General features: G+C 73.3%; 51 protein-coding genes (1 of these 51 running past the window's edge). 32 read left to right on the top strand and 19 right to left on the bottom strand.

Annotated features, from left to right (window positions below):
- Together ACQEVU_RS39975 and ACQEVU_RS39970 are read left to right on the top strand one after the other, a co-directional pair.
- A protein-coding gene (locus ACQEVU_RS39975) for an NfeD family protein (RefSeq protein ID WP_433333109.1) crosses the window boundary here: on the top strand, positions 1–226 show its 3' portion. It extends 209 nt beyond the left edge of the window; the window shows 226 of its 435 coding nt (coding positions 210–435); the start codon falls outside the window, past its left edge; it ends in the stop codon at positions 224–226.
- A gap of 5 nt (positions 227–231) precedes the next feature.
- Positions 232–1,353, top strand: coding sequence for an SPFH domain-containing protein (locus ACQEVU_RS39970; RefSeq protein WP_433333107.1), 1,122 nt, complete (start codon positions 232–234; stop codon positions 1,351–1,353).
- Positions 1,354–1,502: 149 nt separating this feature from the next.
- Here the strand turns inward: ACQEVU_RS39970 and ACQEVU_RS39965 are convergent, their stop codons facing one another.
- The 4 genes from ACQEVU_RS39965 to ACQEVU_RS39950 form a co-directional block, all read right to left on the bottom strand.
- Positions 1,503–2,303 carry a TrmH family RNA methyltransferase gene (locus tag ACQEVU_RS39965; protein ID WP_433335264.1) on the bottom strand — a complete coding sequence of 267 codons (801 nt, stop codon included), beginning with the start codon at positions 2,301–2,303 and terminating at the stop codon, positions 1,503–1,505.
- 122 nt (positions 2,304–2,425) lie between these two features.
- Complete coding sequence (locus ACQEVU_RS39960; RefSeq protein ID WP_433333105.1) at positions 2,426–3,430, bottom strand: hypothetical protein; 1,005 nt, start codon at positions 3,428–3,430, stop codon at positions 2,426–2,428.
- A gap of 65 nt (positions 3,431–3,495) precedes the next feature.
- A complete protein-coding gene (locus tag ACQEVU_RS39955; protein WP_433333103.1) occupies positions 3,496–3,846 on the bottom strand; it encodes a PadR family transcriptional regulator in 351 nt (116 codons plus the stop codon).
- 129 nt (positions 3,847–3,975) lie between these two features.
- Positions 3,976–6,024: an acyltransferase family protein gene (locus tag ACQEVU_RS39950; protein WP_433333101.1), complete on the bottom strand. Its 2,049-nt coding sequence runs from the start codon at positions 6,022–6,024 to the stop codon at positions 3,976–3,978.
- Between the two features lie 304 nt (positions 6,025–6,328).
- Between ACQEVU_RS39950 and ACQEVU_RS39945 the strand changes: the two genes are divergently transcribed.
- On the top strand, positions 6,329–7,861 hold the full coding sequence (locus ACQEVU_RS39945) for a PucR family transcriptional regulator (RefSeq protein WP_433333099.1): 1,533 nt from the start codon (positions 6,329–6,331) through the stop codon (positions 7,859–7,861).
- A 289-nt stretch (positions 7,862–8,150) separates the two neighbouring features.
- Here ACQEVU_RS39945 and ACQEVU_RS39940 read toward each other — a convergent pair whose 3' ends face one another.
- Positions 8,151–9,170 carry a coiled-coil domain-containing protein gene (locus ACQEVU_RS39940; protein WP_433333097.1) on the bottom strand — a complete coding sequence of 340 codons (1,020 nt, stop codon included), beginning with the start codon at positions 9,168–9,170 and terminating at the stop codon, positions 8,151–8,153.
- 47 nt (positions 9,171–9,217) lie between these two features.
- Here ACQEVU_RS39940 and ACQEVU_RS39935 point away from each other — a divergent pair, with 47 nt between their 5' ends.
- The 7 genes from ACQEVU_RS39935 to ACQEVU_RS39905 all read left to right on the top strand — a co-directional run bounded on the left by ACQEVU_RS39935 (position 9,218) and on the right by ACQEVU_RS39905 (position 17,741).
- On the top strand, positions 9,218–10,492 hold the full coding sequence (locus ACQEVU_RS39935) for an aspartate aminotransferase family protein (protein WP_433333095.1): 1,275 nt from the start codon (positions 9,218–9,220) through the stop codon (positions 10,490–10,492).
- A gap of 352 nt (positions 10,493–10,844) precedes the next feature.
- The gene (locus ACQEVU_RS39930; RefSeq protein WP_433333093.1) at positions 10,845–11,840 is read left to right on the top strand and encodes a MurR/RpiR family transcriptional regulator; all 996 of its coding nucleotides are present in this window, start codon (positions 10,845–10,847) and stop codon (positions 11,838–11,840) included.
- A gap of 38 nt (positions 11,841–11,878) precedes the next feature.
- On the top strand, positions 11,879–12,631 hold the full coding sequence (locus tag ACQEVU_RS39925; RefSeq protein ID WP_433335262.1) for a sugar isomerase domain-containing protein: 753 nt from the start codon (positions 11,879–11,881) through the stop codon (positions 12,629–12,631).
- 22 nt (positions 12,632–12,653) lie between these two features.
- Positions 12,654–14,060 (top strand): N-acetylglucosamine/diacetylchitobiose ABC transporter substrate-binding protein, encoded by a 1,407-nt coding sequence (ngcE, locus tag ACQEVU_RS39920; protein ID WP_433333091.1) that lies wholly within the window; start codon positions 12,654–12,656, stop codon positions 14,058–14,060.
- Positions 14,061–14,085: 25 nt separating this feature from the next.
- Positions 14,086–15,027, top strand: a complete 942-nt coding sequence (locus tag ACQEVU_RS39915; protein WP_433333089.1) for a carbohydrate ABC transporter permease — start codon at positions 14,086–14,088, stop codon at positions 15,025–15,027.
- A gap of 148 nt (positions 15,028–15,175) precedes the next feature.
- A complete protein-coding gene (locus ACQEVU_RS39910; protein WP_433335260.1) occupies positions 15,176–15,982 on the top strand; it encodes a carbohydrate ABC transporter permease in 807 nt (268 codons plus the stop codon).
- A 73-nt stretch (positions 15,983–16,055) separates the two neighbouring features.
- A complete protein-coding gene (locus ACQEVU_RS39905; RefSeq protein ID WP_433333087.1) occupies positions 16,056–17,741 on the top strand; it encodes a bifunctional 3'-5' exonuclease/DNA polymerase in 1,686 nt (561 codons plus the stop codon).
- A gap of 173 nt (positions 17,742–17,914) precedes the next feature.
- On the opposite strand, the gene ACQEVU_RS39900 is transcribed toward ACQEVU_RS39905, so the two are convergent.
- Positions 17,915–18,409, bottom strand: coding sequence for an NUDIX domain-containing protein (locus tag ACQEVU_RS39900; RefSeq protein WP_433333085.1), 495 nt, complete (start codon positions 18,407–18,409; stop codon positions 17,915–17,917).
- A gap of 73 nt (positions 18,410–18,482) precedes the next feature.
- Here ACQEVU_RS39900 and ACQEVU_RS39895 point away from each other — a divergent pair, with 73 nt between their 5' ends.
- The gene (locus tag ACQEVU_RS39895; RefSeq protein WP_433335258.1) at positions 18,483–19,061 is read left to right on the top strand and encodes a nucleotidyltransferase family protein; all 579 of its coding nucleotides are present in this window, start codon (positions 18,483–18,485) and stop codon (positions 19,059–19,061) included.
- Between the two features lie 626 nt (positions 19,062–19,687).
- On the opposite strand, the gene ACQEVU_RS39890 is transcribed toward ACQEVU_RS39895, so the two are convergent.
- A complete protein-coding gene (locus ACQEVU_RS39890) occupies positions 19,688–22,969 on the bottom strand; it encodes a hypothetical protein (protein ID WP_433333083.1) in 3,282 nt (1,093 codons plus the stop codon).
- 115 nt (positions 22,970–23,084) lie between these two features.
- Here ACQEVU_RS39890 and ACQEVU_RS39885 point away from each other — a divergent pair, with 115 nt between their 5' ends.
- From ACQEVU_RS39885 to ACQEVU_RS39875, 3 genes are read left to right on the top strand one after another with little or no spacing between them, the layout of a single operon-like run.
- Positions 23,085–23,939, top strand: coding sequence for an AAA family ATPase (locus tag ACQEVU_RS39885; RefSeq protein ID WP_433333081.1), 855 nt, complete (start codon positions 23,085–23,087; stop codon positions 23,937–23,939).
- On the top strand, positions 23,926–24,951 hold the full coding sequence (locus ACQEVU_RS39880) for a vWA domain-containing protein (protein ID WP_433333079.1): 1,026 nt from the start codon (positions 23,926–23,928) through the stop codon (positions 24,949–24,951). Before ACQEVU_RS39885 ends, ACQEVU_RS39880 begins: the two co-directional genes overlap by 14 nt.
- Positions 24,944–26,071, top strand: a complete 1,128-nt coding sequence (locus tag ACQEVU_RS39875; RefSeq protein ID WP_433333077.1) for an XdhC family protein — start codon at positions 24,944–24,946, stop codon at positions 26,069–26,071. The genes ACQEVU_RS39880 and ACQEVU_RS39875 overlap by 8 nt, the downstream gene beginning before the upstream one ends.
- A 15-nt stretch (positions 26,072–26,086) precedes the next feature.
- Here ACQEVU_RS39875 and ACQEVU_RS39870 read toward each other — a convergent pair whose 3' ends face one another.
- Complete coding sequence (locus ACQEVU_RS39870; RefSeq protein WP_433333075.1) at positions 26,087–26,242, bottom strand: alpha/beta fold hydrolase; 156 nt, start codon at positions 26,240–26,242, stop codon at positions 26,087–26,089.
- 103 nt (positions 26,243–26,345) lie between these two features.
- On the opposite strand from ACQEVU_RS39870, the gene ACQEVU_RS39865 reads away from it, so the two are divergent.
- From ACQEVU_RS39865 to ACQEVU_RS39835, 7 genes are all read left to right on the top strand, one after another.
- Positions 26,346–26,591, top strand: coding sequence for a hypothetical protein (locus tag ACQEVU_RS39865; RefSeq protein ID WP_433333073.1), 246 nt, complete (start codon positions 26,346–26,348; stop codon positions 26,589–26,591).
- Positions 26,591–27,202, top strand: coding sequence for a hypothetical protein (locus ACQEVU_RS39860; protein ID WP_433333071.1), 612 nt, complete (start codon positions 26,591–26,593; stop codon positions 27,200–27,202). Before ACQEVU_RS39865 ends, ACQEVU_RS39860 begins: the two co-directional genes overlap by 1 nt.
- 89 nt (positions 27,203–27,291) lie before the next feature.
- A complete protein-coding gene (locus tag ACQEVU_RS39855) occupies positions 27,292–27,804 on the top strand; it encodes a (2Fe-2S)-binding protein (protein WP_433333069.1) in 513 nt (170 codons plus the stop codon).
- Entirely contained in the window at positions 27,801–30,155 is a 2,355-nt protein-coding gene (locus tag ACQEVU_RS39850) for a xanthine dehydrogenase family protein molybdopterin-binding subunit (protein ID WP_433333067.1), read from the top strand. Before ACQEVU_RS39855 ends, ACQEVU_RS39850 begins: the two co-directional genes overlap by 4 nt.
- Positions 30,152–31,018 (top strand): FAD binding domain-containing protein, encoded by an 867-nt coding sequence (locus ACQEVU_RS39845; protein ID WP_433333065.1) that lies wholly within the window; start codon positions 30,152–30,154, stop codon positions 31,016–31,018. The genes ACQEVU_RS39850 and ACQEVU_RS39845 overlap by 4 nt, the downstream gene beginning before the upstream one ends.
- 30 nt (positions 31,019–31,048) lie before the next feature.
- Positions 31,049–31,672 carry an SRPBCC family protein gene (locus ACQEVU_RS39840; RefSeq protein ID WP_433333063.1) on the top strand — a complete coding sequence of 208 codons (624 nt, stop codon included), beginning with the start codon at positions 31,049–31,051 and terminating at the stop codon, positions 31,670–31,672.
- Between the two features lie 61 nt (positions 31,673–31,733).
- A complete protein-coding gene (locus tag ACQEVU_RS39835) occupies positions 31,734–33,971 on the top strand; it encodes a S8 family serine peptidase (protein WP_433333061.1) in 2,238 nt (745 codons plus the stop codon).
- An 896-nt stretch (positions 33,972–34,867) separates the two neighbouring features.
- On the opposite strand, the gene ACQEVU_RS39830 is transcribed toward ACQEVU_RS39835, so the two are convergent.
- Positions 34,868–36,004, bottom strand: coding sequence for an NAD(P)/FAD-dependent oxidoreductase (locus ACQEVU_RS39830; protein WP_433333059.1), 1,137 nt, complete (start codon positions 36,002–36,004; stop codon positions 34,868–34,870).
- A gap of 176 nt (positions 36,005–36,180) precedes the next feature.
- Between ACQEVU_RS39830 and ACQEVU_RS39825 the strand changes: the two genes are divergently transcribed.
- Both ACQEVU_RS39825 and ACQEVU_RS39820 read left to right on the top strand, forming a co-directional pair.
- Positions 36,181–36,459, top strand: a complete 279-nt coding sequence (locus ACQEVU_RS39825; protein ID WP_433333057.1) for a hypothetical protein — start codon at positions 36,181–36,183, stop codon at positions 36,457–36,459.
- The gene (locus ACQEVU_RS39820; protein ID WP_433333055.1) at positions 36,456–36,563 is read left to right on the top strand and encodes an MFS transporter small subunit; all 108 of its coding nucleotides are present in this window, start codon (positions 36,456–36,458) and stop codon (positions 36,561–36,563) included. The genes ACQEVU_RS39825 and ACQEVU_RS39820 overlap by 4 nt, the downstream gene beginning before the upstream one ends.
- Here the strand turns inward: ACQEVU_RS39820 and ACQEVU_RS39815 are convergent, their stop codons facing one another.
- Positions 36,564–38,006, bottom strand: coding sequence for a GH1 family beta-glucosidase (locus ACQEVU_RS39815; RefSeq protein ID WP_433333053.1), 1,443 nt, complete (start codon positions 38,004–38,006; stop codon positions 36,564–36,566).
- Positions 38,007–38,115: 109 nt separating this feature from the next.
- Positions 38,116–38,688 carry a Uma2 family endonuclease gene (locus ACQEVU_RS39810; RefSeq protein WP_433333051.1) on the bottom strand — a complete coding sequence of 191 codons (573 nt, stop codon included), beginning with the start codon at positions 38,686–38,688 and terminating at the stop codon, positions 38,116–38,118.
- A 304-nt stretch (positions 38,689–38,992) separates the two neighbouring features.
- Here ACQEVU_RS39810 and ACQEVU_RS39805 point away from each other — a divergent pair, with 304 nt between their 5' ends.
- Positions 38,993–39,577: a hypothetical protein gene (locus ACQEVU_RS39805; protein ID WP_433333049.1), complete on the top strand. Its 585-nt coding sequence runs from the start codon at positions 38,993–38,995 to the stop codon at positions 39,575–39,577.
- Here the strand turns inward: ACQEVU_RS39805 and ACQEVU_RS39800 are convergent.
- A complete protein-coding gene (locus ACQEVU_RS39800) occupies positions 39,574–40,239 on the bottom strand; it encodes a response regulator transcription factor (protein ID WP_433333047.1) in 666 nt (221 codons plus the stop codon). The genes ACQEVU_RS39805 and ACQEVU_RS39800 overlap by 4 nt on opposite strands.
- On the bottom strand, positions 40,236–41,486 hold the full coding sequence (locus ACQEVU_RS39795; protein WP_433333045.1) for a sensor histidine kinase: 1,251 nt from the start codon (positions 41,484–41,486) through the stop codon (positions 40,236–40,238). The genes ACQEVU_RS39800 and ACQEVU_RS39795 overlap by 4 nt, the downstream gene beginning before the upstream one ends.
- Positions 41,487–41,677: 191 nt before the next feature.
- Here ACQEVU_RS39795 and ACQEVU_RS39790 point away from each other — a divergent pair, with 191 nt between their 5' ends.
- From ACQEVU_RS39790 to pth2, 4 genes are all read left to right on the top strand, one after another.
- Positions 41,678–42,205: a DUF1707 SHOCT-like domain-containing protein gene (locus tag ACQEVU_RS39790; protein ID WP_433333043.1), complete on the top strand. Its 528-nt coding sequence runs from the start codon at positions 41,678–41,680 to the stop codon at positions 42,203–42,205.
- 64 nt (positions 42,206–42,269) lie between these two features.
- Entirely contained in the window at positions 42,270–42,917 is a 648-nt protein-coding gene (locus tag ACQEVU_RS39785; protein ID WP_433333041.1) for an SDR family NAD(P)-dependent oxidoreductase, read from the top strand.
- 43 nt (positions 42,918–42,960) lie between these two features.
- Complete coding sequence (locus tag ACQEVU_RS39780; RefSeq protein ID WP_433333039.1) at positions 42,961–43,770, top strand: metal-dependent hydrolase; 810 nt, start codon at positions 42,961–42,963, stop codon at positions 43,768–43,770.
- Positions 43,767–44,126 carry a peptidyl-tRNA hydrolase Pth2 gene (pth2, locus tag ACQEVU_RS39775; protein WP_433333037.1) on the top strand — a complete coding sequence of 120 codons (360 nt, stop codon included), beginning with the start codon at positions 43,767–43,769 and terminating at the stop codon, positions 44,124–44,126. Before ACQEVU_RS39780 ends, pth2 begins: the two co-directional genes overlap by 4 nt.
- A 52-nt stretch (positions 44,127–44,178) precedes the next feature.
- Here the strand turns inward: pth2 and ACQEVU_RS39770 are convergent, their stop codons facing one another.
- On the bottom strand, positions 44,179–44,385 hold the full coding sequence (locus tag ACQEVU_RS39770; protein ID WP_433333035.1) for a hypothetical protein: 207 nt from the start codon (positions 44,383–44,385) through the stop codon (positions 44,179–44,181).
- 147 nt (positions 44,386–44,532) lie between these two features.
- Between ACQEVU_RS39770 and ACQEVU_RS39765 the strand changes: the two genes are divergently transcribed.
- From ACQEVU_RS39765 to ACQEVU_RS39750, 4 genes are all read left to right on the top strand, one after another.
- Positions 44,533–45,501, top strand: coding sequence for an LLM class F420-dependent oxidoreductase (locus ACQEVU_RS39765; RefSeq protein ID WP_433335256.1), 969 nt, complete (start codon positions 44,533–44,535; stop codon positions 45,499–45,501).
- The gene (locus ACQEVU_RS39760) at positions 45,498–46,286 is read left to right on the top strand and encodes an SDR family oxidoreductase (protein WP_433333033.1); all 789 of its coding nucleotides are present in this window, start codon (positions 45,498–45,500) and stop codon (positions 46,284–46,286) included. Before ACQEVU_RS39765 ends, ACQEVU_RS39760 begins: the two co-directional genes overlap by 4 nt.
- A complete protein-coding gene (locus ACQEVU_RS39755) occupies positions 46,283–46,924 on the top strand; it encodes a nucleoside/nucleotide kinase family protein (RefSeq protein ID WP_433333031.1) in 642 nt (213 codons plus the stop codon). The genes ACQEVU_RS39760 and ACQEVU_RS39755 overlap by 4 nt, the downstream gene beginning before the upstream one ends.
- A 103-nt stretch (positions 46,925–47,027) precedes the next feature.
- Positions 47,028–47,876, top strand: a complete 849-nt coding sequence (locus ACQEVU_RS39750) for an NAD-dependent epimerase/dehydratase family protein (protein WP_433333029.1) — start codon at positions 47,028–47,030, stop codon at positions 47,874–47,876.
- Between the two features lie 7 nt (positions 47,877–47,883).
- Here ACQEVU_RS39750 and ACQEVU_RS39745 read toward each other — a convergent pair whose 3' ends face one another.
- From ACQEVU_RS39745 to ACQEVU_RS39725, 5 genes are all read right to left on the bottom strand, one after another.
- Positions 47,884–50,136, bottom strand: coding sequence for a DUF3488 and transglutaminase-like domain-containing protein (locus tag ACQEVU_RS39745; RefSeq protein WP_433333027.1), 2,253 nt, complete (start codon positions 50,134–50,136; stop codon positions 47,884–47,886).
- Positions 50,130–51,239 (bottom strand): DUF58 domain-containing protein, encoded by a 1,110-nt coding sequence (locus ACQEVU_RS39740; RefSeq protein ID WP_433333025.1) that lies wholly within the window; start codon positions 51,237–51,239, stop codon positions 50,130–50,132. Before ACQEVU_RS39740 ends, ACQEVU_RS39745 begins: the two co-directional genes overlap by 7 nt.
- Positions 51,240–51,243: 4 nt before the next feature.
- A complete protein-coding gene (locus ACQEVU_RS39735; protein ID WP_433333023.1) occupies positions 51,244–52,239 on the bottom strand; it encodes an AAA family ATPase in 996 nt (331 codons plus the stop codon).
- Positions 52,240–52,248: 9 nt separating this feature from the next.
- Positions 52,249–54,828 (bottom strand): fibronectin type III domain-containing protein, encoded by a 2,580-nt coding sequence (locus tag ACQEVU_RS39730; protein WP_433333021.1) that lies wholly within the window; start codon positions 54,826–54,828, stop codon positions 52,249–52,251.
- A gap of 77 nt (positions 54,829–54,905) precedes the next feature.
- On the bottom strand, positions 54,906–56,318 hold the full coding sequence (locus ACQEVU_RS39725) for a tetratricopeptide repeat protein (RefSeq protein WP_433333019.1): 1,413 nt from the start codon (positions 56,316–56,318) through the stop codon (positions 54,906–54,908).
- Positions 56,319–56,399: the final 81 nt, after the last annotated feature.

Below are 56,399 nucleotides of genomic sequence, written 5' to 3'. Positions count from 1 at the left end.
CCGCTACATGTATCGCGACGAACGCGACACCCAGATGGGTGTCGAGGCCATCGAGGGCTCGATGGCGCTCGTGCTCGAGGACGTTGACAACGACAGCGGGATGGTCAAGATCGAGGGCGAGCTCTGGCGGGCCCGGCCCTACGACACGACCCAGCGCTTCGAGGCGGGCGAGCGGGTCCGGGTGATCGAGATCAAGGGTGCTACCGCAATGGTGTGGAAGGACTGAGCCAAGTGGATCCAACTGCGTTCCTGGCCGTGCTGGTGATCGCCGTCGCCCTGATCGGCATCATCACGGTGGTCAAGTCGGTGAAGGTGGTGCCGCAGCAGGTCGAGTACGTGGTCGAGCGGCTCGGGAAGTACAGCCGGACGCTGACGCCGGGGCTGAACATCCTGGTGCCGTTCATCGACTCGGTCCGCAACAAGGTGGACAAGCGCGAGGCGGTGGTCAACTTCCCGCCCCAGCCCGTGATCACCTCGGACAACCTCGTCGTGTCGATCGACACGGTGCTGTACTTCAAGGTCGTCGACTCGGTCCGGGCAACCTACGAGATCTTCTCCTACCTGCAGGCCATCGAGCAGCTGACGGTGACCACGCTGCGTAACGTGATCGGCTCGCTCGACCTGGAGAAGGCGCTCACCAGCCGCGACGAGATCAACCGCCACCTGTCCGGCGTGCTGGACGAGACGACCGGGCGCTGGGGCATCAAGGTGACCCGCGTCGAGATCAAGGCGATCGAGCCGCCGCCGAGCATCCGCGACTCGATGGAGAAGCAGATGCGCGCCGAGCGGGACCGGCGCGCGGCGATCCTGCACGCCGAGGGCCTCAAGCAGTCGCAGATCCTCACCGCCGAGGGTGAGAAGCAGGCGGCGGTACTGCGGGCCGAGGGCGAACGCCAGTCGCGCATCCTGACGGCAGAGGGCCAGGCGAAGGCCATCCGCACCGTCGTCGACTCGATCCACCTGGCCAACCCGGACAACAAGGTCATGGCGTACCAGTACCTGCAGTCGCTGCCGCAGATCGCCGCCGGCCAGTCCAACAAGCTGTGGATCCTGCCGGTCGAGCTGACCAAGGCCCTCGAGGGCATCGGCGGCGCGCTCGGCGGCATCGGGCAGATGACCAACGCCGAGCGCAGCCGCCACGTGGACTCCAGCTCCCTGGAGGAGGCCGAGTCCGAGGAGGTCCTCGAGGCCCGGCGGGCGGCCGAGGAGGCGGCGGCCGCGGCCAACGCGGAGGCCGCGGCGGCCGCCGCCCAGGTCTCCGGCGACTCGTCGACCCGCCAGCTGGGCGGTTCGGCGGGGCTGCCCGCCTCGGCGTACGACATCGCCGCCGAGCCGGACCGCGACCACGGCTGAGGCGCCCGCGGCCCCTCGGGAGCCGACGACCGCCACGACGGAACCGCCGCCGGTGCCGGCCTGCAGGGCCCACCGGCGGCCGTTCCGTCGGCGGCGGTGGCGCCGGGCAGGTTGGCCGAGCCGGCCCGGGAGCGCGATCGTTCGCAGCCTTACGACCTGTCGCGGTTGAGCTCCCAGAACGCCACGGCGGCCGCGTTGGCGACGTTGAGCGAGTCGACGCCGCGGTGCATCGGGATGACGACGGGAGTGTCGCTGGCCTGCAGTGCCTTGTTGCTGAGGCCCGGCCCCTCGGCGCCGAGCATCAGAGCTGACCGCGTGCGCTGGTCCGCTGACAACCGCTGGATCGGCAGCGCGTCGGCGGATGGAGTGAGCGCAAGGAGCGCGAAGCCGGCCTGACGGACCTGGTCGAGTGCGTCCGGCCACGGTGACAGTCGAGCGTAGGGTACGGCGAAGACCTCGCCCATACTGACCCGGACGCTGCGGCGATAGAGCGGGTCGGCGCATGACGGTGACAGCAGGACGGCGTCCATGCCGAGGGCCGCGGCACTTCTGAACACTGCACCGAGATTCGTATGGTTGTTCAGGTCTTCCAATATGGCGATCCGCCGAGCGGACTCGAGAATGCTGCCGGCGGTGCGCTCGGGCTTGCGGTGGAACGAGGCGAGGACGCCTCGGTGCACGTGGAAGCCGGTGATCGCCTCGAGCGTTGCCTGGTCCGCGGCGTACACCGGCGCCTCGGCGAGCGGCAGATCGGCGAGTTGGCTGACGCGTTTGGCGTCGATCAGCACGGACCGCAGCCGGTACCCGGCCCGCAGGGCGCGCCGGAGGACGAGTTCACCTTCGGCGATGAACAGCCCGTTCGGCGGCTCCCATCGGGTGCGCAACTCGACGTCGGTCAGCGCCCGGTAGTCGGCGATCCGCTCGTCGTTCCCATCGGAGATGTGTTCCACGTGCTGCACCGGTGTGATTCTGCCCTGCGGTGTGTCGTTCCTTCGAGCCGGGACGGCACCGCCCGGCGTCTGCCTGGCTTGCGAACGACCATCGCGGCACGAGCGTCCTCGCGTTTCGTGGACTACGCGGAGTTTGACGGGGCGCCGCAGGTCGGGCAATGGGTCGCCTCGACGGGCAGTGACCGGCCGCCGGCCGAGCGCCGGCCCGTTGCGGCGAGGGCCAGGAGCAGCAGTGCCGGTCCTACGACGGCGACCAGTACCCCCGCGGCGGCCATGGATGACCATTCCGGAACGATCGGCCGGCCCGGGCCGGCGTTGTCGAGCATCGCACCGATCGGGTTCAGGGCGAGTATGCCGATCGGCGTGAGCAGGATCAGCAGCGCCCAGACACCGCGGGAGTCGTGGCGGGCGGCCAGGCCGAGCGCGAGCAGCGTCGCGCCGATGAGCAACGTCACCGCGGCGGCCGGCAATGCCACTACGGCGGACGGGTAGTAGTCGCCGTTGAAGCCCAGGCGCGGTTCGGTGGCCACGGCAACCGGCACGGTCAACGCCGCGGCGGCGAGCGGCGCCAGCCGGACCCACCAGCGGTACCGTGCGGAGGCGCCGAGCGCGACGACACCGAGCACGACCTGGGGCAGCAGCACGCTCAGCGGTGGGCGGAAGATTCCGGTCAGCACCGCGGCCGGCAGGACGCCCGCGGTGACCAGCACGGCGAGGACCGCCGCGCGGCGAAACCACCGGCCGGGAGCGACGGCGTGCACGACGGCGGCCAGCAACCACAGCGCCCACGCCGCCACCCCTAGGGACAGGAACGGCTCGATCTGCGTAGGCCGGGGCGCCGCTCTGGATGCCAGCACCTCGAGGACCGCCCACCAGCTCGCGAACGCGCTGGTGGTCGTCAGCGCGAGCAGGCCGGCGAGCCCGAAGCCGAGGCCGGGCGCGGTCCGCAGGCGCCGGCGCAGCCCACCGGCCGCGAGGTCGGCGATGTCGGCGGGTGAGGGTCTCCGGCGGCCGGGCGCGGCCAGGGCCAGGTAGGTGTCCACCAGTTCCGAGCCACGCTTGCGCCGGTCGTCGGCCGGATAGAACAGCGCCATCCAGCGCGCATAGCGCCGTTCGAGCTCGGTCATCGCCGGGCGTCCGTGGCCATGCGCTTCCGGACGGCCTCGACGGTCCGGACGGCTCTGCGGCGGGGTCATGCGAGTCCTCGGCTCAGGCGGGGCGCGCCCTTGACGGCGCGCAGCCGGGCGGTTGCCGCCTTGACGTTGCGGCGCATACGTTCGGTCTCGGCGGCCAGCACCTCGAGGCCCGGCTCGGTGAGCCGGTAGTAGCGGCGTAGCCGGCCTTCGACGATCTCCTCGTGATCGACGCCAACCAGGCCCGCGTCGACCAGCCGGTCCAGTGCGCCGTACAGCGTGCCGGGCCGCAGCGAGATGCGGCCGTCGGACAGCCGGGCCACCTCGGCGATCAGGCCGTAGCCGTGCATCGGCTCGCCTGCCAGGGCGGTGAGCATCAAAAATGTGGGTTCACGCAGCGGGGATTCCACGCGGCCCAATATATCGGCTGCGAAGGTATAACGGAACCTCGCCACCAGCCGGCGAGCGCCGCGGGACGAGGCCAGGCCGGCGCCGGCGGTCACCGAACACGCGCGATTCTTACAAAACCTGTCTCGCGGTCAGGCGGAGGTGGCGAGGGTCTTCAGTTGCGGCAGCAGCCAGGGGGCGATGACCTGTTTGACGCCTTCGGGGGTGAAGTGCAGGCCGTCGCTGCGGACTTTGATGCCGTTGACGGTCCAGGTGAAGGCGCCGCCGGGGCAGACGACCTTGTTGAGGTCGAGGATCTTCGGGTGTTTGGGGTGGCCGGCGGCGACAGTGGCGAGGAGGGTGTTCCAGGCGTTGACGCGTTCGGGGGTGTCTTCGGGCCAGAGGCCGCCGTCGGGGCGTTCGGCGCGGTGGGTGTAGGCGGCGCGCAGGAGTACGACGCGGGCGCCGTTGCTGCCGGCGATGTCGATGGCGGTGTTGAGTTCCTTGGTGAGGTAGGCGTTGAACGCGGGGTCGCCGACGTGCTGGTAGGAGCCGCCCAGGCGGCGGTCCATGAGTTCCCAGCGGTTGAGCAGGATGACGGACACGTCCGGGTCGTCGCCGGGGATGGTGGCGCGCCATTTTGCGTCCCACTGGTCGCAGCCGGGGTAGTTCGTGTGCGCGGTGCCGATGTAGCGGATGTCGGGCAGGCGGGCGATGCCGCAGCCCTGGATGGCGCGGTTGGCCACGGACAGGCCGGGGTGTGGGGGGAGGTAGGAGCCGACGGTCCAGGCGACGGAGTCGCCGAAGAACGCGATCCGCGGGTTGGCGCCGGGTTTGCGGCCGGGCCGGGTCATCGGCGCTCCGGCCGCGGCGGCCGGGGCGGGGGCGCCGCTGGGGTCGTTGGCCGCTTCGGCTTGGACGAGGGGTGCGTCGTCGGAGGCCTGGGCGGCTTCGGCGGCGGCGGTGGGTTCGGCGGTGATGCCGACGGCGAGGGCGGCGACGCCGGCCAGGACGAGGGAGGTGACCGGGGCGAGGCTGCGCCACGATGCGGTCTTCGCCGGCCGGCTGCGGTTGGCGGCGGGGCGGGGGGTGAACAGCTTCCGCAGTGGGGTTTCGATGGCGTAGTAGCAGGCGACCGTCACCGCGAGTGAGACGACCACACGCAGGACGAACAGGGGGATGCCGGTGAGGCCGGTGCGTTCGCCGGTGAGCCATTGCAGCAGGGGCCAGTGCCACAGGTACAGGCCGTAGGAGATGCGGCCGATCCAGGGCAGTGGGGGCAGGCTGAGCAGCCGGGTGCCCCAGCCGCCGGGGGTGGCGACGAGGTAGGCCAGGAGGACGGCGACGGCGACGGCGGCGGCGAGGCCGGTGAGCCCGCCGCGGTACAGCCAGGTGTCGGTGCCGTGCACGGTAGCCCACATCGCCACGAGGGCGGCGGCGGCGACCGCGGCGGCGGCGGACAGCAGCCGGCTGGGCTGCGGGAGTTTGGGCCGCCGGCCGGGTTGCGGTTGGTGGGGTCGGCTACGGCCGTTGAACAGGGCGGCGAGCCAGCAGCCCAGCAGCAGTGCGCCGGCGCGGGTGTCGGTGCCGTAGTACGCGCGGCCGGGGTCGGCGTCGGGGGAGTACACCCAGGCGCACAGCACCCCGGACACGACAATGCCGATGCCGGACACCCACAGCAGCGCGGTGCGGGGTTTCGGCATGAGCAGCGCGAGCAGTACCAGCAGGGGCCAGACGACGTAGAACTGCTCCTCGATGCCGAGGGACCAGGTGTGCTGCAGCGGCGACGGGGGTGCGGTGGCGGCGAAGCAGTCGCCGCCCCGGAAGATCATGCGCCAGTTCGCGACGTACATCAGTGCGGCGATGGCGTCCCACCGCAGGGCGCTGACCTCCGACGGGGTCAGCAGCATCCGCGAGATCACGACGACGGTCACGAGCACGACGAGCAGCGCCGGCAACAGCCGCCGGGCCCGGCGCCCCCAGAACGCCGCAAGCGCAATCCGGCCGGTGGTGCGCAATTCAGTCAGCAGGAGTCCGGTGATGAGAAAACCGGACAGCACGAAGAATGCGTCCACGCCGAGAAATCCACCCGGTAACCAGTCCGGATTGGCATGAAACACCAGGACGGCGAGCACGGAAAGGGCACGCACGCCGTCCAGGGCGGGCAGGTAGCCCCAGCCCCCAGCCTTGCTGCTCGCCACGACCGGCCTCTTCCGTGAATGCAACTGGAGCGGCCGGATCTTACGAGTCCCGTTGGCCTGTTTCCAAGGCGGGAAACGGACATGTGGATCTTCGTCCGTTTTGCGTGCACGCCGATAGTCGCGCTTATCGGTATTGCGATCGAGTGAGGCAAACATGGTGCGAAGGTCTCGTTGTACAGCAATGTCCTCGCTGCGCATTGTGTGCGGTTGCCGTGACTTGCGTCATGATCGCCATCGGGGTCGCTGAGGGTCTCCGCGTTCAGCGCCGGTCGATTCTGCCTCGGGCGTTGTAGCATCCGCGCTGATGTTCCCGACCGTGCGCGAGGTGCTCGCCCTGGAGCCGGTGCGCAACGGCGCCCCGCGAGTCGTGGCGGGCGAGTGCGGCCTCGACCAGGCGGTGCGCTGGGTGCACAGCTCCGAGGTGCCCGACATCGCCACCCTGCTGCGTGGCGGGGAGCTGGTGCTCACCACCGGCATCGGCCTGCCGCCGGACGAGGCCGGCCTGCGCCGCTACATCGCCGACCTGGCCGAGGTCGGCGCGTGCGGGCTGGCCGTGGAGATGGGCCGCCGGTACGCCCAGCGCCTGCCCGCCGTCATGGTCCGCACCGCCGACGAGCTCGGCTTCCCGCTGGTCGAGCTGCACCGCGGCACCCCGTTCGTGGCCATCACCGAGGCCGTGCACTCGATGATCATCGACGCCCAGCTGGCCGAGCTGCGGGCGACCGAGGAGATCCACCAGCGCTTCACCGACCTGTCCGTCGAGGGCGCCGGCCCGGCCGAGGTCGTCGCCCAGGCCGCGGCCCTGGCCGGCGCGCCCGTGGTGCTGGAGAACCTGTCGCGGCAGGTGCTGGCGTACGACGCGGCGGGCGGCTCGGCCGAGCTGCTGCTGGCCAGCTGGGAGGCGCACTCGCGGGCGATCCGCCCGGCCGGGCGCACCGCGCACGACGCCGCCTCGGGCTGGCTGGTCACCGCCGTCGGCGCGCGCGGGCAGGACTGGGGCCGGCTGCTCATGCGGGTGCCGTCGGCCGACCCGCGGTACGTGATCCTGATCGAGCGGGCGGCGTCGACCCTGGCGCTCGGCCGCCTCATCGACCCCGACCCCGAGGGCCCGCACCGCACCCTGCTGCACGCCCTGCTCAACCACACGATGCCGGTCGAGGAGGTGACGCTGCGGGCGCGGGCTCTGGGCGTACCGCTGGATCGGAGGCATTTGATCGGTCTGGTGATCCGGCCGCCGCTGTCCCAGGCCGCCGAGCGGGCGTTGTCGGAGATGTCGGTCAAGGGCCTGGTCGGCACGCTGGACCCGTCGAGCGCCGCCGTGCTGCTGGCGCTGCGCGACAAGTCGGACGAGCCGGAGGCGCTGCGCCAGTTCGCGGCCCGCCTGCAGCGGTCGGACAAATCGGTCGTCATCGCGGCCGGCGAGGGCGTGTCGTCGCCGCGCGAGGCCCGGCGGTCGCTGGTCGAGGCCGCGCAGGTGGCCGACGCGGTACGCCACCCCGTCACCGGCATCGTCCGCCTCACCGACGTGGGCCTGGCCGGCCTGCTGCACATGCTGCGCGACGAGCCCCGCCTGCAGACGTTCGTGGAGCGCGAGCTGGGCCCGCTGCTCGCCTACGACGCCCACCACCCGCGCGAGCAGCTGCTGGGCGTGCTGCGGGTGTACCTGGAGTGCGGCCGCAACAAGTCGGCCGCGGCGGAGCACAGCCATCTGTCGCGGCCGGCCTTCTACGAGCGCCTGGCGAAGATCCGCAAGATCCTGGGCGTCGACCTGGATGCGGTCCCGGCGTGCCTGTCGCTGCACGTTGCGCTGCTCGCCCTGGACGCGCTGCGCAGCTGAGCTGTGTGTGCTTCAGCCGGGGAAGCCCTCAAGACCTGCAGCCGTGCGCTCCTGCCGCGAACGGCACATGGCAGCGGGCCGGTCGGCGCGGATACGGCAGGCCGGCAGGTCGGGCTGCTCCAACTCGGGTGCCCCGTGCTGAACCGGCGAATCCGGCGCTTGGCGCTGAACCGACAAGTCGGGCACTCCGTGCCACGACTTGTCGGATTTTTCGCCCGGCACGGTATAAATCCGAAATGTCGCGGCGCGAAGCGCCCGACATTTCGTGACAACGCCCGAATCTGCGCCGCTACTGCATCGATATGTGCACGTGGTTGTAGTGGTCGCCGGCCGGTGTGCCGTCGCCGCCGTAGGACTTCCAGCCGCTGCTCGGCTGCCAGATGCGCTTGTACCAGATCACGTACTTGATGCCGAGGTTCTTCGCGTTCGCCAGGGCCCACGCGGCCAGGTTGTCGCCGTAGGTCTTGTCGGAGCCCGTCGCCCTTGCGTTGACGAACGTCGATGCATTGGCCGAGAAGTCGCATGCCTTGCCGAGCGGGTGGTCGCCGCCGCCGCCGCTTCGGTAGCAGCTCGTGTAGTGCGTGAACCCGGCCTTGCGGGCCTCGTTGTACATGTTCGTCGTGCGCGGCGACTGGCACCCGCTGGTGGTGGGGTCGTCGCCCGTGCAGCCCTCCTTCGGGTACGAACCGTCGGAGTTGCGCGCGACCGGGTTGGTGGTCACCTTGCCGCCGCTCGGCACGCCGCCGCTCACGTCCGCGCCGCCGCCGGCCTTGCGCAGCGCGTCCTCGGCGGCCTTCTTGTTGGCCTCCATGATCTTCAGCTGCGCCTGCTGGTTGGCCACCGCCGCGTCGATGTCCTTCTTCTGCTGCTCCAGCTGTTGCTGGGCGGCGAGGACCTCGTGCAGCTGGTCATTCTCCAGCTGGGCCATGTACTCCACCGTGACCATGTTGTGCAGCATGTCGTCGGCGTTCGTCGCGCCGACGATCACGTTCACCATGCTGACCCGGCGGCCGCGGTAGGCGGCGTTGGCGATGGCGCCCGCGTTCGCCTGCAGTTCGGTGAGCCGGGCCTGGCTCTTGGTCACCTGGTCGTTGAGTGCGGTCTGGTCGGCGACGGACTTGTCGAGCCGGCCCTTCGCGTCGTTGTACTCCGCGGTCGCCTTGTCCAGGGCCTGACGCACTGTGAGGTTCTGCCCGCCGTCCTCGTCTGCGCCCGGTGTCGGTTCCGCCAGTGCGGCGTCACCGAACGTGGCCACCAGCAGCAGTGCGGTGACCAGCAGCGTGAGGAGACGTCTGGGTGCCGTCAACATCGCGGGACAGCATATCGAAGCGCCCTGAAAACGCCAGCGCGAGAATATTGGGCATGGACGAGCTACTGAGCCGGCATCGGCGGGTCATGCCCGCGTGGATGCCCGTGTACTACGACGAGCCGATCGAGCTCGTCACCGGTAAGGGTTCCCGCGTCACGGACAGTAACGGAAAAACGTATCTGGATTTCTTCGGCGGGGTCCTCACCAACTCGCTCGGTTACGACCTGCCGGAGGTCCGCGAGGCGGTCGAGCGCCAGCTGCGTACCGGCATCGTGCACACGTCCACGCTGTACCTCATCCGCCACCAGGTCGAGCTGGCCGAGAAGATCGCGAAGCTGTCCGGCATCCCGGACGCGCGGGTCTTCTTCACCAACTCCGGCACCGAGGCGAACGAGGCGGCGCTGCAGGTGGCCACCAACAAGCGGGGCAGCAACAGCATCCTGGCCGTGCGCAACAGCTACCACGGCCGCACGGCGGCGACGATCGCGGTGACCGGCAACCGGGCGTGGTCGGCCTCGGCGTACAGCCCGTACAACGTGAGCTACCTGCACTCCGGCGACCGGCTGCGCGGGCTGCTGCGGGGGATGAGCGACGAGCGGTACCTCGAGGCGGCCGAGGAGGACCTCCGCGAGGTGCTCGCCACGACCACGGCGGGGCCGGTCGCCTGCCTCATCGCCGAGCCGATCCAGGGCGTCGGCGGGTTCGTGCACGGCCCGGACAAGCTCATGGCCGTGTGGCAGCGGGTCCTCGACGAGCACGGCATCCTGCTGATCAGCGACGAGGTGCAGACCGGCTGGGGGCGCACCGGCGAGCACTTCTGGGGCTACCAGGCGCACGGCGTGACGCCGGACCTGCTCACGTTCGCCAAGGGCATCGGCAACGGCTTCGCCCTGGCCGGCGTGGTCGGGCGGGCCGAGGTCCTCGAGTCGGTGCAGGGCGTCTCGTTCTCGACGTTCGGCGGCAACCCGATCTCCACGGCGGCCGGCAACGCGGTGGTGTACTACATCGTCGAGCACGACCTGCAGGCCAACGCGGCGCGCACCGGCGCGATCATCCTCGGCGGCCTGCGGGCGGTGCGCAGCCCGATCGTCGTCGAGGTACGCGGCAAGGGCCTCATGATCGGCGTCGAGCTCACGAGTGCGGCGGCGACCACCGCGGTGTTCGAGTCGTGCAAGCGCGACGGGCTGCTGGTCGGCAAGGGCGGGCTGTACGGCACCACGCTGCGGATGGGGCCGCCGCTGACCCTCACCGAGGACGAGGCCCGCGAAGGTTTGGAAATTCTGACCAGCGCTCTGCAAGAGCACGGAAGTGTTACAACCTGAGAACGCCCAGGTCAACCCGAAGATCAACGACAAGGCCGAACCATCCCAGGACGGGTGGTTCGGCCTTTTCCCTGAAAACCGGCGGAATTCCGCCGTCGGTCCGCATGTAACAAATCGGGCTAAATCTCGGCTCGCACCTGCCGCGGGGGCCGTTGCGGATGGTCTTCTAGGTCCGGCCCCGGGCGGCCGTTGGCAAGATCGACATCCGGTCTGACCTGGGCTTTTAGCCCCCCTTAAGATCCACTTCTTAGGTAACAGTTTGAAAACTTCACCCAACTCCTTGACAAGAAGGGCCCCGCAGTAAGAACTTTTACCACTAACAGTTAAGGAACTTTGCTGAAAGGGAGCGAGCATGTCGCCACGCGAGGAGCTCACGACGGCGGTGCAGACCGCTGCCGGCGCCTCGCCGCTGTCGCCCGCTCCCGTCTCACCGGCGCCGGTCGAGGTCCTCGCGAGCGCCGTCGCGGGGGAGAGCGTCCTGGTGCGGGTCCGCGCCGGGCTGCCGGAGTTCACCGGCGCGCTGCAGCGGGTGGCCGAGCTGATCCTGGCCGACCCGGCCGCCGCGGCCCGCTCGACGATCGTCGAGCTCGCCGAGCGCAGCGGCACCTCGCCCGCCACCGTGACCCGCTTCTGCCGGGCGCTGGGCTTCGTCGGGTACGCCGAGCTGCGCCTGGCCATCGCCGGCGAGACCGGCCGGGCCGCCCGCACCGGCGGCTGGACGATGGACATCGGGCGCGAGATCCAGCCGACCGACCCGCTCGAGCGCGTGCTCGGCCAGATCATGGCCGCCGACACGCAGGCGATGCACGACACGGCCGCCCTGCTGGACCTCGGCGAGGTCGAGCGCGCCGCCGAGGCCATCGCCCGCGCCAACCGGGTGGACATCTACGGCCAGGGCGGCAGTGCGCTGGTCGGCGGGGAGATGCAGTTCTGCCTGCACCGCATCGGCGTCGCCGCCTGGGCCTGGACCGACGTGCACAACGGCCTGGCCAGCGCGGCGCTGCTCAAGGGCGGCGACGTCGCGCTCGGCATCTCGCACAGCGGGCAGGCCCGCGAGACGGTCGAGATGATCGCCGAGGCGAGCAGCCGGGGCGCGACGACGATCGCGCTGACCAGCTTCCCGCGCTCGCCGCTGGCCGAGGTCGCCGACATCGTCCTGCTCACCGCGACGCAGGCGACCACCTTCCGGCCCGACGCCCTCTCGGCGCGCCACCCGCAGCTCGTGGTGCTCGACCTGCTGTACATCGCGGTCGCCCAGCGCACCCACGAGCGCGCACACGCAGCGTTCTCCGTCACGGCCCAGGCGGTCGCCGGTCACCGGTCGGCCTCCGGAAAGGAAGCGTCGTGACCACCCTCCAGGACGCTCGCGCGAGAAAGGGCGACGGGATGGCCGTCACCGCTCACGGTTACGTCTCGGCGATCCAGTCGGTCATCGACCGGATCGCCCTTACCCAGGCCGGCGCCATTGACGAGGCGGCCGACCACATCACCGCCGCGCTGCGCGCCGGCGGTCTCCTCCAGGCGTTCGGCACGGGACACTCCGAGGCGGTGGCGGTGGACTTCGCCGGCCGCGCCGGGGGCCTCGTGCCGACGAACAAGATCCTCCTTCGGGACCTCGTCGTCTACGGCGGCGCGGACCCGAAGATCCTCGAGGACGAGAAGCTGGAACGCGATCCGAGCATCGCCGCCCGGCTCTACGAGATCGCCGCGCCGCGTCCAGAAGACGTGTTCGTGATGGCCTCACAGTCCGGGATCAACGGGGGGATTGTCGAGATGGCGCTGCTGATCAAGCAGCGCGGGCACAGGTTGATCGCGATCACATCGGTCGAGCACACCGCTCGGGTGTCCCCCAGGCACCCCTCGGGCCAGCGGCTCGCCGACATTGCCGACGTCGTGCTGGACAACGGCGCGCCGTACGGAGACGCACTGCTGTCGCTGGAGAGCGGCGGCGCGGTCTGCCCGGTCTCTTCGGTCACCAACGCGCTGCTCGCGCAGCTGGTGGTCGCCGAGGTCGTGCGACGCATCGAGGCCGCGGGCGAGGTGGCTCCCGTCTACCTGTCCGCAAACGTCCCCGGCGGGGACGAGCACAACCACACCCTCGAGTCGCGGTACGCCGGGCGTGTCCGGCGCACCGCCTGACCCGAACCGAGGAGACCCCCAAATGTCCAATGATCTGACTCGTCGTACCGTCCTGCGGCGCGCGGCGGCTGCGGGCCTGCTCGCCACGCCGGCTGCCGGTCTGCTCAGCGCTTGCGCCGGCTCCAGCAGCGATGACAAGCCCGCCGACAACGGCGGTGCCGCCAAGTCCAACGACAACCCGTTCGGCGTGAAGGACGGCACCACCGTCAAGGTCGTCGTCTTCGACGGCGGTCTGGGCACGGACTACGCCAAGAAGGACGTCGAGATCTTCAAGGCGAAGCACGCGAACGTCACGGTGAACCAGAGCGCGACCCAGAAGATCAAGACGCAGGAGCAGCCGAAGATGGCTACCTCCCCCAGCGACCTGATCAACAACTCGGGCGCCGACAACATGGACACCAGCACGCTGATCAACGAGAACGCGATCCAGCCGCTGGACGACCTGCTCGACGCCCCCACCTGGGACGGCACGGGCAAGATCCGCGACGTGCTGCTGCCGGGCACCATCAACGACGGCACCTTCCAGGGCAAGTTCTACACGCTCAAGTACGCGTACACCGTGTGGGGCATGTGGTACGACGCCGCCCTGTTCGAGAAGAACAGCTGGACCGCGCCGAAGACCTGGGACGACTTCTTCGCCCTGGCCCCGAAGATCAAGGCCGCCGGCGTCGCCCCGTTCGTCTACGACGGTGTGCACGGCTACTACCCGCGCTGGCACATCATGGCGACGGTGTGGAACGCGGCCGGCAAGCAGGCCGTGGTCGACATCGACAACCTCAAGCCGGACGCGTGGAAGGCCGACGGCATCCTCGCCGGCCTGCAGAACATCGAGAAGATGGTCAAGGACCAGCTGATCCTGGCCGGCTCCTCGGCGCTCAACCACACCACGTCGCAGCAGGCCCACCTCGACGGCAAGGCCGCCTTCATCCAGCTCGGCACCTGGTACAAGAACGAGATGGCCAAGACCCTGCCCCCGACCTTCAAGCTGACGCTCTCGAACTACTGGGACGTCGCGGGCGCGAAGGCGCCGGGCGCGGTCTACGCCGGTGCCGGCGAGGACTGGGTCGTTCCGGCGAAGGCCGCGAACGCCGCTGGCGCGAAGGAGTACCTGCGCGCGATGCTGTCCACCGAGGGTGCGGGCGCCTTCGCGTCCCTCACCAAGTCCCTCGCGTCCGTCAAGGGCTCGGGCGACAAGGTTGACGACACGGCGCTGGCCAGCGCGAACGCGCTCATGAAGAACGCGCCCGCGGACCTGATCTCGTTCCGCTACCCGGACTTCTACGCCGACTACGACAAGGAGAGCCAGAACCTCTCGGAGGACCTGATGGCCGGCCGTGTCGACGCCGCGGGCTTCGTCACCAAGATGCAGGCCATCGCGGACAAGGTCTCCAAGGACCCGAACGTCAAGAAGCAGACCCGGACCAACTGATTCCCCGGTTAGGTAGTGACTGATCATGCGGCACGGTAAAGCGCGGTTCGTGACGGGCTTCCTCGCCCTTCCCGTACTGCTCTTCGCGTTCTACGTGGTGTGGCCGTTCGCCCAGGCGGTGGGTTACTCGTTCACCGACTGGGGCGGCTACTCGGACAAGCAGAACTTCGTGGGCTTCGACAACTACGTTCGCCTGTTCAAGGACGAGCTGGTACACAAGGCCTTCTGGCACAACGTGTTCTTCCTCGTCACCGTGCCGCTGTTCACGATCGTGCTGGCCCTGTTCTTCGCGTTCCTGCTCAATGTGGGCGGGCGCGGAGACAGGGCCGGCATCCGGGGCGTCTTCGGGTCCGGTGCCTACAAGATCATCTTCTTCTTCCCCCAGGTGCTCTCCCTGGTCCTCATCGCGGTCATGTGGGGACAGATCTACCGCGGTGACGACCAGGGCCTCATCAACGGCCTGCTCATCAAGGCCCACCTGATCGACCCGCAACACCCCAACGCCTTCGTGGCCGACCCCACCCCGATCTTCGGCATCCCCGCCGTGCTGTGGTGGCTGCTCGTGATCGCGGTCTGGAGCGGCGTCGGCTTCTACATGGTCCTGTTCTCGGCGGCGATGCAGGGCATCCCGAAGGAGATCTACGAGGCGGCGCTGCTGGACGGCGCCGGGCGCCTCCACACCTTCGTGCGCATCACGCTGCCGCTGCTGCGGGACAACATCTCGGTCGCCTGGGTCTACCTCGGCATCACCGCGCTGGACATGTTCGCCCTGGTCTACGTCATGACCCCCAGCCAGGGCGGCCCCGACCACGCCTCCGAGATCTTCGCGTCGGTGATTCAGTTCACCGCCTTCAACCGCGGTCAGTTCGGCTACGCCTGCGCCCTCGGTGTGGCGCTGGCGATCTTCACGATGCTGATCGCCGCCATCCAGCTGCGGGTCACCCGCCGCGAGCGAATCGAGTTCTGACATGGCTGACGTGGTGGTGAACGACAGGCGGACCGCGCCCAGGGGCGGCCACCGGGATGCGGCGCCGAGGGCCTCCAAAGAGCCGGCCAGGATCGGCGACCGGATCTTCGGCGGCTTCTCCCACCTGTTCCTGATCGTCTGGGCGCTCATGGTGGTGTACCCGCTGCTGTGGGTGGTGATCTCGTCGTTCAAGAGCGACAAGTACATCATCAAGGAGCCGCTGTCGCTCAACCCGCACACGCTGCAGTGGGACAACTTCGCGCGGGCGTGGACCAAAGGCGGCCTCGGCGGGTTCTTCTTCAACACCGTGATCGTCGTCGGCGGCGGCGTGGTCCTGACCATGCTGCTGGGCTCGATGGCCGCGTACGTGCTGGCCCGCTACGACTTCCCGGGCAACCGCGCGATCTACTTCCTGTTCCTGTCCGGGCTGACGCTGCCGGTGTATCTCGCGGTGGTGCCCCTGTTCAAGGGCGTGTACAACACCGGCGTCTCGATCCCGCTGCTCGGCCTGAACTCGCGGCTCATGCTGATCCTCGTGTACGTCGCCTGGTCGCTGTCGTTCACGATCTTCTTCATGCACTCGTTCTTCCGAACGCTGCCGACCTCCGTCGCGGAGGCCGCGCTGGTCGACGGCGCCTCGCACAGCACGCTGTTCTTCCGCGTGATGCTGCCGATGGCCAAGCCCGGCCTGATCAGCATCGGCATCTTCAACGTGCTCGGGCAGTGGAACCAGTGGTACCTCCCGACGGTGCTCATGCAGGACCTGTCGGGCGCGGGCAAGACGCACCAGGTGCTCGCGCAGGGCCTCATCAGCCTGTCGGTGAACCAGGGGTACAAGTCGGACTGGTCGGGCCTCTTCGCTGGTCTGACGATGGCGATGTTGCCGGTCCTCATCGTGTACATCGTGTTCCAGCGGCAGGTTCAGGCTGGCCTCACCAGCGGCGTGTCGAAGTAGATCCTGCTCACAGACCCGCGCGGCCCCGGTGCTTCGATGCAGAAGTGCCGGGGTCGTGCGATGTAATGCCCTGATGCTCGTCGCGGTGACGCCCTCCGGCGCCGGCGGCCTCCTGCGGCCGCTGGCCGATGACGGCACGCCCACCGGCGGCGAGGAGCACGTCCCCGACCTGGCGGGGGCGGTCGCACGAGTCGAGTCACGCGACCGCCCCCGCTGGCTTTGGCCGTCGACGGCCGAGATCTATCCCCGGCTGGTGCGCGCCGGCGTGCGCGTCGAGCGCTGCCACGACCTCGAGCTGGCCGAGGCGCTCCTGCTCGGCGCGGAGGGCGCCTGGGGCCGGCCGCGCACGGTCGCCGCGGCGAGCGCGCGCCTGGCCGGGCGCCCCGAGCCGCCGGACCCTCCGGCCCGGGCCGCCGAGCCGCCCGGACTGTCGCAGGATTCGCTGTTCGATGCCTTCGACGCTCCAGCGGTACCACTGGATGAGTTGATGTTGGTGTATCAGGCTCAGCGGCGGCGGACCGAGGCCCTGCCGGAACTGGCCTCGGCCCACGCCCTCGCCCCGCGGGCCGGCGGGATGCGCACCCTGATCGCCGCGGAGTCCGCCGGGGCGCTGGTCGCCGTCGAGATCGGCCTGACCGGGCTGCCGTGGCGCGCCGACGTGCACGACGCCCTGCTGCGCGACCTGCTCGGCCCGCCGTCGCCGGTCGGCGGCCCGCCCGCCCGCCTGGCCGAGCTCGGCGCGCGGCTCAACGACGCCCTCGGCCAGCGGGTGCACCCCGACTCCCCGGCCGAGCTGCTGCGCGCGTTCGCCCGGGCCGGGATCATGCTGCGCAGCACGCGGCGGTGGGAGCTCGAGCACGTCGACCACCCGGCGGTGCCGATCCTGCTGGAGTACAAGGAGCTGTACCGCCTCTGGGTCGCGCACGGCTGGTCGTGGCTGGAGCAGTGGGTCACCGGCGGGCGCTTCCGCGCCGAGTACATCCCCGGCGGCGTCGTCTCCGGCCGCTGGGCCACCCGCGGCGGCGGCGCCCTGCAGATCCCCAAGGTGGTGCGCCGGGCCGTGGTCGCCGACCCCGGCTGGGCGCTCGTCGTCGCCGACGCCGGCCAGCTGGAGCCCCGCGTGCTCGCCGCCGTCTCCGGCGACCGGCGCCTGGCCCGCGCGGGCGCGGCCGGCGACCTCTACGCGGCCCTGGCCGCCGAGGCGTTCGACGGCGACCGCGCGAAGGCCAAGATCGCGCTGCTCGGGGCGATGTACGGCCAGACCGGCGGCAACGCCGCCCCCGCGCTCGCGTCGCTGCGCCGCTTCTACCCGACCGCGTGGGACCTCGTCGAGGAGGCGGCCCGCACCGGCGAGGCCGGGGGACTGGTGCGCACCTGGCTCGGGCGTACCTGCCCGCCGGCGTCGGCGACCTGGCGCGAGGGCTACGACGAGCCCGGCGCCGAGGCCGAGTTCCGCGGCGGCGCCAGGGGCCGGGCCCGCGGCCGGTTCACGCGCAACTTCGTCATCCAGGGCACCGCCGCCGAGTGGGCCCTGGTCCTGCTGGCCCGCCTCCGGGCGGCGCTGGCCGGCCTCCGCGCGGAGCTGGTGTTCTTCCAGCACGACGAGGTGGTCGTGCACTGCCCGCGGGAGGAGGCCGAGGCCGTCGCCGCGGCCGTGCACGCCGCCGGCGACGAGGCCCGCCGCCTGCTCTTCGGCGACACCGAGGTCCGCTTCCCGCTCGACGTGTCGATCGTGGAGCGCTACAGCGACGCGAAGTAGGCGGCCAGCATGTCGTTTCCCGCTCGACGTGTCGATCGTGGAGCGCTACAGCGACGCGAAGTAGGCGGCCAGCATGTCGTTTCCCGCTCGACGTGTCGATCGTGGAGCGCTACAGCGACGCGAAGTAGGCGGCCAGCATGTCGTTTCCCGCTCGACGTGTCGATCGTGGAGCGTCACAGCGACGCGAAGTAGGCGGCCAGCATGTCGGTGTGGGTCGGGAAGCACAGCGCCCGCGGCCCGACCGACACCTCGAACCCGAGCGACTCCTCGGTGCGCACCGACTGCGGGACCTGCGTCAGGGGACGCGGCGGCAGTACCCCGAACACGATGAGATTGCGCTCCGTGCTGTGCACGTCGAAGAGCCGCACATCCCCGGCGTCGGCGAGGATCGTGGTCTCCTCGCGCAGTTCCCGCGCCGCCGCCTCCTGCCACGTCTCGCCGAGCTCGATGAACCCGCCCGGCAGCGCCAGCTCGCCGCGCATCGGCTCGATGTCCCGCCGCACGACGACGATCCCGCGCCCCTCGTCCGTGTCGACGGGCAACAATATGACGGCAACCGGCAGCGGGTTGCGCCACGTCGTCTCCCCGCACGCCGCACAGACCCGCGGCCAGCCCGCCCCTTGCGCATAGGCGGCACCGCAATACGAACAGTGATCATGGAGGGCCATGAGCATGCAGCCTACCGAGCGGGTACTAATCTGATCGGAGTCGGTGCTGACCCGTTGATGTAGGAGAGCCCCGCTGAGCGCGATAGTCGGACTGGTTCTCGCCGCAGGTGGCGGCCGCCGGTATGGCGGGCCGAAGGCCCTCGTGCGCCACGAGGACGGCCGCCTGCTGGTCGAACGCGCCGTCGCCACCCTCCGCGACGGCGGCTGCACGCGTATCTGGGTCGTCCTCGGCGCCGAGTCCCCTCGCGTGCGCACCGAGGCGTCGCTGGGCGACGTCTCGCTGGTCGACAACCCGACCTGGAAGAGCGGCATGGGCTCGTCGCTGCGCGTCGGCCTGGCCGCGCTGGCCGAGACCGACGCCGAGGCCGCCGCCGTGCTCCTGGTCGACACGCCGGGCATCGGCCCGGACGCGGTGGCCCGGCTGCTCGCGGCCGCGCCGCCGGGCCCCGGCGCGTTGCTCACGGCGACGTACAAGGGCAAGCGGGGCCATCCGGTGATCCTGGGCCGGGACCACTGGCCGGGCGTGACGACGCTGGCCACGGCGGACGTGGGGGCCCGGGCCTACCTGGTCGCCCACGCCGACCTGGTCCAGGGCGTGCCGTGCGAGGACATCGCCGACGACACGGACCTGGACGTCCCGCCGGAGGAGTAGTCCCTGCGCGGCTCGGTGGGGTCGCGGTCGCTCCCGGACGCTTGCGCTGCGCGGTCCGACAAGTCGGGCACTCCGTGCCGCGACTTGTCGGATTTTTCGCCCGTCAGGCGAAAAATCCGTGCGCAATCGGACACCGCGGCGATTGGGGGCGGCCGGTGCCGGGGGAGCGCGGCGGCGCGGTCGGTGGTGCGGGTGAGCCTTGCGGTGCGGCGGTGCACCGGCGCGGCGGTGCACCGGCGCGGCGGCGTGGCGGCGTGGCGGTGTGGCGGTGTGGCGGCGCGGCGGTGTGGCGGCGCGGCGGTGTGGCGGCGCGGCGGTGCGGCGGTGTGGCGGTGCGGCGGTGTGGCGGTGCGGCGGTGTGGCGGTGCGGCGGTGTGGCGGCGCGGCGGTGCACCGGCGCGGCGGTGCGGCGGTGTGGCGGCGCGGCGGTGCGGCGGTGTGGCGGCGCGGCGGTATGGCGGCGCGGGCGAGCCCGGCGCCGCGAGCCGTTCGGCGGTGCGCGCAGCGCTGCGGGTGAGCCCGGCGGTGCGGCCCCACGTGGCGGTCCTGACCGACGCCGCGGTGCGGCCTCTCGCGGCGCTAAGGCCCGACGCGGCGGTGCGTTGTCGTCGCGCGGGCGCGGCGGTTCAGCGGTGGGCGGTCTGCCACAGCGCCGGCCACCCGCCCTGCACCAGCCAGCCCGCCGGCACCAGCAGCCCGTGCTCGGCGATGCGGTCCCAGAACGACTCGCGCACCGCCCCCAGCTCCTCCGCGTCCGGCCACGCCGCGGCCCACGGACCGGTCTCCTCGTGCAGCGCCGAGGCGGGAAAGCCCGGCACGTGCACCTTCCGCGGCCCGAGTACCGCCAGCCCCGGCCCGGACCAGGTGGTGACGGCCAGGGCGCAGGCGCACAGCATCGGCACCGTGATCCCGCGCGGGCGCGCCGCGACCAGTGCGGGATGGCCCTCGCGCAGCAGGTCGCCCAGCGTCGCGCGGACGCGCTGGGCGACCAGGTCGGCGGTGCGCGCCTCGGCGACGCCCGGGCGGCGGGCGAGCGTGCGCAGCGAGCCCGGCAGCGGTGCGTCGACGAGCAGGGGGGACAGGTCTGGGGGTGCGGCCGGGGTTCGCAGCGTTTCGGCGAGGGGGCGTACCGCGGAGGCGCGCCACAGCCGCGGGCCCTCGCCGGCCTCGAGGGCGGCCGTCACCGCGCGGATCAGGGCCGGGCGCGTCGCGCGGCGCAGCGTGGTCAGCGGGTCCCCGCTCGGGCCGGCCGCCGGCAGCCGGCCGGCCAGGTCCGCGAGGGGGCGCAGGTCGTCGGCCCGCTCCCGGCGGGTCTGCGCGGCGCGGGCGGCCAGGGCGGGGCCGTGCTCGGCGGCGATGCGGGCCGCGGGTGTACGGGCGGATCGCGACCCGGCTCGCGCCCCGCGGTACGGCGTGGGGGCGAGAGCCGCGTCGTCCGTCGCCGGGTCGTCCGCCGCCTCCAGCGCCGTCACGTCCGCCGGGCGGGGGCGCGGGGGGAGCGCGGCGGCCCACTCCCGGAACCGGCGCTCCAGCTCGGGGTCCGGGTCCTGGTTGAAGCGGGCCCGCAGCTCCCCGATGCGCCATCGGTGCATGGTCGGGACGAGCTCGGCGTTGATCAGGATGCGGCCGGCGGGGGAGCGCACCGCGACGAGCACGTGGCCGTTCATGGCCCGGGCCGTGTACTCGGGGCCGCCGATGCAGTTGCCCATGTACGCGCCCCAGAGTGCGGTCTGGCGGGCCGACCGGGCGATCTCGATGCGCTCCCCGGCGCCGCCCGGCAGGTCGGTGCCGTCGGTGGCCTCGACGGCCGGCGGGACCTTGAACTCGCCGGCCAGCGCGTCGCCGGTGACGGCCGCGGCGAGGGCGGCGACGAGGCCGGGCCAGGTGCGGGCGCGGCGCGCGGCCGGCACCGGGTCGGCCGGGGCGTCCACGCCGAAGGCGGTCAGGCCGGCGAGCTGCGCGGCGCCGCCGGCCGCGGCGGCGATCGACTCCAGCGAGGGCTCCAGCGGCGAGGGCGGCGGGGCGACCGGCTGGGCGTCGACGAACGGGACCCGGCCCGGCTCGACCTCGGCCGCCTCGTGGCCGTAGAGGCGGGCGATGGCGTCGCCGAGCTCGGCGAGCCACAGCATGTCGCCGATGTCCTCCCGGAACGGCTCGCCGCGCTCGAGCAGCTGGGCGATGCTCACGCCGTCGCCGGCGTCCAGCAGCGGCGGCTGGAACCAGCGGGCGGGGCGGTCGGGGGAGAGCACGCCGACGGCCTTGCGCCACTTGGCCAGCGAGCCGGCCGCCCACTGCGCCGCGGCCTGCCGGGCCCGCTCGTCGGTCTCGCCGACCAGACCCCACAGCAAGGTGGTCGCATTGCTCAAGGCCAGCATCCCGTACGCCCGCGCGTTCGCGATCGCGTTCACCACGAACGCCTCGGGGGCGGTGAGGCGGCGTTGCAGGTCCCGCAGGATCACCGCGGGACGGGCGGGCAGGCCGGTGAGGCCCGGCACCTTGCGGGCGGCCAGGCTCAGGTCCTGTGGGTCGGCCAGCTCGGCCGCGGCGGCGATCTCGTGGCGGTGCCGGCGCAGCGCCTCGGCCACCCCGTGGTCGGCGACGGACGCGGCCAGGCGCGCCAGCACGGTCGCGGCCAGGCAGTCGTGCAGGGCGGCGGTGGCGCGGGCGTTGGTGTACCACTGCGGGATCCGCCACCGTGCCGCGTCCGCCAGCGACGGCTCGTAGCCGAGGCTGAGCCGCAGCGCCGCGAGGATCGTGTCGTCGTCATAGCGTTCGTACCGCGAGTGCAGGTCGTCCAGCCGGTCCACCCGCCCCTGGGTCGCGCGGCGGGCCTCGGCGCGGCGGCGGCGCTCCTGGTGGGCGCACACGGACGCCCACAGGTCGAGCAGGAGCGCCAGGCGGCGCGGGCGAGGCAGCGGGCCCAGGACCCGGCGCAGGTGCGTGCCGACGACGGAGGGCAGCCCGTCCGGGAACGGGTCGGTGCCGCCGGGCGCCTCGAGGGCGAGCACGGTGACGAGCTGCTCGGGGCCGAGCAGGTCGGCGGCGGCGACGGCCAGGCGCAGGGCCGGCCAGCGGGCGGCGGCCACGGCGGCGGTCGCGGCCGCGCCGAGCGGCTTGGTCGCATCGGGGCCGAACAGCGCGACGGAGATCGCCGCGGGCGGGCCGAGGGCGGCGGCGTCGACGATGCCGAGGGCGGCGAGCATGCCGTCGCGGCGGTCGCCGGCCCCGCCCTCCAGGCGCGCCGCCCGGAACCCGCCGCCGAGGCCGGCCCCGGAGTCGGCGGCGACGACCCCGCCGGCCGCGACGAGCCGCGCGAGCTCGGCGAGCGCCCGCCGCACCGGCCCCGCACCCGCATCCGCGGGCCCAACGACCACCGGCGCCCCGGGCCGCCCGCCGTTCGCCGCCGATACCGCGAAAAATCGTGATATGTCCGTATCTGCCCCCGCCGCGCCGCGCACGGACGGGGCGGCGGAGGCGGCCGCCGCGCCGGGGTTGGCCGCGGCGGGCGAGTCGGCCGCGCCGGGGTCGGCGGCGCCGAGATGGCCCGCGATGGGGTCGGCCGCGCCGAGATGGGCCGTGATGGGGTCGGCGGCGCCGAGATGGCCCGCGCCGGGGTCGGCCGCGCCGAGATGGGCCGCGATGGGGGCCTCGGCGGCGCCGGGGTTGGCCGCGGCGGGCGAGTCGGCCGCGCCGGGGTCGGCGGCGCCGAGATGGCCCGCGCCGGGGTCGGCCGCGCCGAGATGGGCCGCGCCGGGGTCGGCCGCGGCGGGGGAGCCGGCCGCGCCGTCGACAGCGGTCGTGGCAGAGCGGCCGCGACCGCGGTTGGGAGCGGAAGCGGAAGGCGGCACGCCGAGAAGCCAGACGCGCTCGTGAGGGGGTGGGATCACCCCGCCGGACAGTCGCGTCACCCTGCCATGGTCCGGCATCGGTCAAGGGCGGCGCACGCGGATATTCGCGCCCGGCAACGTACGTTCGGGCCCGCACAATTCCCGGAACCGCGGTCCAAGGCGCATAGTTGGGGGCGTGCCGGACTTCGCCTCGCCGGCCGCTCTCGCGGCGCGCCTGGCCGACGTGGGCTACCTCGCCGACGAGGGGCTCGCGATGGCGGGCTTCCTCGCGCTTCGCCTGCACCGGCCGATCTTCCTGGAGGGCGACGCCGGCGTCGGCAAGACGGCGTTCGCCGCCGCCCTGGCCGAGGCGGCCGGGGTCGAGCTCATCCGCCTGCAGTGCTACGAGGGACTCGACGCCGCGCAGGCGCTCTACGACTGGGACTTCCCGCGCCAGGTGCTGCACCTGCGGGCCCTGGAGGCCACCCGGCACGCGCAGTCGGCCGAGGAGCTCGAGGCCGACCTGTACGACCGGCGCTTCCTGCTGGCCCGGCCGCTGCTGCAGGCGATCGAGCGGTCCCCGTGCGTGCTGCTCGTCGACGAGATCGACCGGGCCGACGACGAGTTCGAGGCGTACCTGCTCGAGCTGCTCGCCGACGCCGCGGTCAGCGTGCCCGAGCTCGGCCGGATCGTGGCCGACGTGCCGCCGGTCGTGGTCGTCACGAGCAACCGCACCCGCGAGGTCCACGACGCGCTGAAGCGCCGCTGCCTGTACCACTGGGTCGCCCACCCCACGCCCGAGCGCGAGGCCGAGATCCTGCGCGCCCGGCTGCCCGGCATCGGCGAGCGGCTCGCCGCGCGGGTCGCCGAGGCCACCGCCCGGCTGCGCACCCTCGACCTGGTCAAGCCGCCCGGGGTCGCCGAGGCGATCGACTGGGCGGCGGCCCTGCGCACCCTGGGGCTGACCGTGCCCGGGCCGGAGACCCTCGGCGTGGTGCTCAAGGTCCGCGAGGACATCGAGCTGGTCCGGGACGCCGATGTACTCGCTTGACCGCGTCCTGGCCTTCTGGTCCGCCCTGGACGCGGCCGGGCCGGAGCACGCCTACTGGGTGGGACGCCTGACGCTGTGCGGCTCGCCGGAGGACATCGCCCGCTACGACGCCGCCTTCGCCGGCCGCGACCGCGGCGGCGCGCCGCGAGGGACCCCGTGGCAGGTGCGCCGGCTGCCGGAGCGGTCGCTGTTCCGCGCGACGATGCCGCCCGAGGCGCGGGCCGGCGACGGCGACCCGGCGCTGGCGGTGCGGGCGAGCGCGGATGAGGTACTGCGGCATCGGGACCTGGCGACCCTGTCGCCGGACGAGCGCACGGAGGCGCAGCGGCTGCTCGCCCTGACCGCGCGGGCCCATCCGATGCGGGCCGGGCGCCGCTACGCGCCCGCCGCGCGCGGGGGCGTCGACCGGCGGCGCACGGTGCGGGCCCTGCTGCGCGGGCCGGACGTGCTGCTGCGCCGGGCCCGCCGCCCGCGCCCGCGCCGGCTGGTGCTGCTGGTCGACGTGTCGGGGTCCATGTCGCCGTACGCCGACGCCCTCCTGCGCTTCGCCCACGCCCTCGTGCGCCACCGTCCACGGTGGACGGCCGTCTACGCGCTCGGCACCCGGCTGACCCCGCTGACCGCCGCGCTGCGCACCCGCGACGCCGAGGCCGCGCTGCGCGTGGCCGGGCAGGCGATCCCGGACTGGCGCGGCGGCACCCGGCTGGCCGGCACGGTGTCGGCGTTCGTGCGCGGCGACGGGCACCGGGGCGTGGCCCGCGGCGCCGTGGTCGTCGTGTTCAGCGACGGCTGGGAGACCGGCGACCCGGCCCGGCTGGCCGGCGCCGTCGCCCACCTGCGCCGCCTCGCCGCCCGGGTGGTGTGGGTCAGCCCGCACGCCGGCCGGCCCGGCTTCGAGCCGTCGGCCGGCGGCCTGGCCGCGGCCCTCCCGCACGTCGACGCGCTCGTGGCGGGCCATACGATCGCGGCGCTCTCGGCGGTGGTGGAGAACATGGAGGTTCCGCGTGCGTGAGGTGTTGAGCGACCTGCTGGGCTGGTGGCGGGCCGGCGAGCCGGTCGGCATGGCCACCGTGGTGCGCACCTGGCGCAGCTCGCCCCGTCCGCCGGGCGCCACGATGCTGGTCGGCCCGGACGGCACCGCGGTCGGCAGCGTGTCCGGCGGCTGCGTCGAGGGCGCCGTGTACGAGCTGGCCCGCGAGGTCGTCGGCACCGGCGCGCCGGTCGTGCAACGCTACGGCGTCAGCGACGACGACGCGTTCGCGGTCGGGCTCACCTGCGGCGGCATCATCGAGCTGCTGGTGGAGCCGGTCACCCCGCAGTCGTTCCCGGAGCTGGACCGGGTGGCCCGGGCGATCGAGCGGCGCGACCCGGTCGCCGTCGCGTCGGTCGTGGAGGGCCCGGACGAGCGCATCGGCCGGCGCCTCATCGTCTGGCCGGCGTCCAAGGAAGGCGACACGGTCGAGGGCACCCTGGGCTCGCCGCGGCTGGACGCCGCCGTCACTGACGATGCGCGCGGGCTGCTCGCCGCCGGGCGGACCGACACCCTGCACTACGGCCCGGACGGGGAGCGGCGCGGCGAGGGCCTGACCGTGTTCGTCGCCTCGTACGCCCCGCCGGCGCGGATGCTCGTCTTCGGGGCGATCGACTTCGCCGCGTCGGTGGCGCGGATCGGGGGCTTCCTGGGGTACCACGTGACGGTCTGCGACGCCCGTCCGGTCTTCGCGACGTCGAAGCGCTTTCCCGGGGCCGACGAGGTGGTCGTGGACTGGCCGCACCGCTACCTGCAGGGCGAGATCGACGCCGGCCGGGTCGACGAGCGCACCGTCGTGTGCGTGCTCACCCACGACCCGAAGTTCGACGTCCCGGTGCTGCAGGTGGCGCTGGGCCACCGGTTCGCGTACGTGGGGGCGATGGGCTCCCGGCGCACCCACGACGACCGCCTGGCCCGCCTGCGCGAGGCCGGCGTCGGCGAGGCGGAGCTGGCCCGGCTGTCCTCGCCGATCGGCCTGGACCTCGGCGCCCGCACGCCCGAGGAGACGGCGGTGAGCATCGCCGCGGAGATCATCGCCGGGCGGTGGGGCGGCGGCGGGGCCCGCCTGACCTCGACCGCCGGCCGCATCCACCACGACTGAACCCACCCGGCCGCATCAGCTCAGCAACGCCGCGGCCAGCCGCTCGGGCTGGTCGAGCGGGATCAGCGGGTAGCTGTCCGGTACCTCGACCAGCGGCCCCTGCGGCAGCAGCCCGGCCAGCCGCCGCCCGTGCTCGGGCGGCATGACCCGGTCGCCCGCGGCCCACACCACGAGCGCGGGTTCACATTGCGGCCAGGGGGTCGGGCGGCCGGGTGGCCGAATCGGGCCGGGCGGACGGTACAAACCGGGCGGCGGCGTCCGTAGCATCTTCCGAATGCTCGCGACCATGCTTGCCGCCGCGGCGATCGCCGGCGTCTACCTGTGGCTCATCGCCCGGCACCTGCGCAAGAGCGCCGCGCTCGACGGGCCGCACCGCCGGCTGGCCCGCGCCGAGCGCGCCGCGGCCGACCGGCTGCTCGTCGGCGACCTGGACCGGGCCGGCTACCGGGCGGAGATGGAGATGGTGGCCGCCCTCGACGCGGTACACCGCCCGCTCGTCGCGCCCGCCGCCGAGCACTGATGACGGCGCCCGAGAAGGGCTACCGGCGCTCGGCCGGCACCGAGCGCGGCGAGGCCCGCCGCCGGGACCTCCTCGAGCGGGTCGCCGCCGACCTCGCCGAGCACGGCCTCGTCGACTTCTCGCTACGCCGCGCCGCCCGCGCCGCCGGCACCACGCACAAGGTGCTGCTGTACTACTTCGACGGCGCCGACGACCTGCTCGTGCAGGCCGTGGACCGGCTGCGGGAGCGGCGCATCGCCCGGGGCCTCGAGGCGGCCGCCGGCGCCGCGGCCGGCGAGACCCTGGCGGCCAGGGTCGGCGCGCTCTGGCCGATCCTCACCGACCCGCGCTTCGGCCACCGGGTGCTGGAGCAGTCGACGGGCCTGGCGATGTACGACCCGGCCCGCTACGCGAAGTTCGGCCGGGAGGCGACGGAGCAGTACCTGCCGGCGCTGTTGTCGCTGTGCCCGCCCGGCTGGCCCGAGCAGCGCCGCCGCGAGGTCGCCGAGATGATCCTCGCGACCCTGCGCGGCCTGCTGCTCGACCGCGTGACGGGCGGCGACGAGGCCGGCACCGAGGCCGGCCTCCGCGCCCTGCTGCGCGCCCTCGAACTGGAAGAGGGGTTGCGTTGATCACAGTTCTGCGATCTGCTGATCAGGCAGTGGCCCGTGTTGCGTCCGCCGCGTGACGGGCCGTTTCGGCACGTCCCGCAGGAGGCACGATGTCCTCTTCCCAGCGTGTTCGCGTGAGCATCGACGTCGACGGCAGCCGCTACGTCGACGACGTCGATCCGCGGACCCTCCTCGTCCAACATCTGCGTGAACGGCTCGGCAAGGTTGGCACGGTCGTCGGCTGCGACACCAGCAACTGCGGATCGTGCACGGTGCTCATGGGCGAGCCCGGGCGCGCCGTCAAGAGCTGCTCCGTCCTGGCCGTGCAGGCCGCCGGGGCCAGCGTCACGACCATCGAGGGCCTGGCCGGCCCCGACGGCGGCCTGCACGCCGTGCAGCGGGCGTTCCATGAGCTGCACGCGCTGCAGTGCGGGTTCTGCACGCCCGGCATGATCATGTCGGCGGTCGACCTGCTGCGGGAGAACCCCGACCCGAGCGAGGACGAGATCCGCGAGGGGCTGTCCGGCAACCTGTGCCGCTGCACCGGCTACCAGAACATCGTCCGCGCCGTCCAGACCGCGGCCAGGGAGATGGCCGCCGCACGGGAGACGCAGCCCGCATGAGCACCGTCGAGGTCGGCGCGGCCCGCCGGCGCAAGGAGGACGCGCGGCTCATCACCGGCCGCACCCGCTGGACCGACAACCTGGCGCTGCCCGGGATGCTGCACCTGGCGATCCTGCGCAGCCCGCACGCGCACGCGCGCATCACCCGGATGGACGTGTCGGCGGCGCTGCGCGCGGACAACGTCGTCGCCGCGTTCACCGGCGCCGACGTCGCCGACGTGCAGGGCAGCCTGCCGTGCGCCTGGCCGGTGACCGAGGACATCGTGCACCCGGTGCGCCCGCCGCTGGCCGTGGACGTGGTCCGCCACCACGGCGAGGCCGTCGCCGTCGTCATCGCCCGCGACCCGGCCAGCGCCGTCGACGCGCTCGAGGCGATCGACGCGCAGTACGAGCCGCTGCCGGCCGTGCTCGACCTGGCGGCCGCCGCCCGCGACGAGGGCCTGGTCCATCCGGACAAGGGCACCAACCGCTCGTACACCTGGGTCTTCGACTCCGCCGCGGCCGGCACCGGCACCAGCGTCGCCGACGCCGAGGCCGAGGTGCGCATCGAGCGCCGCTACGTCCAGCAGCGGCTCATCCCGGCGTTCATGGAGCCGCGCAGCGTCGTCGTGGACCCGGGCGCGGGGGAGTACACCATCTGGTCGTCCACCCAGATCCCGCACATCCTGCGGGTCTTCTACGCCCTGCTGACCGGCGTGCCCGAGCACAAGATCCGGGTCATCGCGCCCGACGTCGGCGGCGGCTTCGGCGGCAAGCTGCAGGTCACGCCCGAGGAGATGATCGCGTTCCTGGCCGCGCAGCGCGTGGGCAGGCCGGTCAAGTACACCGAGACCCGCGGCGACACGATGCTCTCGGCGCACCACGGGCGCGACCAGATCCAGGACATCACGCTCACCGCCCGCCGCGACGGCACCCTCACCGGCATCGACGTCAAGCTCATCGCCAACATGGGCGCGTACCTCGGCCTGGTCGGGCCGGGCGTGCCCATCCTCGGGGCGTTCATGTACAACGCCATCTACAAGGTCCCGGCGTACCGCTTCGAATGCACCGGCGTCTTCACCAACACCACGATCACCGACGCCTACCGCGGCGCCGGCCGGCCGGAGGCGACCTACGCCATCGAGCGGGCCATGGACGAGCTCGCCGTCGAGCTGGGGCTGGACCCGATCGAGGTCCGGCGCCGCAACTGGATCAAGGCCGAGGAGTTCCCCTACACGACGGTCGCCGGGCTCGTGTACGACTCGGGCGACTACGACGCCGCCACCGACAAGGCGCTCGAGCTGTTCGGCTACGACGAGCTGCGCGCCGAGCAGGCCCGCCGGCGCGAGGCCGGGGATGCGGTACAGCTCGGGCTCGGGGTTTCGACCTACACCGAGATGTGCGGCCTCGCCCCGTCGCGGATCCTCGGCGCGCTGCGGTATGCCGCCGGCGGCTGGGAGAGCGCGTCCGTGCGCGTCCTGCCGACCGGCAAGGTCGAGGTCGTCACCGGCACCAGCCCCCACGGCCAGGGGCACGTGACGGCGTGGAGCCAGATCGTCGCCGACGAGCTCGGCGTCGCCTTCGACGACGTCGAGGTCCTGCACGGCGACACCCGCACCTCCCACAAGGGCCTGGACACGTACGGCTCCCGCTCCCTCGCCGTCGGCGGGGTGGCGCTGGTCGAGGCGTGCCGCAAGGTGCGGGACAAGGCGCGGACGGTCGCCGCGCACATGCTCGAATGCAGCCCCGACGACCTGGAGTTCACCGGCGGGGCGTTCCGGGTCCGCGGTACACCCGACGCCGCGAAGACCATCGCGGACGCCGCCTTCGCCGTCTTCGCCGCCCACGACCTGCCCGACGGGGTCGAGGCGTCGCTGGACGCCGACGCGACCTTCGACCCGCAGACGTTCTCCTTCCCGCACGGCACGCACCTGTGCGCGACCGAGGTCGACACGCAGACCGGCCGGGTCACGATCCGGCGGTACGTCGCCGTCGACGACGTCGGCCGCGTCGTGAACCCGCTGATCGTCGAAGGGCAGGTGCACGGCGGGGTGGCGCAGGGCATCGCGCAGGCCCTGCACGAGCAGGCCGTCTACGACGAGGGCGGCACCCTGCTGACGGGGTCCTTCGTGGAGTACACCATCCCGTCCGCGGCCGACCTGCCGGCCATCGTCAGCGACCGCACCGAGACCCCGGCGACGTCGAACCCGCTCGGCGTCAAGGGCGTCGGCGAGGCGGGCGCGATCGCGGCCACCCCGGCCGTGGTCAACGCCGTCGTCGACGCGCTGCGGCCGTACGGGGTGCACGACGTACCGATGCCGTGCACTCCGGAGCGGGTGTGGCGGGCCGTGAAGCTCGGAGGTGCCGCGTGATTCCCGTGCCGTTCGACTATCTCCGGCCGTCCACAGTGGACGAGGCGGTGGCCGCGCTCGGCGAGGCCGACGAGGGCAAGATCCTCGCCGGCGGCCAGTCGCTGCTGCCGGTGCTGAAGCTGCGCCTGGCCGCGCCCACCCTGCTCGTCGACCTCGCCGCCGTGCCCGGCCTCTCCGGCATCCGGCTCGACGGCGACACCCTCACCGGCACCACCCTGGTCATCGGCGCGATGACCACGCACGCGGAGGTCGCCGCCTCCGACCTCGTCCGGCAGCACGCCCCGCTGCTGGCCGCCGCGGCCGGCACGGTCGGGGACCGCCAGGTGCGCCACCGCGGCACCCTGGGCGGCTCCCTGGCCCACGCCGACCCGGCCGCCGACCTGCCCGCCGTGGCGGCGGCCCTCGACGCGACGTACGTCGTGCGGGGCCCGGCGGGCAGCCGGACGATCGGCGCGGCCGACTTCGCCGTCGACCTGTTCACCACCGCGCTCGGCCCCGACGACGTGCTCGTCGAGGTGCGCCTGCCCTCGACGGCCGGCTGGGCCGTGCACTACGAGAAGTTCCACCGCACCGCCCAGGCGTGGGCGATCGTCGGCGTCGCCGTGGCCGTGCGCCGCGACGGCGGCGGCATCGGCGCGGCCCGCGTGGCGCTGACGAACATGGGCCCGGTGCCGCACCGCGCCCGCGCCGTCGAGGACGCCCTCGCCGGGGCCGCGGCCGCGCCGGACGCCGTCGCCGAGGCCTGCTCGCGGGTCGCCGACGGCACGTCGCCGGCCGACGACCTGTCCGGCTCGGCCGAGTACCGCCGCGACCTCGCGCGCGTGCTCACCGCCCGGGCCGTGTGCCGGGCGCTGGGGGTGTGAGCGGCGTAAGGTTCTTCCGGAGGTGCGACCGTGCAGTTGGAGAACGCGTTCACGGTGCCCGTCCCCGTCGATCGGGCGTGGGCGGTCCTGCTGGACATCGAGCGGGTGGCCCCGTGCATGCCCGGCGCCACGCTGACGTCCGTCGAGGGTGACGAGTTCACCGGCACGGTGAAGGTGAAGCTCGGCCCGGTGAACATGACGTTCAAGGGCTCCGGCCGCTTCGTCGAGCGCGACGAGGCGGCCCACCGGGTCGTCATCTCGGCGTCCGGCGCGGACAGCCGCGGCGGCGGGACGGCGAAGGCGACCGTGACCGCCGTGCTGGTCGCCGAGGGCGACGCCACCCGGGTGAGCGTCGCCACCGACCTCGACATCACCGGCAAGGCCGCCCAGTTCGGCCGCGGCCTGATCGGCGACGTGTCCGCGCGGCTGATCGGCCAGTTCGCGACCTGCCTGGCCGGGCAGTTCGCGGCCGTCGAGGAGCCGGTCGTGTCCGCGGAGCCGCTGGCCCCGGTCGAGCCGGATGCCGAGCCCATCGACCTGCTGGCGGTGAGCGGCGTCGGCGGGGCCGTGCGGCGCGCCGTGCCCTACGTGGTGACCGCCGCGGCCGGCTTCGTCGTGGTCCTGGGCATCATCTGGTGGATCAAGCGCCGCTGACCCCCTTCACCCGTTTATGGTTACGTCTAGTAGCCATACGGATGACTTAGGGTGATGCGGCATGGTCGGCAAGGGTGTGATCTGCGCCGTGGCGCTCGCCGCCGCCGGGTTCGGGCTCCCGGCGAGCGCCGCCCCCGCCGGGGGCGTCGTCCACGGCTCGGCCGCGACGGGCGAGCCCAGCGGCTACGTGGTGATGCTCGCCGACCCGCCGGGCGCGCAGAGCGCCGGCCAGGCCCAGGCCGCCGTGGCCGATGCCGCGCAGAAGCTGTCGAAGCAGTACGGCGGCGAGGTCCGCGAGCAGTTCAGCCGCACGGTGCGCGGCTTCGCCGTCGACGGCCTCACCGAGGCCCAGGCCGCGCGGATGGCGGCGGCCGGCGGCGTGGCCCGGGTCGAGCGCAACACGCTGCTGCGCGCCACGGCCAGCCAGAGCTCCCCGGCGTGGGGCCTGGACCGCATCGACGCCCGCGCCGGCAAGGACGGCTCCTACACCTATCCGAACACCGCCCCGGACGTCACCGCGTACGTCGTCGACTCCGGCATCCTCATCGGCCACACCGACTTCGGCGGCCGCGCCTCCTACGGGCACAACTTCGTCGACCGCGTCACCAACCCGTACACCAACCCGGCGAACGACCTGTACAACAGCAACGACCCGGCGAACGCCAACGACTGCGACGGCCACGGCACGCACGTGGCCGGCACCATCGGCGGCACCACGTACGGCGTGGCCAAGGCGGTCTCCCTCGTCGCGGTGCGCGTGCTGGACTGCAGCGGCAACGGCTTCCTGTCCGAGGTGGTCGCCGGCATCGACTGGGTGACCGCCCACGCCACGCACCCCGCGGTCGTCAACATGAGCCTCGGCTCCGACGACACCTCGGTCATCCTCGACGCCGCCCTGCGCCGCTCGATCGCCTCCGGCCTGACCTGGTCGGTCGCGGCCGGCAACGGCGACGCCGACGACAACCCGCTCAACGCCTGCACCAACTCGCCCGGCGACGTGTCCGAGGCGCTGGTCGTCGGCGCCGCCACGGCCGACGACCACCCGGTCCACTGGTCCGACTACGGCCCCTGCGTCGACCTCTACGCCCCCGGCGAGGGCATCACCTCCGACTGGATCGGCGCCGGCAACACCACCACGCGCTCGCTGGACGGCACGTCGATGGCCTCCCCGCACGTGGCCGGCGCCGCCGCGCTCATCCTGCAGGCCCACCCCGACTACAGCGCCGAACAGGTCCGCAACGCGATCGTGCAGAGCTCGACGGTGGGCGCGCTGAACATGTCGACGTACCCGGCGTACGCCGCGGCCACGTCGCCGAACCGCCTGCTGTTCGTCCGCCAGACCGACCCGCCGCGCCCCGCGGGCCGCCCCCAGAGCCTGTACAACCCGCGCTTCGGCACGACGGAGGTGTACGCCCGCGCGAACGGCACCAACCACCTCGTCTACGCCTACTGGTCGGGCGCGTGGTCGGACTGGACGGACCTCAACGGCAACCTCGCGAGCGACCCCGCCGTCCTCTACAACCCGCGCTTCGGCACGACGGAGGCCTACGCGCGCACGGCCTCCGGGTCCCTCGCGTACCGGTACTTCTCCAACGGCTGGTCAGCCTGGATCGACCTGGGCGGCTCGCTGGCGGGCACCCCCGCGGTGATCTACAACCCGCGCTTCGGCACGACCGAGGTCTACGCCCGCACGGCCGCCGGCACCCTGGCCTACAAGTACTTCTCCAGCGGCTGGTCGGACTGGATCGACCTCGGCGGCGCCCTGACCTCGGACCCGGGCGTGCTCTACAACCCGCGCTTCGGCACCACGGAGGCGTACGCGATCGGCGCCGCGGGCCTGCAGTACCGCTACTACCTGGGCGGCTGGTCGTCCTGGGTCGGGCTGGGCGGCGCGGTCCAGGGCACGCCGGCGGTGCTGTACAACCCGCGCTACGGCACGACCGAGGTGTACCTGCGCACGTCCTCCGGTTCCCTGGCCTACGTCTACTACCTGGGCGGCTGGTCGTCGTGGATCTCGCTGGGCGGCACACTGGACTCCGCACCCGGCGCGGTCTACAACCGCTCGTCGGGCACGACGGAGGTGTACGTCCACACGCCCGGCAACGAGCTGCAGTATGTGTACTACCTGGGCCGCTGGTCGGGCTGGAACAACCTGGGCGGGACGCTGTCGGGCTCGCCGTCGGTGCTGTACAACCCGCGGTTCGGCACGACGGAGGCGTACGTTGTCGGCCAGGACGGGCACGCCTACTACAAGTACTACGCCGGCGGGTGGTCGAACTACATCGACATCACTCCGTGATGTTCTCGTCGCGCCGGGTGATTTCGCCAAGGTCGATTTTTTGGCCGGTGTTACGGTAGGTGGGTAAGACGGAAGCGCCGCCGCGATCGGATCACGTCGATTCGACGGCGGGTGAGCTTCGGAGCCCCGCTGTCGTCGCGGCGGTTGAGGGGTGACGCGCCCGCCCGCGGTACCACTTCCGGTTGGACTTCGCACATCGCCTCGGGGCGGTCGTGTGCGTCGATTCGCATCCCGCAGGGTGCGTGCCGCGCCGCTACGCCTGACGCGCCCGGGTCGCGTGCACTGCGCGGTGCGGGATGGGGTGGGCAGCGCGCGGTCTCATGCCTGCCCGGCCGCCCGGCGCGTTCGGCGGAAGGCTCGGTCACCGCGCCGGGTCGTGAGCGCCGCGGCGCTGGACCGCGAACTTGCCGCGTCGGGTCGTGGGCATCCGCGCCGGCCGCTGCTGGGCCCGCCGCCGCGCGGACCGAACGCGCGCTCGCTGCCGTGAGATCGAGGGGCGCACCGTCATCGCCGTCGCCGCACACCGTGTGCCGCGCCGGCCGGGCAGTGGTGCTGCCGGACGAGGTCGGGACGCCCGGGCGGGCTTTTCGCGCCGCCCACCGCGGCGGGCCGCGAGCCAGCCGCGCCGCCCGTTGGCCGCGAACTCGCCGCGTTGGACCAGGAGCCGGCCGGGGCCGGGCCGTGAGCCTGCGGCGCCGCCGGCCACACCGAACGCGCGCTCGCTGCCGTGATCGAGGAGCGCACCGTCATCGCCAGCGCCGGCAAACCGTGCGCAGCGCCTTCCGGGATGCGCGACAGGCTCGCCGCGGGCGATGCACGGCTACCGCAGACCTCACCGATTGAGCGCGCCGCCGCAGATGTTGAGGGGGTCCGGGTGGAGCGGAGCTCCCCCGGCATCAAGAAAGCACAGGCAGGCCGAACGCGTGCACCTCGGTGGGGGTCTGGCCGCCCTCGATCCACTCCGCGACCGCGGCGCCCGTCGCGGCGGCCATCATGATGCCCGTCGTGAAGTGGCCGCCGGCGAACCACGCGTTGGTGACGCCGGGGAGGCGGTCGATGACGGGCTGGCGGCCCTTGATGTGCGGGCGGAAGCAGCACCAGCGGTGCACGATGCGGGCCCCCGCGGCCGCCGGCACGAGGGTTGCCAGGGCCGTTGCCATCGGGTCCGCGACCTCCGGGCGCACGTCGCGGGACGTGTCGCCGTCGTCGAACGTGCCGCCGCACACCACGCCGCCCCACGGTAGCGGCGTGCCGCCGCCGAAAGGACCGGCCAGCACGCTGCGCAGGCGCCAGGGTCCGCGGGCCAGGGCGAGCATGTGGCCCTTGACCCATTGCTGCGGTACGGCATGATGCCACGGCCGCGGCACCAGTCCGGTGGCCACGACCAGCGCGCCCGGCGCGAAGTCGCCGGCGGTCGTGTGCACGGTGCAGACGCGGTCGCCCTGGACGCTGACGCCGAGCATGCCCACGCCGGTGGCGACCGTGCCGGCGCGGCGGGACAGGGCCGCCGCCAGCCGTACCGGGTTGACGGTCAGCTGGTCCTCGACGAGCAGCGCCGCGGCGCCGTCGGGCAGGCGCACGTCCGGCTCGAGCTCGCGGACCCCGGCGGCGTCGAGGCGCGGCCACACCCCGGCCGGGAGGTCGGCCTCCGGGCGGATGTCGAGCCATCGTGTCGGCCAGGCGCCGATCGCGCCGGCCCATTCGGCGTCGAGGTCGCGGTACAGCTGCCGGCTCCTGCGCCCGAACGCCACGAACTCGGGGCTGTCGGTCAGCACGTGCATGTCCGGCGCGATCGCCCCGCCGTTGCCGGTCGACGCGCCGGGGGCCAGCCGCGGCGACTGCTCCAGCAGCAGCACCCGCCCGAGGCCGGCCCGGCGGCAGAACACGGCCGCGGCCAGGCCGATCACGCCGCCGCCGATGACGAGCACGTCGGGGCGGCGGTCGAGGTCGTCCGGCCGGGCGGGGAACAGCGCCGCCCGCTCGCCCGTGGTCACCCGGTCGTCCCACACCGTCACGCGCTGCACGGAGTTCACGGGATCATCGTGCCTTGCCCGGCGCGGCGCGGAAAACCGCACCTCGGTGGCGCGGCCGGCCGGGGCTGGTTGCCGGGGCGGGCGGTGGTGGCAACGGGGGTTCTGATCAGCGGAAAGCCGCGCTGCCCATCGACGTCTCGCAATCTAGGCTGAGTTCGGGCCAAGGGAGGTGTCCGATGTCACTGCTGACGGCTCGGGACTCCGGGCACACGGTCGCGCCCGAGGGGTACAGCCGCTGGCTCATGCCGCCCGCGGCGCTCTCGGTCCAGCTGTGCATCGGGCAGGCGTACGTCACCAGCGTCTACAAGAACTCGCTCATCGCGCATTTCGGCGCCGGCCAGACGGCGATCGGTGTCATCTTCAGCATCGCGATCGTCATGCTCGGCCTGTCCGCCGCGGTCGGCGGCACGTGGGTCGAGCGCAACGGGCCGCGCAAGGAGAAGGTGGTCTCATGACCCCGCGAACGATCCGCCTCGGCGTCTCCTGGGCGCTGGTGGCGGTCCTGCTCGGCTACGGCGTGGCCGAGACGGTGATCACGGCCGTGAAGCTCTTCGGCTGACTAGGGCTGGACGCCGTTGCGGGCGATGACGTCGCGGTACCACTCGGCGCTCGCCCGCAGCCGGCGCTCCTTCGACTGCGGGTCGACGCGGATGAGCCCCCAGCGCTGCGAGTAGCCCTCGGCCCACTCGAAGTTGTCCAGCAGCGACCAGACGTGGTAGCCCTCCAGCCGCACGCCCGCCGCGATCGCCCGGTGGGCGGCGGCGAGGTGGTCGCGCAGGAACGCGATCCGGTCGTCGTCCTGCACGTCGCTCGTGGACGGCATCCCGTTCTCGGTGACGGTCAGCGCCACGTCGCCGTAGTCGCGTCCGATGCGGGTCAGCAGGTCGAAGAGCCCGTCCGGGAACACCTCGAGCCAGGTCGCCTGGGTCGTCGGGTGCTTGTTGACGCGGCCGCCCTGGGCGGTGACGTAGACCGGGTTGTAGTACTGCACGCCGAGCAGGTCGCTGCGCTCCCCGATCGTCGCCGCGTCGCCGTCGCGGATCGCCGCGCGCACCGGCGCGTTGGCCGGCTGGGCGGCGAGCCACGAGTCCGGGTACCGCCCCCGCAGCACCGGCTCGAGCCACCGCCGGTTCTCGTCGTCGTCGACGAGGGCGGCCTGCCTGGCCGCACCGGCCGACGCGTCCGCCGGGTAGACCGGTGACAGGTTGAGCGCCGCCCCGATCCGCCCCGGCTTGCCGCTGCCGCGGAACGCCCGCACGGCCAGCCCGTGCCCGAGCAGCAGGTGATGCCCGGCGACGTCGGCGACCCGCTTGTCGCGCTTGCCGGGGGCGTGGACTCCGGCGGTGTACCCCATCTGGACCACGGTCTTGGGCTCGTTGAGCGTCAGCCAGGTCCCGACCTTGTCGCCGAGCGAGTAGAACATCTGCAGCGCGTAGTCGGCGAACCACTGCGCACAGTCGCGCTGCTCCCATCCGCCCTTGTCCTGCAGCCCCTGCGGCGTGTCCCAGTGGAACAGCGTCGCCACCGGCGTGATCTTGCGGGCCAGCAGCCCGTCGACGAGCCGGTGGTAGAAGTCGAGCCCCTTGGCGTTGAGCGCCCCGCGCCCGTCCGGCATGACCCGCGACCAGGAGATCGAGAACCGGTAGCTGCGCAGCCCGATGCGCTGCATGAGGTCGAGGTCCTCGTACACCCGGTGGTAGTGGTCGGCGGCCACGTCCCCGGTGTCCCCGCCGCGCGTGCGCCCCTTCTGGTGGCTGAACGTGTCCCAGACCGACGGCCCGCGCCCGTCCTCGCCGGCCGCCCCCTCGATCTGGTACGCCGACGTGGACGCCCCCCACGCGAACCCCTGCGGAAACGCCAGCCCACCCGGCCCGAGGCTGGGCGCGGCGCTGTTGCCGCCACCGCCGCCCACGCCGGCGGGCGAGCCGGCCGGCTTGTCCGGACCGCAGCCCGCGGCGACCGCCCCGGCGGCGGCGAGGGTGAGCACGTGGCGCCGTCGCATTCCCAAGACCGTAGCCAACCCGCGCCACTACCACCCGCAACGCCCACCGGCTGCGCCCCCGCGCACCGGCCGCCCACGAAACTTTCCCCGCCCGGTCGTCGCGCCGCCGTTACGCCGGCTTGCGGGTTGCCCGGCGAACGATCTCGTCGACCTCGATGCGGAACGCGAACGGCTCCTCGGCCGCGAGCGCGTCCCCCGGCCCGGCCACCGCATGCTGCACGTAGCCGCCGTCCGCGAGCCGGAACAGGCGCAGCGTGGCGGAGTCCGCCGGCTCGGGCTCGACGAGCAGGTACCAGGCGATGCCGGCCTTCGCGTACAGCTCCATCTTCACGATGCGGTCCTTGGCTGCGTTCCCGGCCGACACGATCTCGGCCACCAGGACGACGCGCGCGGCATCGAGCACCACGAACTCCTCGTCGTCCGTGACCACGAGATCGGGAATCATGATTCGCCCGGTGTGCAGCCGAACGTTCACCGCCTCGTACGCGAGCAGGCCGGCATCGGAGGCTGCTGGCTCGAATACCGCGCACAGAAAGAATGACAACCGCTGGTGGCGTCCACTGGGCGCCGGGCTCACGATCAGGCTCCCGTCAAGGAGCTCGATGCGCTGCGCGGTCTCGCCGAGGGCAAGGTAGTCCTCCTCGTTCCACGGTTCGGGGTGTTCGAGCATTGCGGCACTCATCCGTGACTCACCTCCTGACGGCTGCTGCCACCAGCCTGCCATGACCACAGCGGGCTGGTATCGCACGTCCTGAAGACTTCCCACACTCAAAGCCTGAGACGGCCACATGGTGACATGGCCACAAGGCTACCAATGTGACACTGGGATCGACAAGGACCGGATCGCTGGCAGCTCGGGCCGGCGCATGGCTTTCCGTGGATCGACCGGGGTTGTCGGCGCGGTGACCGGAGGGCGGGGAAGCGCACATCGAAACGTAAGAACCCGTGCCGCCCGGCCCCGGGCTGGGGCGGGAAATAATGGGGGCGTGACCAATACCTTGCACGGGCTGGCGGAGCTGGTGCTCGCCGGGCCGCAGTACCGCACGAGCGGCACGATCCGGCTGCGCATCACCGACGACGGGTTCGCCACCGTGGCGGCGCCGGATCTTCGTGTCACCGCCGGCGCGCTGTACGCCGGGGACCGGCGCATCGACCTGGCCGGGCGGACGATCGGCGAGGTCGCGGCCGAGGCGGGAGTTGAGCCGGGGGCGCCGGAGGGGCTGTACCACGACGGCTCGGGCGCGGCCGCGGGCGACGCCATCGGGCTCGACGGAGCCGAAGGGATCCTGGCCGCGTTCACGGCCGGCGACCGGGCGCTGCGGGCGTTCGAGCCGGGCGCGACGCCCGTGCTGTGGCCCGAGCACTTCGACGTCGGCATCTCGATCGACGAGGTGAACTACGGGATCTCGGCGGGGGACAGCGCGATCGGCGAGCCGTACGCGTACGTGGGGCCCTGGAAGCCGCGGACGGGCGACTTCTGGAACATGCCCTTCGGGGCCGCCCGGCCGGTGCGCGAGGTGGCGGACCTCCTGGCGTTCTTCCGCGAGGGCCGCCGGCGAGCCGCGTCCTAACCGAGCCAGCCGGGGCGGACCAGGCCGGCCTCGTAGGCGAAGACGACCAGCTGCGCGCGGTCGCGGGCGCCGAGCTTGATCATCGCGCGGCTGACGTGGGTCTTCGCGGTGGCCGGGCTGACGTACAGCTTGGTGGCGATGTCCTCGTTGGACAGGCCCGCGCCGACCAGGGCCATCACCTCGCGCTCGCGGTCGGTCAGGGTCTCCAGGGACATCGGGGCGAGCGGGGCGCGGGAGCGGCTGGCGAACTCCTCGATGAGGCGGCGGGTCACGCCGGGGGACAGCAGCGCGTCGCCGGCCGCGACCGCGCGCACGCCGCGTAGCAGGTCGACCGGCTCGGTGTCCTTGACCAGGAAGCCGCTGGCGCCGACGCGCAACGCCTCGAAGACGTACTCGTCCAGGTCGAACGTCGTGAGGATGACGATCCGCACGTCGGCCAGGCGGGCGTCGGCGGCGATCTGGCGGGTCGCCTCCAGGCCGTCGAGGACCGGCATCCGGATGTCCATGAGGACCACGTCGGGGCGGGTCTGGACGGCCCGGCGCACCGCCTCGGCGCCGTCGGCGGCCTCGGCGACGACCTCGATGTCGGACTGGGCGTCGAGCAGGGCGCGGAAGCCGGCCCGCACGAGCGCCTGGTCGTCGGCCAGCAGGACCTTGATCACGGGTTCGCTTCCTCACGCAGGGGGATCGTGGCGCGGACCTCGAAGCCGCCCTTGTCACGGGGGCCGGCCTCGACGGTGCCGCCGAACGTCGCGGCGCGGTGGCGCATGCCGGCGATGCCGTTGCCGGCCTCGGAGGTGCCCTCGCCGCCGGTGCCGTCGTCGGTCACCACCAGGCTGAGCGAGCCCGGGGCGTAGCCGACGACGACCGTCGCCGAGGCGTCCGGGCCGGCGTGGCGGCGCACGTTGGTCAAGGCCTCCTGCACGATGCGGTACGCCGCCCGGTCCACCTGCGGCGGCAGCGGCCGCGCGGTGCCGACGGTGTCGACGCTGACCGGCAGCCCGGCGCCGCGCGCCTCGCCGGCCAGGCGCTCCAGGTCGGCCAGGCCGGGCGCGGGGGTGCGCGGCGCCGCCTCGCCCGGGTTGAGCCCGGCCAGCACGGCGCGGGTCTCCTTGAGCGCCTCGGCGCTGGCGTGCTTGATCGCGGTGAGCGCGACCCGGGCCTGCTCCGGCTGCTCGTCCATGAGGTGCAGCCCGACGCCGGCCTGCACGTTGATGAGCGACAGGTGGTGGCCGATGACGTCGTGCAGCTCCCGGGCGATGAGCAGCCGCTCGTCGCTGGCCTGGCGGCGGTGCTGCTCCTTGCGGGCCTTCTCCTCCTCGGCCCGCGCCAGGGCGTCGGCGTGCGCGCGGTCGCGGGCCATCTGGGTGTACCGCGCGGTGCGCACCCGCGCCGCCTCGCCGAAGAACGCGATGACGACGCACCACACGCCGACGGCCACGAGGCGGGCGACGGAGGCGTGGGGCAGGACGAGTACCACGAAGGTCGTATAGGCGGCGACGACGCCGATCCAGGTCAGCCAGCGCAGCCCCGCGGACAGGGCGCTGAAGACGGCGATGATCGCCGCGATGAAGCCCGGCCCGTCGGGGTACAGCTGCGCGAAGTAGGCGACCGTCGCGCTCAGCGCCCCGGCCAGCGCCAGCAGCGGGGCCTTCTGCCGGAAGATCAGCGCCGCCGGCCCGGCGATCAGCAGCAGGTAGCCGGTCTGGTCCAGCGCGTGCGCGGTGCTGCCGTAGGCGGCGGCGCGCGTGCCGAAGACCTGCAGCAGCGCGATGAACACGGCCAGCGGGATCGGGTGCGGGCCCGCCCAGCGCCGGCCGCGCCGCCGGTCGATACGGTGCTCGATCCGCTCGAAGCGCCGCTCGAGGCGCGCGGCGCGCAGCTCGGTGTGCCACGGCGCGTGTCTCACCCGACAAACGGTAGTTGAGGGGGCCGACCAGCGGCATCGCCTCCCCGGCGCGGCGGCGTGTACTCCCGCGGGAGTACACGCCCGGCCCGGCTGCGCCGCCGGGGGTAGCGCACGAGCCGTCCCCGGTGCGACGCGCGGGGGCCCGCCGACCGGCACGCTGGAGTCCATCAACGGAAGGGGGCTTGGGACACATGAGCGGGAACATGGCCGGCGAACGGGTGCGCGCCTCGGACGAGGAGCGCGAACAGTACGCCAACATGGTGCGGGCCGGCATGACCGAGGGCCGGCTCACGCTCGAGGAGGGTGAGGAGCGGCTCAGCCAGGTGTACGCCGCGCGGTATCGCGACGAGCTGCCGCCGACCACCGCCGATCTGCCCGAGGGGGGCCGGCGCGGGCTGTACGAGACGCCGGAGGCCAAGGAGCGCTTCGCCCGCGACGGCCGGCGCCACGTGTGGGGGCACGCGGGCTTCGTCGCGGTCGTCGCGGCGGCGCTGACGGGGCTGTGGGTGCTGTCCGGCGCGCACTTCTTCTGGCCGGCGATCCCGCTGTTCTTCATGGTGTTCGGGCTGGCCAGGCATGCGCGCTGGCGGGCCTACGGCGGGCACCACCCGCGCTTCGGGCGGGGCCGGTGGGGCCACGGGCCGGAGCACTGGGCCAACCAGGGCTGGGGGCGCGGACCGTGGGAGGCCGCGTCGGACCGGCAGGGCTGGGGCCGCTGACACACCCACCGGGGGCCGCCGCGCGGACGCGGCGGCCCCCGCCGACCCGGGAAGGGACGCAGCAGTGTTCGCAACCTCGTACTTCGAGCTCAAGGGCCGGGTCGCCGTCGTGCTCGGCGGGCCCGAGGGCGTGCCGGCCGCGGTGTGCCGGCTGTTGGCCGCGCAGGGCGCGCGGGTCGCCGTCGTCGGCCCGGACGAGGCGGCCCTCGCCGACCTCGTCGACGAGCTGCGCTGGGGCGGCGCGGAGGCGGTCGGGATCGTCTCCGGCGGTACCGACGCGGCCTCGATGGACGCCGTGCGCGGCAGCGTGTTCGCCGAGCTGGGCCCGCCCGAGATGCTGTTCGTGCTGCCGTGCACCGCCGGGTCCGGCGGCTGGCAGCGCACCGTCGACAGTGGACTGACGGCCACGTTCCAGGCGCTGCAGGCGTTCCTGCCGGCGATGGCGGAGGCCGGCGCCGGCGCGGTGGTGACGCTCGCGCCGAGCGGGCCGGACCCGGCCACCAACGCGGTCGGCGGCGGCGTGACGGCGCTCACCCAGCACTACGCCCGGCTGGTCGCCGGGGCCGGGGTGCGGGCGAATGTCGTGTCCTGGACACCGCGCGACGCCACGGTCGACGACGCCGCCTTCGCGGCCCTCTACCTGGCCTCGGACGCCGCCGGGCGGATGACGGCAACGACACTCGACGTTGCGGGCACATTGATGCGGCTGTAGATCCTATGTACGAATGACCGTCCACCTGGGATAGTCATGGGCCATGATGGGCTCGTCGCACGCGCTTTCCGGGGCGGCCGTCTGGTTGACAGGATCGCTCGCGCTGGACCAGTTCGGGCACTTCCACCAGACGCCGCTGCAGCTCACCGTCGGCACCGCGATCTGCGCCGGCGGCGCGCTCCTGCCCGACCTGGACCTGTCCGGGCGGGTCACGCGCGGCAAGGGCGGGGCGACGGTCGCGCACACGTTCGGCGTGTTCTCGCTGTTCCTGGCCGAGTGCATCGAGAAGTTCTCGCTCGGTGTCTACAAGCTGACCCGGATGAAGTACGACCCGCCGCGGCGCAACGGCCACCGCACCCTGACCCACACCATCGTCTTCAACGTGGGCGTCGGCTACGGCACCCTGGCGCTGTGCAACGCCTACGGCAAGTGGGCCGTCATGGGCGTGCTGTTCTTCGCCTTCGCGCTGGCCCTGCGCGGGCTGTTCGAGAAGTGGGCCGAGCGGGCCGGCTGGGTCATCGTCACGCTGGCCGCGGCCGGTGCGGCGTTCGTGGTGTACGAGCGGCTGCCCGGCGACCGCGGCTACCCGCTGCTCGGCGTCGCCGTCGGCGTCGGCGGCCTCATCCACCTGGCCGGCGACATGATCACCCGGCACGGCTCGCCGATCCTGTGGCCGATACCGACCGGGCGGCGGATGTGGCGCTGCTTCGGCCTGCCGCACTCGGTCGCGCTCACCGCCGGCGACAAGACCGAGACCGTCTTCCTGCGCACCGTCTTCGCCACGGTCGCCATCTTCGCCGGCGCCGTGCTGCTCGCCCCGATCCTCATGGACCGGTTTAACATCGCGCTGTGAGCGCCAGCGCCGAGACCCGGCTCGTGATCGTGATGCGGACCGACCTCGGCATGGGCAAGGGCAAGCTCGCCGCCCAGGCCGCGCACGCCGCCGTCGCGGCCGCGATCGCCGGCCTGCGCTCCCCGGCGTTCGCCGACTGGTGGGCGGCGGGGCAGCCGAAGGTGGTGCTCAAGGTGCCCGACGAGGACACGCTGGGCCTGGTCGTGGCGGCCGCCGAGGAGGCCGGCCTGCCGGTCCAGGTCGTCCACGACGCCGGGCGCACCCAGGTCGCCGCCGGCACCGCCACCTGCTGCGCGATCGGCCCGGCCCGCGGCGACGCGCTGCACCCGGTCACGGGGTCGCTGTCGCTGCTGTGACGCGAAACGGCCGCCCCCCAGGCGCGGGAGCGGCCGTCGTATGTGTCAGGTGTCAGTCGGCGAGGTTGACGATGCCCTGCGCCCAGCGGAAGTACTTGTTGGTGCCCAGGTCGCGCACCGTCTTGATGTTGAAGGCGGCGAGCAGCTTCTCGGCGTCGCCCTCGCTCACGCCGGCGATCGCGGTGACGGGGGCGTCGGCGAGCTCCTGGGCGCTCTTGCCTTCCCACTCCTTCATGAGCTTCTTTTCCAGACCCAGCATGTTTCGCTCCTTCTCTGTTGAGATCGGCGCCAGGCTACGTCGCGGGCCTACGGCCTGCAACGTGAGGGTGCCCGGACGAGTGTGCCGTTCTGCTTGCCACATCGGGCGTTTCGCGGAGATGATCGGCTGATGAACAGCCAATGGGGGCTGACGATCCCGCTCGCCGGGATCCCGTTGCCCGACCACGCGGCGTTGCTGTCCACGCTACCGGATCTCGGGTACACGGACGTGTGGTCCTCGGAGGTTGCCGGGACCGACGCGTTCACCCCGCTGGCGCTGGCCTCCGCCTGGTCGCCGGCGCTGCGGCTGGGCACCGCGATCGTCCCCGTCTACACCCGCGGGCCCGCCCTGCTGGCGATGCAGGCGGCGACCCTGGCCGAGGCCGCGCCCGGGCGCTTCGCCCTGGGCATCGGCGCCTCCTCGCCCGTCGTGGTCGGCGACTGGAACGCGGTGCCGTTCGAGCGGCCCTACGAGCGCAGCCGCGACGTGCTGCGCTTCCTGCGCTCCGCGCTGGCCGGCGAGCTCGTCGACGGCGGCTTCGACACGTTCGCCGTGCGCCGGTTCCGGCTCGAGCGGGCCCCCGAGGTACCGCCGAAACTGCTCCTGGCCGGTCTGCGGGGCCGCATGCTGCGCCTGGCCGCGGCCGAGGCCGACGGCGCGATCCTCAACTGGCTGTCGGTCGAGGACGTCGCGACCGCGCGGGCCGAGCTGGCGGCCGCGCCCGAGGGCTTCGAGGTGGCCGCGCGCATCTTCGTGTGCCCCACCGATGACGCCGAGGAGGCCCGCGCGACCGGGCGCCGGCTCATCGCCGCCTACCTGACCGTCCCCGCCTACGCGGCCTTCCACCGGTGGCTGGGCCGCGGCGAGGTGCTCAAACCCATGTGGGACGCGTGGGCGGCCGGCGACCGCAGGGGCGCCCTCGCCGCGATCCCGGACGAGGTCGTCGACGCGCTCATCGTGCACGGCACCCCGGCGCACTGCCGCGAACACGTGCGCCGCTACGCCGAGGCCGGCGTCACCACTCCCGTGATCGCGCTGCTGCCGACCCGGGACCTCACCGCCGGCGGCGCGCCCGCGCTGCTGGCCACGCTGCGCGAGCTGGGGGGACGGTCGTGAGGCTGGACGGGAAGGTCGTCGTCATCACCGGCGCGGCGGGCGGCATCGGCAGCGCCCTCGCCCGCCGCTTCGCCGCCGAGAAGGCCGCCGCGCTCGTGCTCGCCGACCTCGACGGCGACGCCGCCGCCGCGCTCGCCGCGAGCCTGCCCGGCGAGGCCGTCGGCGTCGAGGCCGACGTGACCAGCGAGGAGCAGATCGCCGAGGTCGTCAGCGAGACCCTTGAGCGCTATGAGCGCATCGACCTGTTCTGCGCCAACGCCGGCATCACCAGCGGCGCCGCGCTCGAGGCCAGCGACGAGGTGTGGGCGCGCACGTGGGCCGTCAACGTGCTGTCCCACGTGTACTCCGCCCGCGCCGTCCTGCCCTCGATGCTCGATCGCGGGTCCGGGTACCTGCTGCACACCTGCTCGGCCGCGGGGCTGCTGACCGCCGTCGGCGACGCGCCGTACGCGGTGACCAAGCACGCCGCCGTCTCCTTCGCCGAGTGGCTGTCCATCACCTACGGCAGCCGCGGCATCCGGGTCAGCGCGCTGTGCCCGCAGGGCGTCGACACCCCGATGCTGCAGGAGGGCCTCAAGGCCGGGCACATCGGCGCGAAGGTCACCGCGGCCGGCGGCGCGGTGCTGTCCGCCGAGCACGTCGCCGAGACCGTCGTGGCCGGCCTGGACGCCGAGAAGTTCCTCATCCTGCCGCACCCCGAGGTCGCCAGGTACTACCTGCACCGCGCCACCGACACCGACCGCTGGCTCGCCGGCATGCGCACGCTGCGCGACTCCCTGTCATGAGGCCCCCGGACGTGCTGCAGGCGGCCCTGGACGTGGTCGTGCCGTTCGTCCGCGCGCGGTCGGGCCGCACCGTCGTGGGCATCTGCGGCCCGCCGGCGGCCGGCAAGTCCACGCTGTCCTCGGCGCTGGCCGACGCCATCAACGTCCACGATGGACTGTCCAGCGTGGCCGTGCCGATGGACGGCTTCCACCTGTCCAATGTGGAGCTTGAGCGGCTCGGCCTGACCGAGCGCAAGGGCGCGCCGGAGACGTTCGACGCGGCCGGGTTCGTGCACCTGCTGCGCCGGCTGCGGGCCGGCGAGGACCTCGTCTACGCCCCCAGCTACAGCCGCACCCTGCACGAGTCGATCGGCGGCGTGATCCCGGTCCCCTCCGACGTGCGCGTCATCGTCGTGGAGGGCAACTACCTGCTGCTGCCGCACGGGCCGTGGGCGTCCGTGCGGGACCTGCTCGACCTGGTCCTGTACCTCGACGCCCCCGACGACGTGCGCCAGGAGTCGCTGGTGCGCCGGCAGCTGGCGAAGGGGCTCGACCTGCCGCAGGCGCGGGACTGGGTGTACCGCAGCGACGAACGCAACGCCGAGGTCATCGCGGCCACCCGGGACCGCGCCGACCTCATCCTGTCGCGGGGAGGCTGAACAGCCTCGTGGCGTTGCCCCAGCACACGGCCGTGCAGCCAGGTGTCGCCGAGGCGGTTCCACCCTTTGATATTGCCCGGCCTTTGCGGTTCGATCGGCAGTTGTGGACGTTCTTGTGACCGGCGCCGCCGGGAGCATCGGCTCCGCGGTCTGCCGCCGCCTCGCCGCCGCCGGCATCCGGATCCGCGCTCTGGTGCTGCTGGACGAGCCCGTCGAGCACGCCTGGCGCACCGTCGTCGGCGACGCGGGCGATCCCGCGGCGGTGGCGGACGCCGTCGGCGACGGCGTGGACGCGGTTGTCCACCTGGCCGCGCTGCGCAGCCCCGAGATGGGCACCCCGGAGGAGGTCTTCGCCGGCAACACCCGCGCGACGTTCGTCGTGCTGGAGGAGTCTGCCCGCCGCGGCGCCCGCCGCGCCGTGATCGCGAGCAGCTACTCGATCCTCGGCCTGCGCTTCTCGCCGCACGAGCTGCACCCGGCGTACTTCCCGATCGACGAGGCGACGCCCCTGCAGGTCGAGGACCCGTACTCGCTGTCCAAGCAGGCCGACGAGGCGACCGCCGCGATGATGCACCGCCGCTACGGCACCGACGTCGTGGCGCTGCGCTTCCCCTACACGGCCGGCTGGCCGGAGCTGGAGGCCATGGCCCGCCGGTGCCGCTCGGATCCGTCGGTCATGGCCCCCGACTCCTGGTCGTACCTGCACGTGGACGACGCCGCGGAGGCGGTCTTCCTGGCCCTGACCCGTCCGGTGACCGGCTTCCACCCGGTGTTCCTGGCCGCTCCCCGGACGATGGACCCGCGTCCCACGGCGGAGCTGATCGCCGCCCACCACCCGGACGCGCAGGTGCGCCGCCCGATCGCCGGCCACGGCACCCCGATCGACACCGCCCGGATCGAGCGCCTCCTGGACTTCCGCGCCACGCGCCTGCTCGACGTGCCCCCGCTCTAGGAGGGCCCTACCGGCGGCGGTGCCAGCGCAGCGGGCGCGGGTCGAACGTCCACAGCAGGCGGCGCCACCAGGGGCGGCGGGCGCGCAGGCCGGCCACGTACGCGGTGGCGTGGGCCGCGGCCCGGGCCGCCTGGGGCTCGCCCGGACCGGCGTCCGGCGTCGCGAAGGCGGACGCGTTCACCAGCAGCGCCAGGTCGGCCAGGTCGTCGGCGGGCGGCGCCGACGGGCGCAGCGGGCGGGCGCCGGCGTGGGCGCGGGGCTGCGCGGCGGTGGCGGCGTAGCGGGCGACCTCGCCGGCGGTGAGGTGCGGCGGCGCCGGGCGGCCCGCCTGGCGCAGGCCGACCAGGACCTCGTGCCACGCGGCGTCGATCCGCGCGGCCGGCGGGCCCTCGCTCAGGCGGCGCCGGCGGCGGCGGGAGAGCACCAGCGGTACCGCCGCGAAGAAGCCCGCGACGAGCAGGAACACGGCCGCGGCGGTCGAGGCGGCGATCAGCGTGGCCGAGCCGCCGGCCGCGGCCGGGGGCGGGGCCGGCGCGGCCGCGGAGTGCGACGCGGCGGCGGATGCCAGGTCCGACGGCGGGGGGACCGACGGCGGGGGCGGCTGCGACGCGGGCGGCTTCGGGCGGAAGTCGCTCTCGACCGGGCGCTGGACGGTGTCCGACTTCGGCAGCGGGTCGAACGCGACCCAGCCGAAGCCGGTGAACTCGACCTCCGGCCAGGCGATCGCGTCGCCGCCGCGGACGGCCTTGTCGTCCTTGTGGGTCTCGAAGCCCACGGCCACCCGGGTGGGCAGGCCGGCGAGGCGGGCCAGCACCGCGAACGCGGCCGTGAACTGCTCCGACGTGCCCTTCTGGCCGCCCGTCGCCTTGTTGCCGAAGAGGAAGTGCTCGACGTTGGGGTACGCGTGGCCGCTCGGGGCGTCGCCGACGAGCTTGTAGTGCTCCTCGAGCCACTGCTGGATCGCGAACGCGCGCTGGTACGGGTTGGAGACGCCCTCGCCGAGGTGGGCCGACAGCTGGGCGATCGAGTCGGGGACCTTGCCGGGCAGGGCCAGGTAGCGGGCGGCCTCCTCCGGTGCCGGGACGTCGGCGGCGAAGAGCGCCTGGTCGTCGGGGCGGGGGCGCTGGCGGGACGTGACCGTGTAGGTGAGGCCCTTGCGCAGGGCGTCGTTCAGCGCGATCGTGCCCGTGTCGGCGTCGTAGGCGACGCGGACGCCCTCGACCTTCTGCGGGGTCGCGGCGGCCGGCAGCAGGCGGCCGTCGAGCTCGTCGATCGTGATCGTCTGGGTGATCTCGGGGCCGTCGCCGTCGGGGCGGCCCAGGACGCGGCCGGCGTTGCGGTACACCGAGCCGATCCGCCAGGTGATGCCGTCGTAGTCGTTGAGCACGGCCAGGCGGATCAGCGGCTGCGCCACGGCGCCGGGGCCGGGCGTGACGGTGGCGTCGAAGAGGTGCTGGTGCTTGTTGAGGTTCCAGCCGGACAGGCGCACGAGCGGGTTCTCGTCCAGCGCGTCCAGCTGCGGCGGGGTCACGTAGTTGCGGGGGTCGACCGGGGTGTCGTTGCCCTGGCCGGCGACCGCCGGGCCGAGCAGCTGCGACAGCACGATGACGACGGCCAGGCCGGCCGCCGCGCCGGCGCCGACGCGCAGGCCCAGCGTGCGCCGCTGCGGCGTGGTCAGGGCGTCCGGGGCGAAGTCCGGGCGGGCGCTGGCGATCAGGCCGACGATGGCGAACGCGGCGTACGCGAGCGGGATCCACGCGGTGGCGCGGGAAGCGGCCGTGTCGGGGCCCACGAGGTACAGGGCGCCGCCGAACAGCAGCGTCGGCGGCGCGTACGACAGCAGCACCCGGCCGTAGCGCACGCCGACCTCGGCCGCGGCCAGGCCGGTCAGCCACGTGGCGATGACCGGCAGCAGCACCGTGTCCGGCTGCGGCTCGATCGGGATGAGCGCGGTCAGCAGCCGCGGGATGCTGTTGCGCAGCGCCTCGCGGGCGATGTCGGGCACGGCGCCGGAGATCTGGCCGGCCTGCGCCGAGACGCGCACCGTCACGTACACCATGACGACCAGGCCGAGCACCGACGCCGGCGCGGCCGTGTACGCCGGGAGCCGCCGCACGGCGACGCTGACGAGCACGGCGCCGGCCGCGGCGACCGTGGTGAGCAGCGGCAGCAGGGTGCCGTTGTAGATGGGGGCGAGCGCGAACCCGGCCAGCACGAGCATGCCCAGGATCGAGACCGGGACGAGCAGCCGCCTCACCACGACTGGACCCCGTCCCAGGCGGCGGCGAACTCGGCGCCGTCGCGCACGGCCAGGACCACGACCCGCTCCAGCGCCGGGGCGGCGTCGCCGAACACGCCCGCCACCAGCGTCGGGTACGCGGTGCGCAGCGCGCTCACGTGTGCCAGGTCCGGGTCGCCGGTGAGGTACACCAGCGTGTCGCCGAGCCGCTGCGTGCGCAGCGAGGACACCGCCGTGTCCGACATCGGCGCGAACGCGGCCTCGGCCAGCAGGTCGAGGTAGTCGCGGGTCGACGAGCCGGCCGCGTGCGCGCCCGAGAGCAGGCGCAGCGCGATCGGCAGCTCCTCGCGCAACGCCGCCAGGATCAGCGACGCCGCCGCCTCGCAGGCCGACTCGAAACGGTCCGGGTCCGCGTACGAGGACGGGCGGTCGTCCAGGAGTACCACCAGGCGGGGAAGGCTGGTATCCAGCTGCTCGCGCACCATCAGCTCGCCGACCTTCGCCGACGTGCGCCAGTGCACCCGGCGCAGCTCGTCGCCCACCACGTACTCGCGCAGCGTGTCGAACGTGATCGTCCCGTGCGGCACCCGGTCGTCGCGGCCGTCGAGGGAGCGGGTCACGCCCGTGGGGATCGCGGAGAGCCGGTGCACGCGGGGGTACACCCAGACCCGGGCCGTCCCGCCGTACGCCCGCGCCAGGTTCAGCAGGCCGAGCGGGTCGCGCCGCACGACGCGCAGCGGCCCGATGGCCACGACGCCGCGCCGGGCGGTCGGCACCGCGTACTGCGCGGTCGTCTCCCCGCCGGCCTTGAGCCGCAGCAGCGGCACCGGGATCGACGCGTCGCCGCACCGGTCGTGCGCCACCAGGGTCGCCCCGCGCATCCGGCTGGTGTTGCCGACGCGCAGCGTGACCGTGCTCGACTCGCCGCGCATGACCCGGTCGGGGTCCACGGCCCGGGCCACCGTCAGCTGCGGGCGCCACCAGACGTACACGAACGCGAACACCAGCGCCGCGACGCACGCGGTGCCGAGGACGACCAGGTGGGGGTACCCGAAGACGAGCCCGACGCCGAGCAGCGCCACGGCCGCGACGCCGAGCCCGGCTCCGCGGGCGGTCAGGCGCATCGGCTCAGGCCGCGACGGGCGACGGCACGGCCACCGTTTCGAGCACCTGGCGCACCACGTCGGCCGGCGCCACGCCGCGCACCTGGGCGTCGGGGGAGAGGACCAGCCGGTGCGCGAAGACCGGCTCGGCGAGGGCCTTGAGGTCCTCGGGCACGACGTACCCGCGGCCGTCGGTCAGCGCGTAGGCGCTCGCCGCGCGGGTCAGCGCGATGACGCCGCGAGGGCTCACGCCGATGCGGATCTGCGGGTGGGCCCGGGTCGCGTTGGCCAGCCGCACCGCGTAGCCCAGCAGCGGGTCGGCGATGTGCGCCCGCCGGGCCAGCCGCACCAGCCGCGCCACGACCTGGGTGTCGGTGACCGGGTCGAGCGCCTCGGGGGAGCGGGACACGGCGCCGCGCAGCACCTCGATCTCGACGGCCTCGCTCGGGTAGCCGACGGCGAGCTTCATGAGGAACCGGTCCAGCTGCGCCTCCGGCAGCCGGTAGGTGCCGTCCATCTCGATCGGGTTCTGGGTCGCCACGACGAGGAACGGCCGCGGCACCCCGTGACGCACGCCGTCGACGGTGACGTAGCGCTCCTCCATGACCTCCAGCAGCGCCGACTGCGTCTTGGGGGAGGCCCGGTTGATCTCGTCGGCGATGACGATGTTGGCGAACACCGGCCCGGGGTGGAACTCGAAGCCCCGGGTCGCCTGGTTGAAGATCGTGACGCCGGTGACGTCGGAGGGCAGCAGGTCGGGCGTGAACTGGATGCGCCGCCACTGGCCCTGCACGCTCGCCGCCATGGCCCGGGCCAGGGTGGTCTTGCCGACGCCGGGCACGTCCTCGAGCAGGACGTGCCCCTCGGCCAGCAGCGCCGTGATGCTCAGCCGCACTACGTGCGGCTTGCCGAGCACGATCGACTCGATGTTGCGCGCGAGGCGGCCGATCAGCTCGGCCGCCGCGCCGACCTCCTCGTTGCTCGGCGGGCCCTGTTCCGTGGACAGTTCAGGCGAGATCACGACGCTCCATCAGCATTGCTTCAGCGGCCCCGTGCCGCTGGGCAGATCGAACCAGGCGTACGGAATGTAGTTCTCGCCCTGGAACTCGATTTTGATCCACTGGTTGGTGTTCTTGCCACCGTACGGCGTGGCGTTGATGCTCTGGGGGCCCGTGGTCCAGCAGATCGCGACGTAGCTCTCGCCGTTGAACACGTCGTTGACCGACGTGCCGTTCTGCGACGGCGTCTTGTACACCCAGATGCCGCCGCCGCTGGCGCCCTTGCCGCAGTAGCTGGGCGTGTTGCAGACCACGGTCCCCTTGTACACCGGGGTGCTGATCGAGCCGTTGCCGCTCGCCGTCATCCCGGCGCCGTTGGTGATCGACACGGTGTACGTGTAGGCCGTGTTGGGCCACAGCCCGTTCAGCGTCAGCGAGCCCGAGCAGGTGCCCTGCGTGCTGCCGCCCCCGGCCACGTCGAGCCGGCAGGTGCCCGGCGAGCCGCCGTCGGTGGCGGTGAAGTGCACCGTGATCGAGTTGAGCGCGGCGGTGTCGGCCGCGTCGTCGACGGTCATCTTCGGCGCCGCCAGGGTCGTGCCCGAGCCGGTCGCCGCCGGGCCCTGGCCCGCTTTGTTGACCGCCTTGAGCTGGATGGTGACGGCCTCGGCGTCCTTGAACCCGCCGAACTCGTGGGTGAGCGCGGTGTCGATGGTCTGCTTGGTGCCGTTGACGGTCGCCTCGTAGCCGGTGATCGTCGCGCCGTTGTCGGCCGGCGCCTTCCAGGCCGCTACGACGGTGCCGCGCTTGCTGGCCGACGCCTTCACGGTCAGCGACGCCGGCGCGCCCGGCTTGTTGAACGGCACCACCGACGGGCTCAGCGGCGACTGCTCCGAGCTCGCGCCGATGTCGTTGATCGAGGCGACCTTGAACGCGACCTGCGTGCCGTAGGGCAGCTCGCCCGCCTTCACGGTCAGGGCCGGCGTCGCGGACTCGAACGTCTTGGCCTCGGCGGTGGACACGGTCGTCACGATGTACTTCGTGATCTTGTGGCCCTGACCGTTGGCCTCCGGCCACGTCACCGCGACCGTGCCGTCGGGGTTGGCGGCCGCCGCGACGCTCGCCGGCGGGTCCGGCACGTCGCGGGTCGGCACCACCGGGTTGGCCGCCTTCTTGGGCCCGTTGCCCTTGGCGTTGACCGCGTAGACCGTGAACTTGTACGTCGTGCCGTTGGTCAGCCCGGTGACGTCCAGCGAGCGCTGGCTCGCCCCGACCTCGTGCGGCGGCTGCCCGTCGCCCTCGACCACGTACTTCGTGATGGCGCTGCCGTTGGCCGGCGCCGCGGTCCAGGTGACCCGCGCGACCGTGTTGCCGGCGACCGCGGTGACCCGGGCCGGCGCGCCGGGCGGGCCGACGGGCGGCTTGGCCGGCGGCGGGGGCGGCGGCTCGGGCGGGGCGTCGCCGCCGAGGACGTCGTTGGTGTACTTGTTGACGCTCGTCACGTGGTTCTTGCTGTCCACGACCGACGCCGTCGAGCCGCCGGGCGCGTTGATGAACATGCGGTCCTCGCGGACCTCGAGCTCCAGGGGCTGGCCGCCGGCCTGGATGCGGATCGGGTCGAGGGCCTTGCCCTGCCCGTCGAGCACGTAGACGGTGCCGCTCGCGTCGTCGGCGCAGTAGAACCGGCCCGACCAGGCCACGCACGGCTGCAGCCTGGGGCTGTCGCCCGGCACCGCGAAGTCGGTGACCTTCTCGTTGTTCACGACGTACACGTGGGCGCCGTCGACCACGGTGACCGGCACGTCGGCGCCGACCGTCCGGCCGGGCATGGCGCCCTCGCCGGTCAGCTTCAGCGGCACCTTCTTGACCTCGTCGCCCCGCAGCGTCGTCAGCGTCGTCTCGGTCTTGTCGAGCACGGCGACGCCGGAGTCGAGGATCGACAGCGCCAGGTCGTGGCTGGGGTCGGCCACGCCGACGGTCCGGACCTTCACCGGGTTGCCGGTGAACCCGCCGCCCTGGCCGCCGCCCGGCGACGGCTTCATCTGCGGCGCGGGCTCGATCGCCACGACCGTGCCCTCCGACGGCACCAGCAGCCAGAGCCGGCCGCTGTCGTCGAAGGTGCCGGCCGAGATGCCCGGCGGGAAGCTCATCGTCTCGCCGACCGGCAGCAACGTGGCCGGGTCGAGCTGGCGGACCTGCCCCTGCACGGTGTCGACGATGAACGCGGTGTCGTCGTGCACGGCGACGCTCACGCCCAGGCCCGGCGTGGACTGCGTGGTCGCGCCCAGGCTCAGGCTCGTCAGGTCGAGCACGCTGATCTTGCCGGAGTTGAGGTCCCGCAGGATGACGAACCGGTCGCTCTGGGTCACCTGCATCGTGTGCCCGGCGGCATCGGTGATCTTCGTGCGCGTGTCGACCTTGCCGGTGACCCCGTTGACCCGGGCCACCTCGCCCTTGTCGGTGCTCCACAGCCAGGCGCTGACGTCGAAGCTCGCCACCGCGTGGTTGGCCGCGCCGGTGCCGAACAGCGTGAGCCCGAGCACCGCCAGCAGTGCCACGACGGTGCCGAAGGTCACGAGCGCGCCGCTCTTGCGCGAGCGCAGGTTCAGCTGCATCTGCTCACCTTCCCGGCCCCCTCCGGCGAAATCGGCGCCATCATATTCCCGTCGATGTGTGGATGGGCACCCGCAGGTTACTTGCGCTTGGTGCAGGCAAGATCCGACAGCTGCACGTCCTGCGTGCCGTAGACCGCGGCCACCGTGAAGCAGTAGTCCAGCTTGGGGTTCAGACCGCTGATGGTGTACTTCGTGGTGCCGGCCGGCAGGCCCTGCAGCTCACGCATCGATCCCTGGCTGCCGCCGGCCACGACGAACGGCACGGTGCCCGGCGACGGGTCCTTCCACGTGAGCGTGATGCTCGTCTTGTCGTCCTTGACCTTGAGCTCGCGCGGCGCCCGCGGCCCGCCGATCGTGGCCTTCGACGGCTCCGCCGCCGCGCTCGACGGCGGCGCCGTCGTCGGCGGCGCGGCGCTCGTGCCCGGCCGCGCCGCGAAGAACGCGACGGCCGCCGCGGCCCCGCCGCCGAGCACCGCGACGATCACGATCACGAGGATCGCGACCATCGGCGAGCGCCGCCGCCGGGGCACCTCGTCGATCGGCAGCGGCGGCGCGGTGGCCGACGAGGGCGCCGGCGCGACCTGCCACGACGGCCCCGACATCGGCTCGTAGTCGGCCCGCTGCAGCACGCCGGGCGCGGTCCGCTGCCACGGCGCGGGCTGGTAGTCGTTCGCCGGCGGTTGCTGCTGCAGCAGCCGTTGCCGCTCCTGCTCCTGCAGCTGCTGCAGGGACATCGTCGGCTGCTCGTCGTCGCGCGGCTGGGGCCGGTAGATGGGCGGCTGGCCGTACGCCTGCAGCGGCGGCAGCGGGGGCACGGGCGTCGGCGGCGGCGAGACGGGCTCGTCGGGCAGCACCGGCTCCTCGACGGCCGTCGCTTCCTCGACGGGCGGCCGCGGCTGCGGTACCACCGGTTGCGGCACCGGCGGCGCCGGCGCTGCGGGCTGCGGAGCCGGCGGCGCGGGCGCCACGGGTTCCGGCGGCGCCGGCCGGGCCGGGGTGTTCGCCGGCCGGCTGACCGGGTCGAACGTGACCGGCGGCGCCGCCTCCGCGGCGGCTTCGGGCTCCGGCAGCCCGAGATACTCGCGGGCCGCCCGGATGCTCGGATGCGACGCCCCGAGCACCGCCGGCCCGAGCTTGACCAGCTGGTTGTACCGCCGCTTGGCCTCGAACACGTTGCCGAGCTCGTCGGCGAGCCGGGCCAGCTCGAACGACAGCCCGAGCATGACCGCGTGCCCGTTGCCGAGCCGGTTGTACCCGGCGTCGAGCCCCTCCTCGAGCACCCGCCGCGCCTCGGCGAGCTCCCCGAGCTCGACGTGGTACCGCGCGAGCTGCCCGGTCGCGGCCAGCACGTCGGGATCGTCGCGCCCGAGCGTCATCGCGGCGGCGTCGAGCGCCTGGTCGAGCAGCGCCAGCGCCCCGCGCCGGTCGCCTTGCGAGGCGATCGCGTGGGCACCATGCAGGGCGTTGGCCAACTGGGCGGACGAGGACACGCGGATACTCTGCCCTGTCCGCCCTGCCGCCCGCCACCCGGTAGGGCGCCGTTTGGCCTGCCGCGCCCTGCCGGGGAGCCC

Origin of the sequence: Dactylosporangium sp. CA-139066 (assembly GCF_050936175.1) — a bacterium.
Classification (GTDB): domain Bacteria; phylum Actinomycetota; class Actinomycetes; order Mycobacteriales; family Micromonosporaceae; genus Dactylosporangium.
Note: the sequence above shows the minus strand (reverse complement) of the source record. Positions and strands in the feature narration are given on the sequence as shown.

What these genes read in the sequence shown, in the direction of transcription:
- ngcE (WP_433333091.1), top strand. Translation starts at nt 12,654, where the DNA reads ATGTCCAATGATCTGACTCGTCGTACCGTCCTGCGGCGCGCGGCGGCT.
- ACQEVU_RS39925 (WP_433335262.1), top strand. Translation starts at nt 11,879, where the DNA reads ATGGCCGTCACCGCTCACGGTTACGTCTCGGCGATCCAGTCGGTCATC.
- ACQEVU_RS39940 (WP_433333097.1), bottom strand. Translation starts at nt 9,170, where the DNA reads ATGTTGACGGCACCCAGACGTCTCCTCACGCTGCTGGTCACCGCACTG.
- ACQEVU_RS39910 (WP_433335260.1), top strand. Translation starts at nt 15,176, where the DNA reads ATGGTGGTGTACCCGCTGCTGTGGGTGGTGATCTCGTCGTTCAAGAGC.
- ACQEVU_RS39730 (WP_433333021.1), bottom strand. Translation starts at nt 54,828, where the DNA reads ATGCAGCTGAACCTGCGCTCGCGCAAGAGCGGCGCGCTCGTGACCTTC.
- ACQEVU_RS39860 (WP_433333071.1), top strand. Translation starts at nt 26,591, where the DNA reads ATGACGGCGCCCGAGAAGGGCTACCGGCGCTCGGCCGGCACCGAGCGC.
- ACQEVU_RS39810 (WP_433333051.1), bottom strand. Translation starts at nt 38,688, where the DNA reads ATGAGTGCCGCAATGCTCGAACACCCCGAACCGTGGAACGAGGAGGAC.
- ACQEVU_RS39790 (WP_433333043.1), top strand. Translation starts at nt 41,678, where the DNA reads ATGAGCGGGAACATGGCCGGCGAACGGGTGCGCGCCTCGGACGAGGAG.
- ACQEVU_RS39835 (WP_433333061.1), top strand. Translation starts at nt 31,734, where the DNA reads ATGGTCGGCAAGGGTGTGATCTGCGCCGTGGCGCTCGCCGCCGCCGGG.
- ACQEVU_RS39740 (WP_433333025.1), bottom strand. Translation starts at nt 51,239, where the DNA reads ATGCGCCTGACCGCCCGCGGAGCCGGGCTCGGCGTCGCGGCCGTGGCG.
- ACQEVU_RS39820 (WP_433333055.1), top strand. Translation starts at nt 36,456, where the DNA reads ATGACCCCGCGAACGATCCGCCTCGGCGTCTCCTGGGCGCTGGTGGCG.
- ACQEVU_RS39900 (WP_433333085.1), bottom strand. Translation starts at nt 18,409, where the DNA reads ATGGCCCTCCATGATCACTGTTCGTATTGCGGTGCCGCCTATGCGCAA.
- ACQEVU_RS39880 (WP_433333079.1), top strand. Translation starts at nt 23,926, where the DNA reads ATGTACTCGCTTGACCGCGTCCTGGCCTTCTGGTCCGCCCTGGACGCG.
- ACQEVU_RS39930 (WP_433333093.1), top strand. Translation starts at nt 10,845, where the DNA reads ATGTCGCCACGCGAGGAGCTCACGACGGCGGTGCAGACCGCTGCCGGC.
- ACQEVU_RS39915 (WP_433333089.1), top strand. Translation starts at nt 14,086, where the DNA reads ATGCGGCACGGTAAAGCGCGGTTCGTGACGGGCTTCCTCGCCCTTCCC.
- ACQEVU_RS39770 (WP_433333035.1), bottom strand. Translation starts at nt 44,385, where the DNA reads ATGCTGGGTCTGGAAAAGAAGCTCATGAAGGAGTGGGAAGGCAAGAGC.
- ACQEVU_RS39755 (WP_433333031.1), top strand. Translation starts at nt 46,283, where the DNA reads ATGAGGCCCCCGGACGTGCTGCAGGCGGCCCTGGACGTGGTCGTGCCG.
- ACQEVU_RS39865 (WP_433333073.1), top strand. Translation starts at nt 26,346, where the DNA reads ATGCTCGCGACCATGCTTGCCGCCGCGGCGATCGCCGGCGTCTACCTG.
- ACQEVU_RS39825 (WP_433333057.1), top strand. Translation starts at nt 36,181, where the DNA reads ATGTCACTGCTGACGGCTCGGGACTCCGGGCACACGGTCGCGCCCGAG.
- ACQEVU_RS39960 (WP_433333105.1), bottom strand. Translation starts at nt 3,430, where the DNA reads ATGACCGAGCTCGAACGGCGCTATGCGCGCTGGATGGCGCTGTTCTAT.
- ACQEVU_RS39855 (WP_433333069.1), top strand. Translation starts at nt 27,292, where the DNA reads ATGTCCTCTTCCCAGCGTGTTCGCGTGAGCATCGACGTCGACGGCAGC.
- ACQEVU_RS39945 (WP_433333099.1), top strand. Translation starts at nt 6,329, where the DNA reads ATGTTCCCGACCGTGCGCGAGGTGCTCGCCCTGGAGCCGGTGCGCAAC.
- ACQEVU_RS39850 (WP_433333067.1), top strand. Translation starts at nt 27,801, where the DNA reads ATGAGCACCGTCGAGGTCGGCGCGGCCCGCCGGCGCAAGGAGGACGCG.
- ACQEVU_RS39815 (WP_433333053.1), bottom strand. Translation starts at nt 38,006, where the DNA reads ATGCGACGGCGCCACGTGCTCACCCTCGCCGCCGCCGGGGCGGTCGCC.
- ACQEVU_RS39905 (WP_433333087.1), top strand. Translation starts at nt 16,056, where the DNA reads ATGCTCGTCGCGGTGACGCCCTCCGGCGCCGGCGGCCTCCTGCGGCCG.
- ACQEVU_RS39780 (WP_433333039.1), top strand. Translation starts at nt 42,961, where the DNA reads ATGATGGGCTCGTCGCACGCGCTTTCCGGGGCGGCCGTCTGGTTGACA.